Below are 57290 nucleotides of genomic sequence, written 5' to 3' on the forward strand. Positions count from 1 at the left end.
GAACTCGGAGGGAACCTTGGAGACGAGTTCCATCAGCAGCGCGCGATCGATGCGGACCCGCGTTTCCCGGACATCGGCACCGGCGGCCTTCCACAAGGCGATGGCCTCGTCGTCGCGGAATTCGCAACCGACCTCTTCCAGGATCGAAAGCGACTCCTCGTGGATCAGTTCCACCGCCTCGTCCGGAACCATCTGGTACACCGGGATCTGACGAACCAGGGTTGGGAACGAGGCGATTGGTGCCCCCCGAAGCGCCTTGCGCCCGAGACGGCCACCGCCACGGCGATGGGTCGGTTCGGTCAATTCAGCGGCGGGTGCGTTCATGAGACCTCCTGGCGTCCGTTCCAGCCAAGTTAGCGAGGTGAAATATGGCTGTGACGCTGGAAAATCCTGATCTCTTGTATAAGCTGTGCTTATGCGAAGCCTGCGCCACCTCCTGCCGTCCGCCGGCAGCCTGATCGTCTTCGAGGCGGCGGGCCGGCTGTCGAGCTTCACCGCCGCCGGGCGCGAGCTCGGCATGACGCAGGCGGCCGTCTCCTATGCGGTGCGCGGACTGGAAGAGCAGCTCGGCGCCAAGCTGTTCCAGCGCCGCCACCGGCAAGTCAGCCTGACGGAAGCCGGCGAGCGGTTCCATGCCGACGTCTCGCTGGGCTTGTCGCATATCCGCAAATCCGCCGAGGATCTGCGCCTGCAGGCGACCGGTGGCCATGTGACGCTTGCCGCCTCGACCGCTTTCGGTTCCTTCTGGATGATGCCGCGCCTGCAGCAGTTCCGCGACGAATTGCCGGGCATCGACCTGCGCATCCAGACCGCCGACCGTGATCTCGACATCATCGCCGAAGGTATCCCGCTGGCTGTGCGCGGCGGCGAGCCCAGGGAATGGCCGGACTACCACTCGCTGCCGCTCGCCGATGAGGAGATCTTCCCCGTCGCCGGCACCGGCTATCTGGCCAAGTTCGGCATGCCGGGGAGCATCGAGGAACTGGCCACGCACCGTCTCATTCACCTCGAGGAGCCCTATCGTGAAGCGGCAAGCTGGGACGAATGGTTCCAGTCGGCCGGCGGCAGCCTGAGCAATACCGCGCGAGGCCTGCGCATCAATGACTATGGCTTGGTAATCCAGGGCGTCATGGAGGGACAAGGCATTGCGCTGGGCTGGCGGCACCTTGCCGAGCGGCTGCTGGCGACGGGCCTGCTGGTGCCGGTGACGAACCACGTGCTCAAGACCGGCAAGGCCTTCTATGTCGTGTGGCCGAAGAACCGCGAGCTCTCGGACAATGCCCGCAAGGTAAGAGACTGGCTGGTCGCGCAGGCGTAAAGTGGCCTCGCACGCAACGACCGAATCCGTGTAAGATCAGATCATGCCCATTCGCCAGCTTTCCGAAACGATGATCAACCAGATCGCCGCCGGCGAAGTCATCGAGCGTCCGGCGAGCGTGGTCAAGGAACTGGTCGAGAACGCGCTCGATGCCGGTGCAAGCAAGGTAGAGGTCGTCACGTCGGGCGGCGGGCTGAACCTTATCCGCGTCACCGACGACGGCTCCGGCATTCCGGAGCAGGAGCTGGCGCTGGCGATCGCGCGTCACTGCACGTCCAAGCTTGCCGAGGACATCCACGACATCCGCTCGCTTGGTTTTCGCGGCGAGGCGTTGCCGTCGATCGGCTCGGTGTCGCGGCTGTCGATCCGCTCGCGCACGGCTTCGGGCGACAGCGCCGCCGAGATCGGCATCGAGGGCGGCCGCGTCCTGCCCATCAGGCCGGCTGCAGCCAATCGCGGCACCACCGTGGAGGTGCGCGACCTGTTCTTCGCCACGCCGGCACGGCTGAAATTCATGAAAGGCGAACGCGCCGAAAGCTCGGCCATCAGCGACATCGTCAAGCGCATCGCCATCGCCTTCCCCACAGTGCGTTTCACGCTGGCCGGATCCGACCGCACGACGCTGGAACTGCCGGCGACCGAGGACAGCGCGGACGGCAGCCTGCGCCGTGTCGCGCAGGTGATGGGCGCCGACTTTCCCGACAATTCCATTGCCATCGACGCGATGCGCGAAGGCGTGCACCTGACCGGCCATGTGTCGATCCCGTCCTTCACCCGCGCCAACGCGCTGCAGCAATACGCCTATGTCAATGGCAGGCCGGTGCGCGACAAGCTGATCGCCGGCGCCATCCGCGGCGCCTTCGCCGATGTCCTGCCGCGCGACCGCCACGCCGTGACCGTGCTGTTCCTGACGCTTGATCCGGCCATCGTCGACGTCAACGTCCATCCGGCCAAGGCCGATGTCCGATTCCGTGATCCGGGCCTCGTGCGCGGCCTGATCGTCGGCGCGATCCGGCAGGCGTTGGCCGATGCCGGCATCCGCTCCGCCACCACGGGTGCCGCCGGCATGATGGCTGCGTTCCGTCCGGGCGCCGCGCCCTATGATCACGGCGGCCCGACAAATGGCCATCGCAGCTACGAAGCAGCCTTCCGCGCGTCCGGTCCCGCGGGTTTCGACCCTTCGCGCTCGCCGCAGCGACCGCTCGACATGCAATTCTCAGGCGCCGGCTTTGAACGCGGCAATGCAAGAACCGCCGGCTTCGGCGAGAGCGACCAGGCGGCGTTCGATGCCGACCCGCTCGCCAGCGCCGATGCGCGTGCCGGGCAGAATGAGGCAACCGAGACGCTGCTCGGCGCGGTGCTGGGTGCGGCGCGCGCCCAGGTGCACGAGAACTACATCGTCGCCCAGACCAGGGATTCGCTCGTCATCGTCGACCAGCACGCGGCCCATGAGCGGCTGGTCTATGAAGCGCTGAAGAACGCCCTGCACTCGCGGCCAGTGCCCTCGCAGATGCTGCTTCTGCCCGAGATCATAGACTTGCCGGAAGAGGACGCCGAGAGGCTCGCCATGCATTCCGAAACGCTCGCCCGCTTCGGCCTCGGCATCGAGCGTTTCGGCCCGGGCGCGGTTGCCGTGCGCGAGACGCCGTCGATGCTGGGCGAGACCAATGTCCAGCAATTGGTGCGCGACCTCGCCGACGAGATCGCCGACAACGACACGGTCGAGACACTCAAAGGTCGGCTGGACAAGATCGCGGCGACCATGGCCTGCCACGGCTCCGTGCGCTCCGGCCGGCTGCTCAAGGCCGAGGAGATGAACGCGCTGCTGCGCCAGATGGAGGCGACGCCGGGCTCAGGCACCTGCAATCATGGCCGGCCGACCTATATCGAGCTCAAGCTGGCGGACATCGAGCGGCTGTTCGGGCGGCGGTGAACCGGCCCTAACGGGCCAGCCCTCATTTCATCTGCTGATATTTCCTTGTCCGTGAATTGAAGACGTAGTCGACCGCGGTTCCGGCGCCGCCGCCTTGAAAATTCACGGAAATGACGTCCTTGCCTCGCTCCACCCATTTCTGGACGTTCATGTAGATGATCGTCTTCAGCATGCCGGCACTGCAAGCGTCGTCATCGGCGAAGGTAATTTCCTGGACAACCTTGCGGCTGCTCTTTTTGATGACCTGCACTTTTTCCATGCAAAGGCCGCCACCGGTATTCGTGTAAATTCCCGAAAACCTGTGGGTGGCTGTCTGCGCCCAGAAGGGGATCTCGACAGTGCCGTCGATCTTTGCCTCGCCGGTGTCATCCAAGCTCGCGATTTTCTTGAGGGTGACGGGATATCTGTCCGTGCCCTTGCTCCAGCTTCCTGTCAAAGCGTTTCCCTTGAGATCGAGGGACAATGGGCACCTTGCGGTGTCGACAGGGGGCGTCGGTCCCTGCACTATTATCCGATAAAGCTCCTTATCGTCTGAAATCTCGCAAAGCACGAACCTGGTGCCGCTGACCGTGCCATACAGCGCAATCGGGATTTGCTTCGCGTCGTAGAAGTAGCTTCCATTGACCTCTGGCGCGCTGCCTAAGCTGTCATCTGTCTGGATGGAGAAATGGATAGGAGACGACCCGAGGAAACCCTCGTAGTTTTCCACGTGGTACCAACCCGCAACGGCTTTTGCGTTGAGCAGCAACAAGCAAATGACCGTTGAGATAAAACGTCTTCCCATCCCAACCCCGCTGCGCTCCGCGACGACAATCCGCCAAGACTGCGTGACAGTTGCCTTGCGTTGCGGCAGCCGTCAACTGGCGATGAAATCCGTCGTTCCTGATCCGAGTCAGGGAAAGACCGCAACCTTTTGAATTAGCGTTTCAAATTCACCACGATAACGCCGCCGAGCGCCAGCGCGCCGCCGAGAATGCCGAGCAGCGTCGGCACCTCGCCCAGCCAGAAGAAGCCGATCAGGGCCGACATCGGCGAGACTAGGTACAAGAAGTTCGAGGCACGCGCCGCCGGCAGGCGCGACAGCGCGGTCGCCCAGGCCGCATAGGCGATCAGGCTCGGCACGATGCCGAGATAAATGACGGCGCCAAGGCCGGCGGTGTTCGCGACGGCGGCCTGCTGGAGAGCAGCGGGCAGGAAGGGCGCCAGGCAGAGCGCGCCGAGCACCATGTTGGACGCCGCGATGGTCAGCGGATTGTGGCGGGCAAACAGCGGCTTCTGGACGATGGTGTTGACGGCCGAGCAGAGTGCCGAACCAAGCACCAGCAGCGCGCCGGCGTTGAAATGCAGGCCATGCCCATCGGCGATGGCGATGATGCCGATGCCGGCGAAGGAAATGACGGTACCGCTCCAGGCCAGGCCTGAGAAGCGCTCGCCAAGCAGGGCCATCGCCATGATGGCGGTGAAGATGGGACTGACATTGATGATGAAGCCGGCTGCTCCGGCCGAGACGGTCTGCTCGCCAAAATTGAGCATCGCCGTGTAGAGGGCGACGAAAATGGCGCCGCCGAAGGCGAAGCGCCAGAAATCGCCGATCCTGGGCAGCGCCGGACGCTTGACGGCGAGGAAGATGGCAGCCGGCACGGCGGCTATGGCAAAGCGCAGGGCGCCAAGCTCCAACGGCTGGAAAGCGGCGAGCCCGGCCCGGATCGCCGGGAAGGCGGAGGCCCAGCCGATCACCGTCAGCGCCACGGCGATGGCGGCCGTGGTGTCCATCCGCTGTGTTGAATTCAACGTGCCTGTCGTTGCGCTCATCTCATTGCCCTCGGATTCTTCAGGTCTCAGTCGCAGAAAACGCCTTTCCAGCTCAATTGACAAACGACCAAATCGAGGGTCACCTGTGAGCATGGATCACAGCTCGAACAGCATGCTGCCGCTGGAGACATTGCGCGCCTTCGACGCGGCGGCCCGCACGGGAAGCTTTTCGGCCGCCGCTGAAAAACTCAACCTCACCCATGGCGCCGTCAGCCGGCAGATCGCCAAGCTCGAGGACTGGCTTGGCCTGAAGGTTTTCGAACGCGGCGCGCGCGGCGTGTCGCTGACCAACGAAGGCAATCGCCTGCATCTCAGGACCACCGAAGCCTTCGCGCTGATATCGGTCAATTCGGATCGGTGGGTGGAGCCGCGCGGCACCGCCGTGGTGCGCCTGGCCTCCATTCCATCGGTGAGCGGCTTGTGGCTGATGCCGCGTATGGCAACGCTGGAAAACGACCCTACCCGCCTGCGCATCGTGCTCGACGTCGACAACCGTCAGGCCGACCTCGCAGACGAAGGCATCGATCTGTCGGTCCGCTGCGGTCGCGGCCGCGTCCCGGGCCGTGTCTCGGTGCAACTGTTCGAAGAACTTCTCTTCCCGATCGCCTCGCCGGGCCTCGCACGAGAGATCGGCGGTGGCGACCCGGCCCGGTTGCTCAAATTCCCGCTGATCAACGATTCCGACGCTTCGGGCTGGCGCGCCTGGTTCGCCGCGCAGGACATGGATTACCGGCCGCGCCCGCAAGACCGCCGCTTCGAGGACTACAATCTGGTGCTCGATGCCGCAGCCCATGGTCTCGGCATCGCGCTGGCGCGGCCACCGCTCACCGAGCACCAGATAGAATCGGGGCGCCTCGTCGCCGTCGACGATCGCACCGCGCTCAATCCCGTTTCCTACTGGCTGGATCGTCCGGTCGGCCGACCGCGCGCGGCCGCCGCCGATCTCGCCAGGCGCATTGCCGAACAGGCCGGGCTTGCTTCGGCAAGGCTGGAAGCTTTCCTGCAGGATGACGATTAGGCTGCGACGCGTCTCGGAGACAATGCGCGACGGTCGCGGTCGGAAATCGCGCGATGCCTCTCAACGAAACAGAAAAAGCACAATCATGGTGGTCGCGGCCGAGACGATGGCCGTCACGATCGATATCGTCCACAGCGACGACGGAGCTGGCTCGGATCGCGGAGCATGGCCCGCGGGACGGATGGAGGCACCGCGCGGTTGCGGCGCGTTGGCGTTGGCCGCGACCAGCACCGCGGCGGAAGCGACAGCAGGCGAAAATGTGGACGGGGCCGGGGCCGCTGCCAGTTTGGGTGTGCTGTCAGTCGCCATCGTCTGCTGCGGGGCGAAGCCGCGCCAATCCTGATCGGTGTCCGTCCCTGCCCCACGCGTCGACGTTCCTGCCGGTGCATGGTGGGTGGCGGCGTCAGGTTCCATGACGGCCCGGTAAGCATCCTCGATTTCGGAGGATGACAGGCGTTGCGAGGTCTGAGCGGCCGGTCGCGGCAGCGAGCCTTGCAGCGCCTGGGCGGCGAACTGCGCCGATTGCACCATCGCGGGCGCCGGCGGCTGGACGAGCGCCTTGACCAGCGCCGCGGTCGCCGGGTCGGCCTTGAGGGAAGGCACCGGTTGGGGCGTGAGTGCTTCTTTCAGCAAAGACGGCATGCTTGCATTGGCGATGTCCATGGCGCTTCCTGACAACCATTGTGCCAAAGGGCAATATTACATGAGCATTGCGCCAAGCTTGACCTTGCCCACGATTTATGGCGATTGAATCCCCGATGAACTCAAGTACCACCGCATGATGAACCGTTTCGAAGGCCCGGGCGGCAAGGAAGCCCGCATCCGCTATCTCGATGGCGATTTCCAGGTCACCAGCCCCGGCTCGTTCGTGCGCTGCGCCGTGACGGGCGAAAACATCCCACTGGACGAGCTGAAATACTGGAGCGTTGCCAGGCAGGAGCCCTACGTGAACGCGAGCGCATCGCTGCGCCGCGAAATCGAGGTGCATCCGGAACTGCGCAAGCGGGGTTAGCCTCTCAGCTTACGCTGGCGCCAGGCATCGAGCGTTTCCTCGATGATGCGTTCGGGAACGTGATCAAGCTCGAAAATCGTGTCGATTTCCAGCACGTCGAGACGGTCGAGAAAATCCTGCGGGGCGCCATGGCGCAACCGGGCGGCGTCCTTGGCGGTGGTGATCAGGCCAAGGCCTTCGGCCCGCGCCGTCGCGGCCAGTTCGGCGAGCTCGTCCTCGGCGTAAAAGTGATGGTCCGGAAAGGGCCTGGACAGGATCACTTCGCCGCCGGCCTCGCGCACCGTGTCGAAGAACTTTTCGGGATGACCGATGCCGGCAAAGGCCAGAAACCGCTTTCCGGCAAGCCCCGCCTTGCTGCTCGGCTCCGTGTGGGCCTCGAAGATCGGCCGGCCGGCACGCGCTGCCCGGCGGACCACGGCATCGGCGGCGGTGCCCTCGCCCATCTTCAGCAGCCCGCTGGTGAAGACCAGCTGGTCGACGATTTTGGCCCTGAGCGGACCGCCCGGGATGACGCGGCCATTGCCGATCCCATAACGGGCATCGACCACGACCAGCGCATAATCGATGTGGATGCGCGCGCTCTGGAAGCCGTCGTCCATGATCAGGAAATCACAGCCGTGCTTTTCCAGCAGCAGCCGGGCGCCGGCGGCACGGTTCGGCGTCACTGCAACCGGGGCATGTTCGGCCAACAGAAGCGGCTCGTCGCCGACGTGCTTGGCGCTGTCATGACGGATATCGACGACATGCGGTTCGGCGAAGGAACCGCCATGGCCGCGCGACAGGAAACCCGGTTTCAGCCGCATGCGCTTGGCCTGTTGGGCGAGCGCGATCGCCACCGGCGTCTTGCCGGTGCCGCCAACGGTGAAATTGCCGACGCACAGAACCGGCGCCTGGATCTTCTCGCGTCGGGCCCGCCGCATGCCGCGACCGGCGACCAGCGCATAGACAGCCGACAGCGGCGATAGCGCCAGGACTTTCCAGTCCGGCTCTTCCCACCAGAATGGTGGTGCCTCCGAGGCCACGCTAACGCCCGTTCGCGCCCTTCAGGCGCGCCTTGACCACCAGCGGCTGGATATAGGGTTCGAGCGATTTGAGTGTGCGTGCCAGTGCGCCGCGCATCTCATCGACAGTCGCGATTCCCGCCGCCATCATCTCGTGGCGAGCCACTTCGTTGGTCAGGAGGAAATTGACGGCGCCAGCCAGCATGTCGCGATCGCGCACCAGCTTGGCGCCGCCGCTGTCGAGCAGGCGTTGATAGGCCTCGCGAAAATTCTGCACGTTGCGACCGGCGAGAACCGCCGTGTCGAGCATGGCCGGCTCGAGCGGGTTCTGGCCGCCTTCGGAGGTCAGCGAACGGCCGACGAAAGCGATTTCGGTCAGGCGGAGATAAAGCCCCATTTCGCCGATCGTATCGCCAAGCAGGATATCGGTGTCGGGACCGATACGGTCACCCTTGCTGCGCCGCGCGACCTTCAGTCCCATGCCGGAAATCTGCGCGGCAAGGGCTTCGGCCCGATCGGGATGGCGCGGGACGACGATTGTCAAAAGGCCGTGGTGACGCTTGTGCAGCGTCGCGTGGACTTCCGCGGCGACCACTTCCTCGCCATCATGGGTCGAGATCGCCGCCCAGGTCGGCCGACCGCCGATCTGCCGCTGCAAAGTGGCAAGCGCCCGTTGGTCGACCGGCGGCGGGTTGGTGTCGACCTTGAGATTGCCCGACACCGTGACCGGCCGGGCGCCGAGCGCGCGAAAACGCTCGCCGTCGACGTCGGATTGCGCAACGACATGGGCCAGATTCTCGAACAGCGCCTCGGCGATGTTGGCCCGCTTCTTCCACGAGGTGAACGAGCGATCGGAAAGCCGGCCATTGACCAGCACCTGCGGCACGTGGCGCGCACCGAGTTCGAGGATGGTCATCGGCCAGATCTCGGATTCGGCGATGATTGCCAGATCAGGTTTCCAGTGATCGAGGAAGCGGCTGACCGCCGGCTTCAGATCGAGCGGCACATATTGGTGGATGATGCGGTCGCCGAGCCGCTCGTCCACGACCTGGGCGGAGGTCACCGTGCCGGTCGTCAGCACGATGTTGACGCCATAGTCGAGGATGCTTTCGACCAGCGGCACGACGGCCAAGGTCTCGCCGACGCTCGCGGCATGGATCCAGATCACCGGCCCCTCGGGGCGCGGGCGGCCGGCGACGCCATAGCGCTCGCGCCTTCGGTTGCGGTCTTCCTTGCCGCGCGAGGTGCGCCAGGCGACGTAAGGCCCGACCAGGGGATAGGCGGCCGCGCCGGCAAAACGGTATGCCGACAGCATGGTACGTGCCCAGCGGCCGCTCACCGCGGACCATCCACGAGACGGTAGGCCTCGGCGGTCGCGGCGTTGAGGGCGGCCGTCACTTCCTGGCGCTTGCGCTCCATTTCGGCATCGTCGGCATCCGCCGCCACAAAGATCGGCGTGCCGATGGTCACGGCGGAGCGGCCGAAGGGCAGGTTGATGGTGGTTTTGTCCCAGCTCTTTTCCAGCACCTTGCGGCGGCTGGTGGCGATGGCGACGGGCAGCAGCGGCCGGCCGGAGAGGCGAGCCAAAAGAACGATACCGAGCCCTGCATCGCGAGGGGTACCGTGGGGAATGTCTGCGATCATGGCGACGTTCTTGCCTGCGGTGAGCGACTTTTTGAGGGCGATGAGGGCCTTGGCCCCGCCCTTGTCGAGATGCCTGGCATTCTCGCGCCCGCCCGAACCGCGCACCGCCTCGATGCCGAATTTCTCCAGCATCAGGGCGTTGAGTTCAGCATCGGCGCTGCGCGACACCATGGCGACCAGCGGCTTGCGCTTGGGGTAAAAGGCCGGCGTCAAAAGATGCTGGCCATGCCACAAAGCAATGATCCCCGGCTCGAACTCGGCATAGGCGCCGCCCGCAAAGCGGGCCGATCCGGCGACCAGGGGGCTGGTCAGGCGAACCAGCCGCACGAACTGTGCGAGCAGGCTGGCAATAGCGTTCTTGACGAATCGGGATTGCGCGAGCGGCTCGCGAATCCTGCGCCAGAAGGCCTTGGTCGTGCGGCTGCCGCCCCTGCCCGTGGGCGCGGCCTCGCTGGCTGGCTCTTTCGCCAGATCACGCTCCATCGAAGTCAACCGGCGGCCTTGCTATCGGGATCCAGCAGACGGTGCAGATGAACGACGAAATAACGCATATGGGCATTGTCCACGCTGGCTTGTGCCTTGGCTTTCCACGCGGTGTGCGCGGATTGATAGTCGGGATAGACACCAACGATGTCGAGCGCGTCGAGATCGCGGAACTCGGTGCCGCCAAGCTTCTTGAGTTCGCCGCCGAACACCAGATGCAAAAGCTGTTTCTTTCCGTCTTCCGCGGCCATGTCGGTCCTTCACATATCGTGAGTTTGTCACAGGTCTAGACCAAAGCCGCCGACTTTGGAACCTTCGAAAATGCTTTCAGCCATCCAGCCCGGCGATGACATCGACAAGCACCGCCAGCAGGTCCCCGCTGCCGGCGGCGAGCGCGCCGTGACGGATCACCTCGCCGGCATAGAGCGGCGCCCGGCCATTCGGGTCGAGCAGCTGGCCGCCCGCTTCGCGCAGGATGAGATCGGCGGCGGCGATGTCCCAATCATGCGCGTTCGGCTTGACGAACGTTGCGTCGAGCGTCCCGTTGGCGATCATCGCCAGGCGGTAGGCGAGCGAGGGGATGTAGGGTGCCCGCTGCAGCCGCTTCTGCCAGCCGGCAGGCACCATGTCGATCAACTGCTTCAACCCTGAAATTTCAGCCTTGTCCTCAGGCTTGCGTACCGCGATGCGCTTGTCGTTGCGGAAGGCGCCCTGGCCGGGTAGCGCCCAGTAGGTCTCATCCATGGCCGGACATTCGAGCACGCCGGCGAGCGTGCGGCCAAGCTCAACGACGGCAACGCTGACGCACCATGTGGGCAGGCCTTCGAGGAAGCCGCGCGTGCCGTCGATCGGGTCGACAACGAAGGTGCGGCGCGCCGAAAGCCGTGCCGGATCGTCGGTCGTCTCTTCCGACAGCCAGCCATAATCCGGCCGTGCCGCAAGCAGCGTCTGGCGCAGGTACGCATCGGCGGCATGATCGGCTTCGCTGACCGGCGAGGTACCACCCTTCATCCAGACCTGCGGATTGTTGCCGAAGTAGCGCATGGCGATAAGACCGGCCTCGCGGGCGGCGTCGCGCAGCAGCGGCAGATCCTGATCGGCAGCGGCAGTGGTCAGGTCATGCTCCGGCAAGGGTCATGCCTTCGATCAGGAGCGTCGGGGCGGCAGTACCGAAATTCCGGTCGAGGTCATTCGCCGGCACCATGTTGAGGAACATCGTCTTCAGGTTCGAGGCGATGGTGACTTCGGCGACCGGATAGGCAAGCGCGCCATTTTCGATCCAGAAGCCGGAGGCGCCGCGGCTGTATTCGCCGGTGAGCATGTCGACACCCTGGCCAAACACTTCGGTGACGTAGAAGCCGGTCTTGAGCGAGCCGATCAGGTCTTCCGGCGAGCGCTCACCCGCCTCGATGGCAAGGTTCGTCGACGACGGCGAGACGGAGGAACCGCCGCGTGCGCCGCGACCGTTGGTGACGAGGCCGAGCTCCCGGGCCGCCGACGTCGACAGGAACCAGTGGTTGAGGACACCCTTTTCAATCATCAGGAGCTTCTCGCCCTCGACGCCTTCGCCATCGAATGGGCGCGAGGCCTGGCCACGGCGCCGCAGCGGGTCATCGGTGACGGTGATGGCGGCAGCGGCCACCTGCTTGCCCATCATGTCGCGCAGGAACGAGGTCTTGCGGGCGACGGAAGCGCCGTTGATGGCGCCGGCGATATGGCCGGCAATGCCGCGCGCGACGCGCGGGTCGAACACCACGTCGACCGGTCCGGTCGCCGCCTTGCGCGCGCCAAGGCGGCGCACCGCCCGTTCACCGGCCTTGCGGCCGATGTCCTCGGGTGAGTCGAGATCGGCAAAATGCTGGCGCGAGGAGAATTCATAGTCGCGCTCCATGCCGGTGCCCTCGCCGGCGATCACGCTGGCCGAGCGCGCAAAGCGCGAGCCGACATAGTGGCCGAGAAAACCGTGCGAGGTGGCCAGAACCAGCCCGCCAAGCCCGGCGCTGGCATTGCTGCCGGACGAATTGGTCACGCCCTTGACGGCGAGAGCCGCCGCTTCGGCCGCAAGCGCGGCTTCCTTCAACTGGTCGGCCGATACTTCGGTCGCGTCGAACAGGTCCAGATCGCGCGTCTGCCCGGCGAGCAGCGCAGGGTCGGCAAGACCCTGGTAGGGATCCTCGGGAGACACCTTGGCCATGGCGACGGCACGCTCGGCAAGCGCCTTCGGATCGGACGCGGCGGTCGCCGATACGCTGGCCACACGCTGGCCGACGAAGACCCGCAGCGAAACATCGTCGCCCTCGGAAGCCTCGGTGTTTTCGACCTTGCCAAGCCGCACCGAGACGCCGGTCGAGCGGCCACGCACCGCGACGGCGTCCGCGGCATCGGCGCCGGCGCGTTTGGCGGCCTCGACTAGGGCCGCGACGCGGTCCGTCAATTTCGCCGCGTCCAGCTTGTCGGTCATGCACTTGATCCTGTTTCTTCAGCCTGTCCGGAAGGCAGTTGCTGCCGCACCATCTATTGTTCCAATGCCGCTTGTGCAATGGCAGAAGGGCAATCAGGATGTCGCGACCAAACCGGCATCGAAGCGCCCGCAAAGAGCGGACGTCGCGGTTTTTGCCTATCTGGAGCCTTCGCCATGACGCCTTTCCATCTTGCCTTTCCGGTTCGTGATCTCGATGAAACCCGAACTTTCTATGGCGAGGTGCTGGGCTGCGCGATCGGCCGCTCGTCGGCGACCTGGGTCGATTTCGACCTTTACGGCCACCAGATGTCGGCGCATCTGCGCCCCGCGCAAGCCGCCAGTGACGGCAAGGTCGACGGTATCACCGTACCGATCCCGCATTTTGGCGCTGTGCTCTTGATGGACGACTGGCAGCGCCTTGCCACTCGGCTGGAAGCGCGCGACGACATAGACTGGCTGGAGCGGCCAATGGTGCGTTTCAAGGGCGAGCCCGGCGAACAGGCGACATTGTTTATCCGCGACCCCTCGGGCAACGCCCTGGAATTCAAGGGCTTTCGCTCGATCGAGCAGGTTTTCGCGCATTGAAGTCAGAGGGGCAGCAGCCTGTCGTTCAAGATGCCGCGACCGGCGTCCAGATCACGTCCTCGATCTTGTGCGCGCCGGTCGCCAGCATCACCAGGCGGTCGAAGCCGAGCGCGACGCCGCTGGCCTGCGGCATGATGGCAAGGGCGGCGAGAAAATCCTCGTCCAGCGGGTAGCGCTCACCATAGACGCGCTCTTTCTCGTCCATCTCGATGATGAAGCGCCGGCGCTGCTCGGCTGCGTCGGTCAACTCGCCAAAGCCGTTGGCGAGCTCGACGCCGCAGCAATAGAGCTCGAAACGTTCGGCGACGCGTGGATCTCCGGGGCCCGGCCGGGCGAGTGCCGCCTCGGCGACCGGATATTCGCACAGGATGGTCGCCCGCCCCTGCCCGAGAAGCGGCTCGATCTTTTCCACCATCACGCGGCTGAACAAATCCGCCCAGCTGTCGTCGGGCGCGGTGCGCAAGCCGGCCTGGATCAGTGCGGCATGAAGCGCGTCCCGGTCCGTGCCGCCATCGACGGCGACCGTGGCCAGCAGATCGATGCCGGCATGGCGGCTGAAGGCATCCGCCACGGTCAACCGCTCCGGTTCGGCAAACGGATCGCAGTCGCGGCCCCGGAAAGAAAAGCGCGCGGCTCCTGCCCTCGTCGCGGCCAACGCCAGCAGCGCTGCGCAATCGCGCATCAGGCTCTCATAGGTCTCGCCCACCCGGTACCATTCGAGCATGGTGAATTCGGAATGATGCAAGGGGCCGCGCTCACGATTGCGGTAGACCGGACCCAGGCTGAAAATGCGCTGTTCGCCCGCGGCGAGCAGCTTCTTGCAGGCGAATTCCGGCGAGGTGTGGAGATAAAGCGGCGAGCGGATGCCATCCGATCCGACCGCTTCCGTGGCGAAAGCCGCCAGATGCGCCTCGTTGCCGGGCGAGACCTGCAGCGCGGCTGTCTCCACCTCGATGAAGTCGTTGCGGGCGAACCAGTCGCGCAAGGCAGCCGTCAGCCCGTTGCGCAGCATCAGGCGCGGACGGCGGTCGGCATGGACATGCGGCGTCCACCAGGGCGACGCGGCGGTCATGAGCGGATTGAAGGCATGCAGGTGCGCCCCATGTCAGTTCGCCCCATGTCGGTTCGCCCCAGGCCAGTTCGCCCCAGGCCAGTTCGCCCAGGCCAGTTCGCATTGAGGGGCTGGCGGTTCGCGCCAAGATGCGCTAGGCCCCCATCCAGCGCCGCACAAGCCGGCAAACGCCAGTCAACTCTCGCAGGATTTAAAACCGTGGTGAAAGTCATCGCCAGTTCGCTCCGCAAAGGCAATGTCGTCGACAAGGACGGCAAGCTTTATGTGATCCTCTTTGCCGAAAACATCCACCCAGGCAAGGGCACGCCCGTGACGCAGCTCGACATGCGGCGTATCGGCGACGGGGTGAAGGTGTCGGAGCGCTACCGGACCACCGAACAGGTGGAGCGCGCCTATGTCGAGGAGCGCGAGCACACCTTCCTCTACGCCGACGGCGAAGGCTATCACTTCATGAATCCGGAAACCTACGACCAGGTGGCGGTGTCGGAAGCCGTGGTCGGTGACGCGGCACCTTATCTGAAGGAAGGCATGCCGGTGCAGGTGTCACAGTTCAACGGCATCGCGATCTCCCTGGTGCTACCGCAGCGCGCCACCTTCGAAGTGGTCGAGACCGAGCCGACGACCAAGGGCCAGACGGCATCGTCCTCCTACAAGCCGGCCGTGCTCTCCAACGGCGTGCGCACCACCGTGCCGCCCCACATCGCGCCCGGCACCCGCGTGGTGGTGATGACGGCCGATGGGTCCTATGTGGAGCGAGCGAAGGACTGAGGGGGACCGGCCCTTCCAGTCCAAGAGGCTTACCAACAAAGCTCTTCTGCAAATAGGCGGACGACTTCTCGCGCCAGTTGGATAGACGGGCGCCGAAGCCTTGGCATGCGCTGACCGCTGTGCCGCGTTTCGATTGGAATAGTCGGCGTGTACTAAGTTCACAGCACACGAAGCGGTAATTCCTCACGTTCGCAGAGCTGATCCAGGATGAGCAACAGACTGACCTCATGGACGCGATGTAGGAGCAAGCTCTTTGTGAATCTGATGGTACGGCAGCAACGCCTCCGGATCGAATAATTTGATCGACGAAATTACAAATCGTCTAACGAAGTAATCCCGACTTCGATTCACCCTATTCCTTCCCTTCAGTTGACTCCTTCGACAATTGGCTGAATTGTTATCATTCCCGCCTAAATAAAGGCGGTGGGTAGAGGGGAGTTGCGTCATGAGTTCGGGTGTTGGTGCGCTCGCGCCAATGATGACGCCTGTTGCGTTCATCAAGAAGTGGAAAAAAGTCTCGCTGACTGAGCGCCAGACAGCCCAGGAACACTTCATCGATCTTTGTGCACTCCTCGGTCATCCAACGCCAACCGAGGAAGACCCCAAGGGTCAGTTTTTTGCTTTCGAGAAGGGCGCGAACAAAGTGGCGGGTGGGCGCGGCTTCGCCGACGTTTGGAAAAAAGGCCACTTTGCCTGGGAGTACAAGCGTAAGAACGGCAATCTCGACGACGCCCTCCTGCAACTTGTCCGCTACGCACCGGCTCTACAAAGTCCACCGCTGCAGGTGGTTTGCGACATCGAGCGTTTCCGTATCCACACGGCATGGACGAATACGGTCCCGGTAACCTACGAGATCACGCTTGACGACCTGGCCGAGCCAGCCCCACGCGAAATTCTGCACAATGTCTTCTATGACCCCGAAAAACTGAAGCCGACCAAAACGCGTGCCGCCGTGACCGCAGAGGCGGCGGATAAGTTCTCGACGATCGCGTTACGCTTGCAAGGGCGAGGCACAGCCGACGAGATCGCCCATTTCGTCAATCAGCTCGTGTTTTGCTTCTTCGCCCAAAGTGTGAGGTTGCTACCGGATGCGTTGTTTGCGAAATTATTGAGGCGCTCTTCCCAAAACCCGGAGAGGGCAAGCGGTTACCTCGGCAAGCTCTTCGAAGCGATGGAACGTGGTGGCGAATTCGACCTCACCGAAATTGCTTGGTTCAACGGTGGTCTTTTCGACGGCCGTCGCGCACTGCCGCTCGATGAAGGTGATATCGGGCTGCTGATAGCAGCCGATAGTCTTGACTGGAGCTTGATCGACCCGACCATTTTCGGAACGCTGTTCGAACGCTTTCTTGACCCGGACAAGAGAGCACAGATCGGTGCGCACTACACTGACACCGACAAGATCATGAAGCTCGTAGATCCCGTTATTCTAAGACCGCTTCGTGCAGAATGGGAGGCCGCCAAACAGCAGATCGCAGCGCTCTTAAATGGCGAACTTGGCCCACCAATGCGCAAGAAGCCGCATCGGCGCATGACTCGAGAGGAAGCGGCGCAGGAAATTCGCTCCCAATTCCTGGAACGCCTGCGCAACTTGCGCATTCTCGATCCGGCATGCGGATCGGGAAATTTTCTTTATCTTGCCCTGCAGGGTGTCAAGGACATCGAAAACAGAGCCAATCTCGAATGCGAAATTCTGGGCCTTAGTCCGCAACTGCCGCTCGTCGGCCCGGAAATCCTTCGTGGAATCGAGATCAACACACCAGCGGCTGAGCTTGCTCGCACTACAATTTGGATAGGCGATATCCAGTGGCAATTGCGAAACGGCATCCGGTCGAAATCAATTCCGATCCTGCGCAAGCTTAAAGCAATCGAAAAGGGCGATGCGCTCGTCAAACCTGTGTCGTCTCCTCTCCATGATCAGAAAGACGCGCCGGAGAATAGCAACCTGCAAAGCGCGGCAACCGGCTCAAAATTCATCGAGACTGATTGGCCTGAGGCAGAATTCGTCGTCGGAAACCCTCCATTCCTCGGCATACGGCTAATGCGCCACGGTTTGGGAGACGAAACCGTGGATCGTCTGTTCGATGTTTATGATGGCCGCGTTTCGCGAGAAGCCGACCTCGTCTGTTATTGGTTTGAAAAAGCCCGCGCCGCCTTGAAATCCGGCCATTCACAACGAGTCGGGCTTGTCGCTACAAATTCAATTCGTGGAGGTGCCAACCGAAAGGTCCTTGATAAGATCGCTGCAGAGAACCGTATTTTTGAAGCCTGGAGCGATGAACCTTGGATTGTCGACGGTGCGGATGTTCGGGTCTCACTTATATGCTTCGGTCATGGTGAGGATACATTACGGCTCGATGGCAATGATGTCGCGGAAATCAATTCGGACCTTACGGCCGGAACAACGAACCTTACCCGTGCGCACAGACTCACGGAAAATCTCAGCGTTGCATTTATGGGAGATACAAAGGGCGGCGCTTTCGACATCCCAGGTAGGCTTGCGCGGGAGTGGTTGCAGCTTCCTCTGAATCCCAATGGCAAGCCAAATTCAGATGTGCTGCGCCCGTGGCGAAATGGAATGGATATGACGCGCCGTTCGAGAGACATGTGGATTATCGATTTCGGTTGGGAAATGTCTCAGCAGACGGCCTCGTTGTACGAGGGTCCGTTCGAACACATAAAGGAACACGTCCTGCCCGAGCGGGCCCAAAATAGGCGCGATGCATATCGCGACCGATGGTGGCGCCATGTTGAGCCGCGACCCGGCATGTGGCGGGCGCTGGAGGGACGAAACCGCGTTATCGTTACGCCCGAAGTTTCGCGGCATCGTGTCTTTACATGGCTATCAACGCTGATCGTTCCGGATCACAAGTTGCAGGTAATTGCACGTGACGACGACACAACTTTCGGGATTTTGCTTTCCAATTGGCATCTAGTTTGGTCGCTGGGTGTGGGTTCGTGGCATGGTGTGGGCAATGATCCTCGCTATACGATAAGCTCCTGTTTCGAAACTTTCCCATTTCCAGAAGGCCTAACGCCAAACGTTCCCGCCAAGCGCTACGAGAACGACCCCAGAGCTGTGGCTATCGCTCAGGCGGCAACGCGGCTCGATGACCTCCGCAATGCATGGCTTAACCCAACCGATCTCGTTCGTATCGAGCCGGAAGTTGTTGCCGGCTATCCGGACCGCATTCTGCCCAGAGACGTGAGCGCGGAGGCGATCCTGCGCGAGCGGACTTTGACCAATCTATACAACCGGCGCCCGCAATGGCTTGTTGATGCGCATCGCGAACTCGACGCAGCTGTTGCTACCGCCTATGGCTGGCCAACAGATATCTCGGAGGAAGACGCCTTAGCAAAGCTGCTTGAACTTAACTTTACTCGTGCCGCAGCTGTACAGCGGACAAAAAAGACTCGGCGCAAGACGCCGGAGGAATTGCGTGCCCAGCCGCAATTGCTGTTGCCAATTCCCGGCAAGAAACGAAAGCAAGAGGAGCTTGCTCTGGACGAGCTTGAAAACGCACAGGAACGAGGGGCGGCTGTGACGGGACGCCCCAGCAGGAGACATCGAACCGCTTAACACCGATGTTGAGCGCTTAGTCCAGATCGCAGAAAACCTTCCCCGCCATGTTGGCTATCGACGCGGCGAGCTTCACCCAGTCACCCGCTTCCCGCGTTTGTCCTTCCCGCCCCGCGCCTCCATCACACTCGCCACCTCCCGCTTCAGCCGATCCTTGATTTCAACGGTCTCCTTCATCAAGGCATCGATCTTCAGGAAATCGAGCACCCGGTATTTGGACACCGCCGGGCGGACCAGTATATCGGGCTGGCATTGGTTCAGCTTGTTGGCGATGATCGACTGCATCATCAGCTGCGTGGCGCCGAACATCAGGTCGACGGAGGTCGGCTGTTTGCGGTCGGCCTCTTCCGGCGCGCCGACCACGTCGACGCCGATGATGATGTCGGCATCCTTCTCGATCAGATCGAAGGGCACGGGGTTGTAGATGCCGCCGTCGATCAGCAGTCTGCCGTCACGCATCACCGGGCGGAAGACGGCGGGGATGGCGGCCGAGGCGGCAAGGGCCGAGTGCAGGTCGCCATCGTCGAACACGGCGAGCTTATGGCCGAAATAGTCCGTCGCTGTCACCTTCAGCGGGATTTTCAATTCGGCGAAGGTTTCGGGAATGGCTTCGGGCAAAAAGGCCTTGAGGATGCGCTCGACATTGAACTGGCTGACCCGGATGCCATTTTGCATGGCTTCCGCGATCGTGCCTGGCCGTGCCCGCCACATGCGGCTCGCCACCTGGGCGCGCCGGCCGAGGATCGAGCGGGCATAGTCGTGCATGTCCTTGCCGGTCATGCCCGAGGCCATGCCGGCGCCCATGACGGCGCCGATCGAGGAGCCGGCTATCGCCACCGGCTTGATGCCGAGTTCGTTTAGCGCCTCGATGACATGGATATGCGCCAGGCCGCGCGCGCCGCCGCCGCCGAAAGCTATGCCGAAAGTCGGGCTCATCCCTTGCCGGCTCCCGCCAGCGGCGGTCCGACCACCATGATGGTCGGCTCGGCGGTCAGCAGCTTCTTCGCCGCCGCCTTGACCTGATCGAGCGTCACCGCGTTGATATAGCCGGTACGGCGCTGCATGTAGTCGATGCCGAGATCGTCGAGCTGCAACTCGACCAGCGTCGCGGCGATGGCACTCGACGAATCCAGATTGCTGATGGCATAGGCGCCGATCAGATATTTCTTGGTCGCCGCCAGTTCGGCCTCCGTCGGGCCGTCCTGCGCCAACCGCTTGACGACGTCGCGTACGATGCCGAGCGTCTCGGCGGCGCGGTCGGAACGCGTTCCGGTGGTGACGATCAGCGCGTCGGCGTGGTCCTGGTTTACCAGCGAGGAATTGACGCTGTAGGCCAGCCCGCGCTTTTCGCGCACCTCCTGGAACAGGCGCGAGGTAAAAGTGCCGCCGCCAAGGATTTCATTCATCAGCGCGGCCGGGAAGAAATCCGCCGACTTGCGCTTCACGCCTGGCCAGGCGAGCTGCAGCGAGGTCTGCGGCAGGTCGTAGTTGACCTCGATATGCTGCGCCAGCCTGGGCTCGATATCGGCGACAGGGGCGATCGCCTGGTTTGGCGGCAGATCGCCAAACACCATGTCGAGCTTCTTCTTCAGCGTCTCGGCATCGATGGCGCCGACCACGGCGACATGCAGGCCGCCGCGCGCGAACACCGCCTTGTGCAGGGCCTCAAGGTCGGCCTGCGTGATGGCGGCGATGCTCTGCCTGGTGCCCTGATCGGAGCGCGAATAGGGGTGGTCGCCATAGACGGCGCGCGCCCATCGATTCTGCGCCACCGTGTCCGGGTCGTTCTCGTTGGCGATGATGCCGGACAGGACCTGGGCGCGGATGCGATCGATCGGCGCCTGGTCGAAGCGCGGCTCATTGACCGCCAGCCGCAACAGGTCGAAGGCTTCGTCGCGCTGTTCGGCCAGCATGCGCATGGAGCCGTAGATGCCGTCGCGGGTCGCGTCAAAGCTCATTTCGGCGCCGGCGTCGAGCTTGATCTGGAAGGCTTCCGAATCGAGCGGGCCGGCGCCCTCATCGAACAGGCCGGTCATCAGATTGGCCAGGCCTTCCTTCCCCACCGGATCCTGCGTCGAGCCGCCGCCGAAGACGAAACGGACGGCGACAACCGGCACGGAATAGTCCTCCACCAGCCAGGCCGTGACGCCCTTCGGCGAGGTGACGGACTGGATGTCCATGGCGTGGGCGGCAAGCGCCGGCAGGATTAGGAAGAGGATGGAGAGGAATAGGGTTGCGATGGCATGCAGGGCCTTCCCTTCTCCCCTCGCAAGGGGAGAAGGGGGAGCCTCGCGGGGAGAAGTCAACGCGCCGCTAAACTCGTTCATCATCATCAATTCCCCGCCTGTTGCTGCGGCAAGAGATAACCGGTGGTCGAGCGGGCCAGCACCAGATAGCGCGCGGCAACGGCCTTGACCTCGTCGGTGGTGACCTTGCGGATGCGGTCCGGCCATTGCTGCACGTCCTGGACATTGCCGCCGGTGGCGAGTGTCGAACCATAGATATTGGCCATGGAGTCCTGCTTGTCGCGGGCAAAGATCATTGACCTGACATAGCGGTCCTTGGCTTTTTCGAGCTCATCCGGGGTCACGCCGTCGCTGGCGATGCGCGCCACCTCGGCATCGACCGCGGCTTCGACGTCGGCCAGCTTGGCGTCGCCGCGCGGCGCGCCGTAGACGGTGAAATTGGTGTCGTCGAGCATGGTGCCCTGGAAATACGCGCCGGCGCTGGAAGCGATGCCCTGCTTGATGACGAGCGCCTGGTAAAGCCGGCTGCGGTTTCCGCCGCCAAGGATCTCGGCAAGCAGATCGAGCGCTTCGGCCTCGCCAGGCTTGGCGGTGTGATAGGAGGGCACGACCCATTGCGTCGAGAAACTCGGCACGCTGACGCGGGCGTCGGAGAGCGTCACGGTGCGCCTGGTGTTCTGCTCCGGTTCGACCGGGCGGACGCGCGGCGGCAAGTCCGGTCCGCGGGCAACCTTGCCATAGGTCTTTTCGGCCAGCGCCTTCACCGTTTCCGGTTGGACGTCGCCGGCCACGATCAGCACGACGTTGTTGGGCCGGTAATATTTGTTGTAGAAGGCGACGGCGTCGGTGCGGTTCAGCTGTTCCATCTCCTGCATCCAGCCAATAACCGGAATGCGATAGGGCTGGTTCTGCCACAGTGTGGCGTCGACCTCCTCGTCGAGCACGGCCTGCGGATTGTTGTCGATGCGCGAGCGGCGCTCCTCCAGGATCACATCGCGCTCGGTCTTGATGACGTCGTCGGTGAGGATGAGGTTGCGCATGCGGTCAGCCTCGAAGCTCATCATCAGTTCGAGATCCGACGGCGCCACCGTCTCGTGGAAAGCGGTGTAGTCGTAGGAGGTGAAGGCGTTGTTGGAGCCGCCAATGTCGGAGACGGCGCGGTCGAACTCGCCGGCTTCGTGATGGGCCGTCGCCTTGAACATCAGATGCTCGAAGAAATGGGCGATGCCGGATTTGCCCGGTGGCTCGTCGGCGCTGCCGATCTTGTACCAGACCATATGGGTGACGATCGGCGCGCGATGGTCGGGAATGACGACCACTTCCATGCCGTTGTCGAGCAGGAAGTCCGTGACCTTGAACTCGGCCGGCACAGTGTCTGGCAATACGGCGTTGTCCGCCAGGACAGGGTCGGTCATGAACAAAGCCAGCGACGTCGCCAGCAGCGTTGGCCTCAGCCACTCAGTCCTGGATGTCATCGATGGCTCCGGTTTCATGCAGCGACGATAGGCAAGGCGCAGGCGACAAGCAAAGTGATTTGTTGGTCATGTTGACGGCAAAGGCGGCGGCAAAGAGGCCACTGCTGAAAGAGGCCTGTCAGGCAGCTTCGATGAAGCGGATGACGGTCTCGCCGTAGTTGCGCTCATCAAGCACGGAAAAGCCCGGGCCTGGCTCGAAGGGAACCGACGCCGTCTCCTCGATCACGCAGAGCGCCCCGGGGCGCAGCCAGCCGCCGGCCATGGCCGACCGCAGAGCGCGCTCGCCAAGGCCCTTGCCATAGGGCGGATCGGCAAAGACGAGACCGAACGGCGCCAGCGTGCCCGCCTCGCCAAGGCCCGTTGCATCGCGTCGGAAGATCTTGGTGCGTCCGGTCAGGCCGAAGGCCTCGACGTTGTCGCGGATCAGGCCACGGCCCTCCGCCGATTCCTCGATGAACACGCCATAGGATGCACCGCGCGACAGGGCCTCCAGACCAAGCGCGCCGGTGCCGGCGAACAGGTCGAGCACGCGCGCGCGCTCCAGTTGCCCGGTAAAGCGATGCGCCAGAACGTTGAAGACGGCCTCGCGGGTGCGGTCGGTCGTCGGGCGGATGGCGCCGCTGCGGGGCGTCGCCAACGGACGCCCGCGAAACTCACCGCCGACGATTCTCATCTTGTCCGGGGGCCCTTGGGGCCACGCGGCCGCTCACCGCCACCTCCTGGACGCTCGCCACGCGGCTTGCCGAATGGCTTTGCGTCGCCTGGTTTACCAGCGGGCTTGCCATAAGACGGCTTGAACGAGGCCTTGCGCGCCTTGGCCTCGGCCGCCTTGGCCGCATCGGCCTCCGCCCTGCCCTTGCCGATCGGCCGGGCTCCCGGTGCCATCCAGACATTGGCCTTGCGCTGGCCTGGCGGCTCGATCGGCCGCTGCTCGCGTTCGGATTTCTTGCCGCCGCCACGAGGCTTGTCACCGAAACCGCCGCGCGGCTTGTCGCCGAAGCCGCCACGCTCCGGTCGCGGACCGCGTTCGCCGAAGCTCTTTTCTGGCCTCTCGCCCCTATCAGGACTTGTCGACAGTTTGCCGAGCGCCTCGTCGCGGCTGCCTTCCCGGCGTTTGCGGTTCTTGATCAGCCCGCCCTCGCCGATCGGCCGCCGCTCGCCGTCTCTCGTAAATTTCGGCCGTTCGGGCTCGGCCTCACGGACTTCGGTACGCCGCACCGGCTGGTTGGAAAACGGTTTTGTTATCTCGGCGTCGAAATTGGCACCGGATTCCTCGACCAGGCGCTCGCCAAGCTGGTCGCGCAGCACCCGGCCCTTGATTTCCAGCACGTGGCCCTCGGCGAGATCCTCGAGCTGGAACGGGCCGTAGGAGATGCGGATCAGCCGCGTGACGTCGAGGCCGAGCGCGCCGAGGATGTTCTTGACCTCACGGTTCTTGCCCTCGCGCAGGCCGATCGTCAGCCAGGCATTGGAGCCCTGCTCCCGATCAAGGCTGGCTTCGATGGCGCCGTAGAAGACGCCGTCGACGGCAATGCCTTCGCGCAGGCCGGCAAGCGCGCTTTCCTCGACCTTGCCGTGGACGCGCACGCGGTAGCGGCGCAGCCAGCCGGTGGCCGGCAGTTCCAGTACGCGCGACAGGCCGCCATCATTGGTCAGCAGCAGCAGGCCTTCGGTGTTGATATCGAGCCGGCCGATGGTCATCAGCCGCGGCAGTTCGGCCGGCAGCACGTCGAAGACGGTCTTGCGGCCTTCGGGGTCGCGGTTGGTGGTGACGACGCCGGCCGGCTTGTGGAACAGGAACAGGCGCGTGCGTTCGATCGGCGGGATTTCCATTCCGTCGAGATGGATGATGTCGTTGGGCATGACGTTGAACGCCGGCGAGGCCAGCACCCGACCATTGACCTTGACGCGGCCGGCGGCGATCAACTCCTCGGCGTCGCGGCGCGAGGCGAGCCCGGCACGTGCCAGACGCTTGGCGATGCGCTCGCCGGCTTCTTCCGTTGCTTCGGTTGTTCGCGGACGTGGCTTGAAGCCGCCGCCCGATGCGCCCTGTGGCCGGTCTCCGAAATCACGTTTGGGTCTGTCGCCTCCAAAGTCTCGCTTTGGACGGTCGGCAAAATCCCGCTTCGGACGATCTGCGAAATCACGCTTGGGACGGTCGAAGCGCTTTTCGCCGCCCTCCGCCGAAGCAGAAAACGGACGGTCGCCACGTGGCGCGTAAGGCTTGCGCGGCCCTTCGCGCTTCTCATAAAGCTTGCGTTCGCCCTCGGCCGCCATCGGGCGGTCGCCACGTGGCGCGTAGGGCTTGCGCGGCCCTTCGCGCTTCTCATAAGGCTTGCGTTCGCCTTCCGCCGCCATCGGGCGGTCGCCACGCGGGGCGTAGGGCTTGCCTTCGGGGCGCGGTCCCTTGCGGAACGGCTTGTCGCCGCTCTTGAAGTCGCGCTTCGGGCGCTCGCCTTCAGCGGCGGCCGGCCGGTCGCCGCGTGGGGCATAGGGCTTTTTCGCACCAAAGGACGGCTTCCCGCCCTTGCTGGCGCCGCGGCCACGTGCACCTGCCGATTTCGGGCCACTCCTGCCCGGGCCGCCTTTGCGCGGAGATTTCTTGTCGTTGTCGTCCATGTGGCCTTTGTCCGTTTGCGCTGCTACAGCGTGGCGCATCCGTTCGGCGCGCAACGAACGCTGTAGCATTTTTGATTTGGCGCATGATCATTCCCGAAAATCGAGTCCGATTTTCAGGTTGATGCGCTCCATAACAGGATCACCGCCGGGTGGCGAGGATATAATGGGAAGACAAACCGCTTGAAGAGGCCGGATTTCATGGCGCTGGCGCTAAAAGAGGCCGAAGCGGCAGCCTTGCGCGGCGAAGTGCCGGTCGGCGCGGTCATTGCCAATGGCGGCACGGTCATTGCCAGTGCCGGCAACCGCACGCGCGAGCTTGCCGACCCGACGGCGCACGCCGAAATGCTGGTTATCCGTGAAGCCTGCGGCAAACTCTCGAGCGAGCGGCTCACCGGCCACGATCTCTATGTGACGCTGGAGCCCTGCGCCATGTGTGCCGGGGCAATCTCATTCGCCAGGCTGCGCCGTCTCTATTTCGGTGCCGCAGACGAAAAGGGCGGCGCCGTGGTCAACGGTGTGCGCTTCTTCGCTGCACCGACCTGCCACCACACGCCCGACATCTATCCGGGCATGGCCGAGACCGAAGCAGGCCTGCTGCTGAAGGATTTTTTCAGGGGACGTCGAGACTGAGCCAAGGCCGCCGCAAGATCAGCGGCGCGACTGTTCCTACAGCGACGGCAACCAGTCGAACCAGCCGCCCTTCTTGCCCTCGGCCTTTGCCTTGAGGCGGCGCTCCTTCTTGTACTCGTCTTCGCCGAGTTCGTTCTGCGGCGCGGCACCGGAGGCGGTGCGGTAGGCCAATGGCGGCTCGCTGAGGTATTTGCGCGTGTTCGGATCGCCCTGCTTGCTGTCGGCAAGGCGGCGCTGGATCTCCGCAGCGCGGCCCTTGTCGGAATCGGCGGGTTTCCATGCCGGCGGATGGCTTGAGCCGGACTCTTCCATTGCCTTCTTCACCGAAGCCGGATCCGTCTGCACATCATCGACGATCTCCGACTGGTAGGCCGGGTCGTTCTGGTGGGCGGTGGCGTCGGCGCGCAGACGCGCGCGGCGCTGCTCGGGCGATTCGGGCCACCCGGCGTTTGCCGTCTGGATGCTTTCCTGCGGGGCAGGCAGCGCTTCCTTCTGGCCGGGTGCCGGCTTCACCAGGGTGGGACGCGGCTTGTAGTCGATCGGGTCCTTGCGCTTCGGCGCGAAGGAAACGGCGCCTGTAAGATCGCCGGCCAGCTGTTCGGCTGCGGTCTTGTCGGTGCCATAGGTCGGAGAGCCCATGCAGCCGGATAGAGCGAGGCCCGAAACGACAAGCGGCGCCAACAGCGCAAGGCGCGCGTTATATCTCTCGGTCATGCCAAAAAGTCCCACTCTAGACAGCCTCTCGATCGCACCGGCTTTGTATCCGGTCCCCATCATGCAAGCACTTGCGACGGAAATCCGGCGACAATTTGTCTTCCGGAGTTTCGCGTGTTTACCTCAACCACTCGTTAAGGGCAACGCACGGGCGGATTTGTACCGCCCGGCGTTCTATTTGCGCACTTCTTTGATCTGATGCCGGTCGTTTAAACCGCCACGCACTTTCGGGCGACAGGAACTGGCTTGATCTGGTCCCTGTCGTTTGTCCCAAAACCGCTACGCACTTTTGGGCGACAGGAACTAAAGCCTTCCCAGTGCCTTCAATTCGTGCAGCACGGCTGCGTCACGTGCCGAAACATCCGGGAAGTCCGGATCCTGCCCGACATCGGCCGTGTAGCGCCAGGAACGTGCGCATTTGACCAGCCCTCGGTCCTCGGCTTTCTCGACCACCACGGCGATGCCCTTGACATCGTCGAGGGCAAAGGCGGTTTGCGGCGCCTGGCCATGGGCAATGACGAGATCGCTGGTGATCGCCATTTCAGCCATGTCGACGTCCGATATCGCCGCCTCGAGCGCCGCGTCGTTGATCGTGACCACCGGTATAGCCTCCAGCGAGGAGCCGATCACCTTCTGGGCACGGGCGATCTCGAGTGCGCCGGTGACGACGCGGCGCACCTGCCTGACCTTGCGCCACTTCTCCGCCAGCGCCTCGTTCTTCCAATTCGCCGGGATTTGCGGGAACTGGTCGAGATGCACCGAGACCGCGTCGGGATGACGGTCGAGCCAGGCCTCTTCCATGGTGAAGGGCAGCATCGGCGCCAGCCATTTCACCAGGCAGTCGAAGAGATGGCGTACCACCTGGACCGAGGCCTTGCGCTTCACGCTCGACGGGCCGTCGCAGTAGAGCGCGTCCTTGCGGATATCGAAATAGAAGGCCGACAGCTCGACCACCATGAAGTCGAGCAGAGCTCGCGTGATGCGCTTGAACTCGAAGGCGTCGTAGCCTTGGCGCACCACCTCGTCGAGCTCCGCCAACCGGTGCAGCATCAGCCGCTCCAGCTCCGGCATCGTCTCCAGGGGAACGACCTCACCATCGTCATGGGCGAGCGTGCCCAGCATCCAGCGGATGGTGTTGCGCAGCTTGCGATAGGCGTCGATGTTGGTCTGCAGTACGTTCTTGCCGAGCCGCTGGTCTTCCCAATAGTCCGTCGTCACCACCCAGAGCCGCAGGATGTCGGCACCGGACTGCTTGATCACATCCTGCGGCACCACCGTGTTGCCGAGCGATTTCGACATCTTGCGGCCATCCTCGTCCATGGTGAAGCCATGGGTGACGACGGTGTCGTAAGGCGCCCTGCCCCTGGTGCCGCAGCTTTCGAGCAGCGAGGAGTGGAACCAGCCGCGATGCTGGTCGGAGCCTTCGAGATAGACGTCGGCCGGCCACTTCAGGTCGGGCCGGTCCTCCAGGGTGAAGACATGTGTCGAGCCCGAATCGAACCAGACGTCGAGAATGTCCATCACCTGCTTCCATTTGGAGGCATCGTGATTGCCGAGGAAGCGCTCGCTGGCACCGGGCGCGAACCAGGCGTCGGCGCCCTCCGCCTCGAAGGCGTCCATGATGCGCTGGTTGACGGCCTCGTCCTTCAGCACATTGCCATCCTCGTCGGCAAAGACGGCGATCGGCACGCCCCAGGCACGCTGGCGCGACAGCACCCAGTCGGGGCGTTCCTCGATCATGGCGCGGATGCGGTTCTGGCCTGCGGCCGGGACAAAGCGCGTCTCGTCGATCGCCTTCAGCGCGCGGCCGCGCAGCGTGGTGCCGTCGCCGAGGTCCTTGTCCATGTAGACGAACCATTGCGGCGTGTTGCGGAAGATGACCGGCTTCTTCGAACGCCATGAATGCGGATAGCTGTGCTTCAGCCGGCCGCGCGCGAACAGCGCGTTGCGCTTGATCAGCTCGTCGATGACCGCCTGGTTGGCGTTGCCCTTCTTGCCGTTGTCGTCGATGACGCGCGCCGGTCCGCCTTCGCGGTCCGGGCCGAAGCCCGGCGCGTCCTTGGTGAAGAAGCCGCCGTCGTCGACGGCAAACGGGATTTCAGTATCGATGCCGCGTTGACGCAGCGCGGGCGCGGCATCCATCCAGGCATCAAAGTCCTCCCGGCCATGACCGGGAGCCGTGTGCACGAAGCCCGTGCCGGCGTCGTCGGTGACATGGTCGCCGGCAATCATCGGAACCGGGAATTCGTAGCCGCCACCGAGCCCCTTGAAGGGATGCGAAAGCACAAGATTTCCAAGCTGTTCGGCGCTGATGCCGTGAAGGCGCTTCAAGATGATCTTCGCTTTGGCCTGGCTTTCCTCGGCCAGCGCATCGGCAAAGATCAGCTTCTCGCCTGGCTGCGGACCAAATGCGTTCTCGGCCGCCGTCACCTCGTAGAGGCCATAGGCGACGCGCGGCGAATAGCTGACGGCGCGATTGCCAGGGATGGTCCATGGCGTCGTCGTCCAGATGACGACATGGGCATCCAGCAGGTCAAGCGACCGCCCGCTCAGGTCCGGATCGAGCTCCGCCGGCAGCCCGTCCACGACACTGGCGACGACGAGATTGGCCACCGGAAACTTCGCCCAGATCGTGTCGGACTCGTAATCCTGGTACTCGATCTCGGCCTCGGCGAGCGCCGTGCGCTCAACGACGCTCCACATCACCGGCTTCGAACCCCGGTAGAGCTGGCCGGACATGGCGAATTTCAGCAATTCGCCTGCGATGCGCGACTCGGCGTGGAAGGCCATCGTCGTATAAGGGTTCTTGAAGTCGCCGACGACGCCAAGCCGCTGGAACTCGCCACCTTGCACGGAGATCCAGTGCGCGGCGAATTCACGGCATTCCTGGCGGAATTCGTTGACCGGCACCTCGTCCTTGTTCTTGCCCTTGGCGCGGTACTGCTCCTCGATCTTCCATTCGATGGGCAGACCGTGACAATCCCAGCCGGGCACATAGTTCGAGTCAAAGCCGCGCATCTGGAACGAGCGGGTGATGACATCCTTGAGGATCTTGTTCAGCGCGTGGCCGATGTGGATGTTGCCGTTGGCGTAGGGCGGACCGTCATGCAGCACGTATTTCGTGCGGCCCGCCGCGCTCTCGCGCAGCTTGCGGTAGAGGTCCATGTCCTGCCAGCGCTTGACCAGCACCGGCTCCTTCTCGGGCAAGCCGGCGCGCATCGGAAATTCCGTCTGCGGCAGGTAAAGGGTCTTCGAATAGTCGATCGTTGATTGGTTTTCGTCGTTCATTGGTCTGCCATGTGCATGCCGGGCCACGTGGCTTGCGGCGAATTCTACTTTATACGCATGCCGTTTTCCCAAACCGGGCCACTTCTGGGCGACATCCTTTGATGATCTGGAAAAGCGCGAGAGGCCGCGCGCAATATTCCCGGCGGCTCCTACAGCCTTCAGGCTGCTGGGAACACCGGGCTGGTAATTCGTATCGTCGGCGCGTGAAGGCGCGAAAAGCTCGTCATTGCTGGGCTTTTAGCGGAGAAGAGCGCAGGAATAAAGCGTCTCCTTCGATTCACTTACATCTTGAAGTCGAAGCGATAGGTGGTCGAAACGCCGACCATGAACTGGTTGCGGTCGCCGCGCTCCTTGACCAGGCTGGAATCGGCCGCCGGACCCTCGAGGCGCGAATATTCGCCAAACAGGCTGGCGGTCATCGGATCGGTCACCTTCCAGGTCACGGCGCCGCCGAGGCCGACGGATTTCAAGCCGCCGCCGGGATTGTACTGGCTCAGTCCCGAGGCCACGGCTTCCTGTGCGTTGACGCCATAATAGGCATCGAAATAGTTCGCCGAGGCAAAAGACACGCGCGGGCCGCCCGAAATCCTGACGGTTGGCGTTACGTCGTAGAAAGCATCGGCGGCGATGTCGGCGACAAAGCCGTTATGGGCACGAATGCCATGCCGCAATTCGGCACGCGCGCGCATCCAGTCCGTCGGATAGAATTCGAAAAAGCCGCCGACCTCGCCGCCCCAGCGGACCGGGTCCAAGCCCCTAAGCTCGTCGGCATCGCCGTCGTCGCGCGAGAACAGGAACTTGCCGGTCAGGCCTGCACGGACGCTGCCATCGTCGACAAGCGCCAGCGAAATGTTGTCGTTGCGCGAGGTGAAGCGAGCAGCAGGGCCGGCCTTGCCCAGCGAAATGATGGGCTGGGCGCTCAGCATGTACTTCTTGCCGCCCTCGAAATTGGGCGCCACCAGGCCGGTCGCGCCGACCGTCAGATACCAGTCGCCGGACAGCCAGCCGAAAGCGCCATCACCGGCTTCGGCCGCGCCTGACGTCACCAGCACGACGGTAGCCAAGGCTATAGAAATCTTCCCGACCTGACTCATGGTCACTCCACTAACACGTCAAAGCTGTCCTGCCGCGACAGCTTTGACGAGGCTTTGGTAAAATTTGATTTAAGGGCGAGACATCCAGCGCGTGTCGGTTGCACCATCGCGCCCGCCATCGGCTGGACGCGGGTCGGCGCCGAGGGTAACCTCCCTTGCATTCTGGCGGTCTTCAATGGAGGTGGCGACATGACCTTGGACGGCGATACATTGAAGAACGCGATCGGCCAGACGCGCGACAAATGGGGGTGGTTTGTCGGGCTGGGCGTGGTGCTGCTGGTCCTCGGCGGCATTGTCTTCGGCAATCTGTTCATCGCCACGGTGGCTTCCGTCTATGTCGTGGGATGGCTGATGCTGGTGGCCGGCATCATCGAGATCATGCACGCTTTCGGGGTCAAGACCTGGGGCCGCTTCTTCTACTGGCTGCTCAGCGGACTGCTCTATGCGGTCGCCGGATTCTTCGCTTTCGACAATCCGCTGCTGGCCTCGGCGGTGCTGACCTTCCTGCTGGCCGTCGCGCTCGTCGCTTCGGGCGCCCTGCGGGCCTGGGTCGGCTATAGCCACCGTCCGGAGCGGGGCTGGGGCTGGATTGTCGCGGCTGGCGTCATCAGCGTGCTTGCCGGCCTGATCATCGCCATGGGGTGGCCGGTCAACAGCCTGTGGGTGCTCGGACTGTTCCTGGCGATCGACCTGATCTTCCAGGGCTGGACCTTCATCGCCGTCGGTCTTGCGCTAAAGAAATAGGAAACTCGTTCCCCTTTTCGGGATCACGCTTCAGAACGCCACAGCGGCGTCCAGACCGGACAGCGGCTTGACGCCGCCAAGCAGCGCGCGTGCCTCGGCTTCATCGCGCTTCATCTGCACCACCAGTGCATCGAGCCCGTCGAACTTGATCTCGCTGCGCAGGAAGCCGAAGAACGACACTCCGCAGGTCTCGCCATAGAGATCGCCGGAAAAATCGAAGACGAAGGTTTCCAGGAGCGGCGCGCCATTGTCGTCGACGGTCGGGCGGCGGCCAAAACTGGCGACGCCGTCGTGCAGCGTGCCGTCCTCGCGCCGGAAGCGAACGGCGTAGATACCTTCCTTGAGCGTGGCTTCCGCCGGAAGCCTCATGTTGGCTGTGGGAAAGCCGAGCGTTCGCCCGAGCTGTTGGCCGCCGACGACCTCGCTTTCCACCGTGAAGCGATAGCCGAGCAGACCGGCTGCCCCGGCCACCTCGCCCTCGCAAAGCAAGGCGCGGATGCGGCTCGACGAAACCACCTCGGCGCCTTCGTCGCGAAAGGCGTCGACGAGGGTGACACCGAAGCCCTGGCGCTCGCCGGCAGCCATCAGGTAGGCCGGCCCGCCCTGGCGGTCCTTGCCGAAATGGAAATCGAAACCGGTCACGGCGTGGCTGATGCCCAGCGTCCTCTCCAGCACGTCGGTGACGAAGGCTTCCGCCGACAGCGAGGCGAAGTCGCGCGTGAAAGGCTGCTCGACGAGCGCGGCAAAGCCCAGAAGCGACAGGAGCCGCGCCTTCATCGGCGGCGGCGTCAGCACGAAAAGCGGCAAATCAGGCCTGAAAACCGTTCGGGGATGCGGTTCGAAGGTCAGCACCAGGGCCGGCACGCCGCGCCGCGTGGCCTCCGCCAATGCCCGTTCGAGCACGGCCTGATGGCCGCGATGGACGCCATCGAAATTGCCGATCGCCACGACGCCGCCTCGCAGATCGGCGGGCAGCGGCCCGGTTGTCGTAAGATGCTGGAACGCGACCATTGTCACCTACTGCAGTCTTGCGATGACGGCCACCGGATGATAGCCGTGCCGCTCCAGGAAGAGCCCGAGCCTGGCCGGATCCGGCCGGGAGGGATCGCCATAGTCGCGGGCATGAATGCCGCCGGAGACATAGAGGACGTCGAAACCATTGTCGGCCGCGCCCTTGACGTCGGTAAACATCCCGTCGCCGATAGCCAGTATTTGCGGACGCCCGACCGGCCGGCCGAGGATCTCGGCCACCTCCTTCATCGCGACCTCGTAGATTGGCGCATAGGGTTTTCCGGCGATCAGCGTGCGACCGCCCAGCTGCGCGTAGTCACGCGCGAGCGCACCGGCGCACCAGATGATCCGTTCGCCGCGTTCAACCATGATATCGGGATTGGCGCAGATGAACGGCAGGTTCCTGGCCCGCAACCGGCGCAGCAGTTCCGTATAGTCCTCGGGTTTTTCGATCTCGTCGTCGAACAACCCGGTGCACACGACGCCGGCGGCCTCGAATTCCTCGACGAGTTCGACATCGAGACCATCATAAAGGGTCAAATCGCGGTCGGCGCCGATGTGGAAGACTTTGCGAGGGCCCTCCGCGATCAGATCACGGGTCACGTCGCCCGAGGTCACCACACGATCATAGGCCGACGGCGGAACGCCGATCACGCTCATCTGCGCCACGACGTCGGCGCTGCGGCGCGGCGAATTGGTGATCAGAACGACAGGAGTGCCGGCCGCCCTTGCCGCCGCCAACGCGGCCGCGGCCGCCGGAAAATGCCATTCGCCATTGTGCACCACGCCCCAGACGTCGCAGAGAATTGCCGAATAGGCTTTCGAGACGTCTTCCAGCGAGCCGACGATTTCAGGCGAATCCGCCATGCCGTTTCCTTCAGTATGATCGTTGCGGGTGCGGCGGCCGACGGTTCGCCGCAGCCGGTTCGAATTATCCGAACCGGCCCATGCTGTCACCAGCTTTCGCCCGCATCGGCACGAATTGCCGTGCAACCGGCGGCTTTGATTGGTTAGCGGTTGGTGAAGCGCCGACGAAGCAATAGAGCGGTTTCCCAAACCCGTCCTTCAGCGTTTTGTGGAAAGCTGGCGCCGACCGAGAATCCGTCGGCGGGGGCCGCTCCAAGCATGTTTGAAATCTGGCGTCAGTTCCGCCGCGACAGGCGTGGCAATTATGCTCTTATGACGGCTGTGGCGATGGTGCCGCTGATGGGCGGCCTGGCAATCGCGGTCGATTACACGGAAATGAACCGTGAAAAGCAGATGCTGATGAACGCGCTCGACGCCGCCAACTTCGCCACCGCCCGCCGGCTGACGGAAGGCGCGACCGACGACCAGTTGAGAGCCTATGCGCTCGACTTCTTCAATGCCAATTTGAACGATATCGATCCCGCGAGCACGACGCTCAACGTCACCTTGCCGAGCAACAGCAGCAGCAGCGGCGGCGGCGGCCTGCTGACGATGACCGCCCAGCTCAACTACAAACCCTATTTCTACCCCGCCTTCGCCCAACTCGTTGGCAAATCGGCGACCGATGCGAACCAGAGGCTCAGCTTCAACGTCACCTCGCAGGTGCGGTTGAAGAACACGCTGGAAGTTGCCCTGGTGCTCGACAATTCCGGATCGATGACCACGCTCGGCACGGGCTCGGGGCAAAAGCGCATCGATCTTCTCAAGACTGCTTCCAAGCAGCTGGTCGACACCCTGGCTCAGCAGGCGGTCATGATCAGGCAGGTCGACAAGCCGGTGCAATTCGGCCTCGTGCCTTTTGCCGCCTCGGTCAATGTCGGCCCCGGGAATGGCAATGCTTCGTGGATGGACACCGAGGGGCTTTCGCCGGTGTCGAATGAGAATTTCGACTGGTCGACGCTGAACGCCGCCAACAAATACGCCCAGCGGACCAACGGCATCTGGTACAAGCGCGGCACGGGCTGGGGAACCGAGGACGGCCAGATGCTGACCCGGTTCTCGCTCTACCGCGACATGAAGGTCGTCACCAACCACGAGCGTGTCGTCAACAGCAAACGGGTCGTGTGCGACCAATACAATTCGAACAACACCTGCAAAAGCAGCCATGACGAATATGACTATATCGATTCCTACGGTCCGTTCGCCAGTTGGCAGGGCTGCGTCGAGGCCCGGCCCTACCCTTACAATATAAACGACGCCACGCCGTCAGGTGGCTCGGCCAACACCGGCATCGGTGTCGGCGATCCGGCAACGATGTTCGTGCCCATGTTCGCGCCCGACGAACCGGGCAATCACTGGAAGCTCACTCAAGACCCCGACGAGGCCGCGCCGGTAACTTATGGTGCCGTCAACAGCTGGTGGAACGACGACCCGGCGAGCAGCACCGGCCAATCGCAGCTGCGCAACATGGCCAAGTATTTCCAGCCGCGGCCGATCGATGCGCCGGCGCTGCCCGCCGGCAACGGGCCGAATTACAGCTGCACCACCAACCCGATCACGCCGCTGACCGATGTCAGCGTCGCCGAGGGGGTCACCTCGATCAAGGCGGCGATCGACCTGATGCAGCCGAATGGCGGCACCAATGTTCCCGAGGGCATGGCCTGGGGCTGGCGGGTGGTTTCGAGCGGAGAGCCGTTCACGCAAGGGCGCCCGGAAACGGAAAGAGGCAACGACAAGGTGGTGATCGTGCTGACCGACGGCGCCAACACCTATTATACGCCTTCGTCGCTGGGCTACTCGGATCCCGCCAATTCGAAATCGACCTATGCGTCCTACGGCTATCTCAACCCCGGATACAACGGCACCTCGATCGGCCGCCTGTTCATGGGCACATCGAGCGCCATCGGTCAGCTAGATTATTCGAACGGCAACTACACCAACGCGCTCAACGAGCAGATGGCCACGCTCTGCAACAACGCCAAGGCAGCCAACATCATGGTGATGACGGTGGCGCTCGACCTGTCGACGACCAAGGCCAGCGACAAGCTGGCCATCGATGCGCTGAAATCCTGCTCGTCGGAGTCGCGCTTTCGCAAGGATGCCACGGATCCGAGCAAACCGGCGAAACTGTTCTGGAATGCGACCGGCGCCAGCCTGGCAAACGATTTCAAGGAAATAGGCAACGAGCTGTCGAACCTGCGCGTGGTCGGCTAACCCGGTATCATCCCTCTGGCGCAACGCCTGGCGCCATCAAGCTCTTGCAGCCACCTGTCGGGATAGGCACAGATTGGCCGCTCGCGAGATCGCGAATCCATCGCGGCATGCTGGGGAACGAACAATGCCCGATACCGCCAACCACCTCGCCTTCGCGCTGGTCTGCCTCGGCATGGTGCTGACGCCAGGCCCGAACATGATCTACCTGATCTCCCGCTCGCTGTCGCAAGGGCCGAAGGCCGGACTGATCTCGCTTGGCGGCGTTGCGATCGGCTTCCTGTTCTACGTGCTGTCGGCCGCGTTCGGCATCACGGCGCTGCTGCTCGCCGTGCCATTCGCCTATGACGTGTTGCGCTTTGCCGGCGTGCTCTATCTCCTGTGGTTGGCCTGGCAGGCGGTGAAACCGGGCGGACGCTCGCCGTTCCAGGTGCGCGACCTGCCGAAGGATCGGCCGCGCAAGCTGTTCGCCATGGGATTGATGACCAATCTGCTCAATCCCAAGGTGGCCGTTCTCTATCTGTCGCTGCTGCCGCAATTCATCAGCCCCGGCAAGGGCCATGTCCTGTCACAGCTTCTGGTGCTGGGCGCGACGCAGATATCGATCAGCCTCAGCGTCAATGCCATCATCGCGCTGACGGCCGGCTCGATCGCCACCTTCCTCGCCGGACGCCCGCTGTGGCTGGTGATCCAGCGCTGGATGATGGGAACCGTGCTGACGGCACTCGCGCTGAAGATGGCGACCGACGCGCAGCGCTGAGTGCTCACATCGGACGGCGCGGGGGCCGGATATGGGCCGGTTCGACCACCTTTCGGTAGAGGTGCCAGGTCGCGTGACCGAGGATCGGCATGACGACGGCCAGTCCGGCAAACAGCGGGATAGAGCCGATCACCAGCAGCACCGCGACGATCAGACCCCAGAGCGCCATCTGCAGCGGATTTGTCATGACCGCGCGCGCCGAGGTCTCTATTGCCGAAACGGCGCCGACATCGCGATCAAGCAAAAGCGGGAAGGCAACGACCGTGGTCGCCAGCACAACCACCGCGAAGACCAGGCCGGCCGCATTGCCGAGAAGGATCAGCGTCCAGCCCTTGCTGGTCGTCAGCACATCGCGCAGGAAGGCCCCGACCGAAGCCGGCGGCTCGCCGCCAAAAAGGCTGGTGTAAATCGACTGCGCCGTGAACAGCCACAACAGGAACAGCGCGACCAGCATGATGCCGATGACCGCTATCGAGGGTAGCGCCGATGAGCGGCGGACATCGAGTGCGTGCCGCCAGTTGGTGTTCATGCCGAGCTCGCGCCGGCGGCTGATCTCATAGAGTCCGAGTGCGGCGAACGGGCCGACCAGGGCAAAGCCCGACATCAAGGGGTAGACGAGCTGGATGGCGTTGGAGCCGGACGTCCACTGCGTCAGGACCAGGCCGACGATCGGATAGATCAGGCACAGGAACACGTAATGCGAGGGCTTGGCCCAGAAGTCCTCGGCGCCAAGCCTGAGCGCGTCCCAGAGGTCTGTCGTGGAAATGCGGCGGACCGCGGGTTGCACATGCATTCCGCGCGTCCGCCATGACATGAAAGCCGGCCATAACCTACCTCCGTTTTTCTCGGGGGGCGGTCACCGCCTAGGGTGGCCGCCCGTAGCTGCCACTTCAACAACGCTGGCATCATATCCGATCTTCCTGGAATTGTCGCCGCGTCCTTCGTTTGGAGAACCGCTGACTTCATTTTAGAATCTATGCATTTTAGTAATTGCTTAAATTACTCGTAGAGACCCCTGGGCGTATCACCTGAGCTTTACAAACCTTGGCGAGGGGCGATGTTCACATTGAAGGGCTTCTGGTCTTCGGAGCGCGGAAATTTTGCCATGGCGACTGCCATAGCGATGCTGCCGATAATGGCTGTCGTCGCCGGCACCCTTGATCTGACGGGCACGAGCGACGACGCGGCGCAATTGCAGAACTCGCTGGACGCGGCTGGGCTTGCCGTCGGCACAAAGTACCTGCCCAGCATGAGCGCGAGCGATGTCCAAGGGCTTGGGCTGACATTCTTTGCGGCCAATATGAACGTCGCCGACCAGCAGGAATATTCAGACAGCATCACCGCCTTTTCGGCCACCGCCAGCGGCGACCCGAGCGCCTATTACATCTCGCTTTCGTCAGGCATCAACCGTCCGAGCTTCATCAATGGCGCTGCCCCCTGGCCGGCTCACCGGTCGGCGACGGTGAAGATGCACCCGGGCGCGCAGGCCTGCGTCCTGGCGCTCGATCCGCATGCGTCGTCCGCGGTAAGCCTGCAAGGCTCGACCGATGTCGCCATGAGCAACTGCGTGATCGCGGCAAACTCGGACGCGTCCGATGCCGTCAGCAGAGGCGGTTCCGCGCAGGTTTCGGCGGGCTGCGTCTCGACCGTCGGCGGCACTTCCGGGCTTTCACCGCCCAGTGCCAATCTCACCTGCGGCTCGCCGCTCGAACATCAATATGCGTCCTTCGATCCCCTGGCCGATATCGTGCCTCCCCCTTATACGTTTTGCATGCCGGTCCCGAACGGCAAAACCTACACGCTGTCGCCCGGCACCTATTGCGACAAGACATTGTCGGGAAACATCACGCTCAGCCCGGGCGTCTACATCTTGCGCGGCGTCACCCTGAAGCCTGGCGGGAACGGCAGCCTGAGCGGCCAGGGCGTGACCATATTCCTCGTGGAAGGAGCACAGATCATCATAAATGCCAATGAAACGGTGAACCTTTCTCCGCCAACCAGCGGGCCTTACGCCGGCATCACCATCTTCCAGAGCCGAGGGAACATTTCAGCATTGACCCTGAATGGCGGTGCAAATTCCGTGATCAGCGGATTCGTCTATGCGCCTGACGCGGCTGTTTCGTTCGCCGGCAACTCGGATATGAGCGGCCAGGGCGATTGCCTGAGGCTTGTTGGCTTGACCGTGCAGATGACAGGCAACTCATCCATCAAGACCGACTGCACGGCCGTATTCGGAAATCGCGAGATGTACGCCAGCCGCCGCATCACGCTTGTGAGATAGCCGCTAACTGCCGCTTCAATTCGAAATTTCACCGCCCTGCCCGGCAAAAGCCATGATCGCGACTATCTCAGGCAGGCATGACCACTTCAAGACTCAAAAGCGAGCGGATCGCGAACCCGAATAGGCGCACCTGGCTCAAGACAGCCGGCCTCGCGGCATTGCTCGGGCTTGCCGCCTGCAGCACCGTCTCGCTGCCGACCGGGCAAGGCGCCGGGGTTTCCTCCTCGGCAACCGGCACGCTGGCGAGCCTGCGTGTCACGGCTGGGCTCGGACCGCTGGTCCCCGATACACAGCTGGAGCAAGCAGCACTGCAGCAGGCCGGCTACATGGCGCGGCGTGAAAACATGAGCCACACGACCGGCTGGGGCAAGGATTTCGCCTCGCGCATGAAGGACAATGGCGTACACGGTGCGGCGGCCGAGAACATCGCGGCCGGCCGCTTCGACCAACAGAAGCTGTTCGATATCTGGATGCATTCGCAGGGACACCGGCGCAACATGCTCGATCCGGACTTCAGCCGCTTCGGGCTTGCCTATGTCCGTGACGGCCGCGACCCCAACCTGCGCTACTGGTCGCTGGTGCTCGGGAAATAAGGGCTCCAGCCTATTTCGTCGTCGCCTTGAATTTCGCCATCAGGTAGGGACCGGAGCGCACCGGGCCGTATTTCGGCGGCTCGCCGTCTGCAAGGCAGGCATCCAGCACCTTGATCTCGGCATCCCAGTTCGGCTGGTGGAAGAAGGCCATGGACTGGCGCCTGTCCCGGCCGCCCGCTGCTGGATTGACGACACGATGCACGGTGGACACCCAGCGGTCATTGGTCCATCGCGCCATCAGGTCGCCGATGTTGATGACGAAGGCTCCCGCGATCGGCGGCACCTCCGTCCATTCTCCGTCCGGCGTGACGATCTGAAGGCCGCGCGACCCGGCCTGCGGCAGCAGAATGGTCAGGCTGCCATAGTCCGTGTGGGCGCCGGCTCGGATCTGGCCGGGCTTCGGCGCGACATGCTGTTCGGGATAATTGAGCGCCCTCAGCGCGCTGATCGGCGCATCGAGATAAGTGTCGAAATAAGTCTCCGGCAAGCCGAGCGCAGTGGCGAAGACGCGCATGATGCGCAGCGCCAAATCCTCCAGTGCGGCGTAGTAGGCTTTCCAGGCATGGATGAAACCGTCCGGTGCTTCAGGCCAGATCGTCTCGGCATAGCAGAAGGCGAGTGCCTCGGGATCAGACATGCCCGGTGGCACACTGAGCGGTCCGCCGTTGAAGCTCTCCTTGAGGTCCGGCGGCGTGTCGACGTTACGGGACTTGGCCAGCGCTTCGAGTTCGGGGCCGAGATAGCCGTAGGGATAGCCCTTATAGGGCGCCTTGGAGCGCTGCTTCTGTTCCGGCGGCAGGTCGAAGAAGGCGCGGGCCTTCGACCAGGCGGCGTCGATCACCGCCTGCGAAATGCCGTGGTTCTTGACCGCCAGGAAACCCGTACCGCGGCAGATGCGATCGACCTCGGCGCCGCGCGCGGCCTTCTCCTCAGGGCTCGCTTTCTCGAATTGCCCGAGATCGAATACCGGAAATGTCGGGTTCTGCATCGTCTTTGCACTCGTCCGTCAACTTGCGAAACGATGCCGGCTTGCCCGGCAACCGGCTAGGACCAACCGATGCGGCAGTGTAGTCCATATCGACAGCAGGCCTGCCGTCGGCCTAGTCCATATGGGCGGCAGGCGCGCCGCCGCCGGCCGGCGCCGTCTTCGGCTTGCGCAGCAGGAAGACGAACGGGATGGCGACCAGGGTCATCACCATCAGGATTTTGAAGTCGTTGACGTAGGAGATCATCATCGCCTGGAGATTGACCATGCGGTCGACCTGCGACAGCGCCGTCGGATCGCCGCCGGCGGCGGCCGGCGAGACCGCCCAGAGATTGGGATTGAACGGGTTGATGAAGGCTGAGAGCTCGGCATGATTGACCTGCGTGTTGCGCACCAGCAGCACCGTCACGACCGACACACCGATCGACGAGCCAAGGTTGCGCACCAAGCTGAACAACGAGGTTGCATCGGTGCGGTAACGGGCGTCGAGCGTGGCGAAGGCAACCGTCGACAGCGGCACGAACACCATTCCCATGCCCAGGCCCTGGATCACGCCGGAGCTGATGATCAGCCAGTTATCCATCTGCGGCGAGAAACTGGCCATGGTGTAGAGCGAATGCGCGGTCAGGAGGAAACCGATGACGACGAGGATCCTGGCATCGATCTTGCCCATGATGCGCCCGACGACGAGCATGGAAATCATGGTGCCGACGCCGCGCGGCCCGATGACGATGCCGATGGTGACTGTCGGATAGCCGAAGATTGTCGACAGCATCGGCGGCAGCAGCGACATCGAGGCCAGGATCAGCACGCCCATGACGAAGATGAACGCCAGCCCCGTGACGAAATTGCGATCGAGGAAAATCTTCGGATCGATGAAGGGATGTTCCGACGTCACGGTGTGAATGATGAACACCCAGAAGCCGGTGATCGAAAGGCCAAGCTCGATCCAGATCTCGACCGAGGAAAACCAGTCGACCTCGCCACCGCGATCGAGCATCAGCTGCAGGGCGCCAACGCCGAGCGATATCATGGCAAAGCCGAAGAAATCGAAGCTGCGCACCCGCCGGGCAACGGCCGGCAGATAGGCGGCCATGCCAAGAAAGGCGAGGATGCCGACCGGCAGGTTGATGAAGAACACCCAGCGCCAGTTGAAATTCTCGGTCAGCCAGCCGCCAAGCGTGGGGCCGAGGATCGGTCCCAGCATGATGCCGGCGCCCCATATGGCCATCGCCTGGCCATGGCGTTCCTTGGGATTGATGTCGAGCAGGAAAGTCTGCGACAGCGGCACGATCGCGGCGCCGAACACACCTTGCATCAGCCGGAAAAGCACGATCGTTTCCAGGCTCCACGCCAGGCCGCACAACATCGAGAAGATGGTGAAGCCGACCACCGCCGTCAGGAACAGTTCCTTGCGGCCGAAACGGTCGGCGAGCCAGCCGGTGACGGGCGTCATGATGGCGGCGGCGACGATGTAGGAGGTCAGCACCCAGTTGATGTTGTCGGGCGAGGCGCCGAGGTCGCCGGTCATGGTCGGCAGCGCGACGTTGGCGATCGTGGTGTCGAGCGCCTGCATGATCGTCGCCAGCATGAGCGCGACGGTGATCAAGCCACGATGCGGCACTTCTTTGAATGGTTCGGACGTGCTCATGGCGTAGAACTTCCAGAAGGTACTGAAACATGTACAACGGGTTTCCGGGCGGCAAAGCCTGCCGTTGAGAGGCCTTCATCGCGGTGGGACGCGATTATCGATGTGGGGGTTACATCGACTGAAAGTCTCTGATGAGCGGATGCATGCCGCCCGGAAACCTGAGGACCGACGGGTCCGTGTCGAAGATTTCAGCTTCGGCTTGGCCGCGACGCGGCTCTGCCCAAACGCTGATCCTTCCCACCCCTCCCATCAGTCCAATCCTGCAACTCGCTCCCACCCGCCTGGTCCCCGCGGGCTTCCGCTGACTTACTGCGCGGGCTCGCCGGCCGTGGCGTGACCGAAGATCGACGGCCAGCCACGTGCCACGCCGGTGTCGACGGTGACGGAGGCGCTCATGCCGGTACGCAGCGCCATCTTGGCATCGGGATCGGTCAGTTCCAGGCGTACCGGAATACGCTGGGTGACCTTGACCCAGTTGCCCGTGGCGTTCTGGGCCGGCAGCAGCGAGAAGTCCGCGCCGGTGCCGGCACCGATGGCCTTGACGGTCGCCTCGAAGGTCCTGCCCGGATAGGTATCGACCACGATCTCCGCCTTCTGACCCGGCTTCATGTTGGTCAGTTGGGTTTCCTTGAAATTGGCGTCGATCCAGCTGTCGCCGGTCTCGACCAGCGCAAACAACGGTGTGCCGGAGCCGACATACTGGCCGACCTTGAAGGACGCGGCTTGATAGACAAGACCATCGGCAGGCGCCTTCACCGTGGTCTGCGCCAGGTCATAGGCAGCCTTGTCGCGCGCGGCGAGTGCCGACATCACGGTCGGATGCTTGTCTGTCTCAATGTCGGGATTGCCGCCAAGCGCCGCCTTGGCGCTGACGATACCCTGTTCGGCAACGGCAAGCTGCTGCTTGGCCTTGTCGAGATCATTCCTGGCTTCGTCCAGCGAAGACTTGGCGTTGATCCCTTTCTGGGCAAGATCGGCGGCGCGGTCATATTGCGACTGCGCATAGGCAACTTCGCTGCTGGCGGATTTCTCCTGCGCCATCGCCTGGCCGTAGGCGGCGCGCAACTGCTCGACATTGAGGCGCGCGGCAGCCACAGCGGCATCGGCCTGGGCAAGCGCGATGCGGTAGGGCTCGGGGTCGATGGCGAACAGGAGATCGCCCTGCTTCACCGTCTGATTGTCCGATATGGCGACCTGGACGATACGACCAGCCGTGTCGGAGGCGATCGACACCTTGGCCTGCTGCAGATTGGCGTTTTCCGTTTCCTGGTAGCGCCCGCCCGTCACCCAGACATAGCCGCCGCCGACGATCAATGCCGCCGGCAAGGCGAACATCAAGAAGAAGCGACCAATGCGGCGCTTCTTCTTCGGCGCCGGCGCCGGCTGCACGAGAGGAGCGACCGCGACAGGGGCGGCAGCCGGCTGGGCCGGCGCTTCCATCTCCACCTTGGGAGCGTTTTCTTCTACTTTAGCTACCGCGTTCATGCTGTCGCACCTTCCGCACTCTTGATCTTTTCAAGCGACGAAGCTTCGCTGTCCGTCAGATTTTGTACCATTACATCCAGCGCCCGGATCAGGACGCGCCGGTCTTCCGGGGAAACGCCGCTGAGCGATTCCTCATAGACTTCGCCAGCAAGGCTCTTGACGTCCGCATAGGCCGCGTTCGCCTTCTCGGTTGGGAAGATCATGCGCACGCGCCGGTCCGCCGCGTCGGAGCGGCGTTCGATCCAGCCGCCCTCCTCCATCCGGTCGACCAGGCGTGAGACGCTGATCGGCTCGATTTCGAGCAGTTCGGCGAGCCGCGCCTGTGCAACGCCCGCCTCCTTGGCAACGCGGACCAGAAGCCGCCATTGCGCCGAAGAGAGGCCGAGCCCGCTGGCGCGCGCCTCAAAGCGCTTGCGCATCAGGCGCTGCACGTCGTGGATCAAAAATCCCAATCTGTCGATGCCATCTGAAACCATGAGCGATATATATAATAAGCGTGCTTACTATTCAAGATGCCAGATCGCGATGAAGGTGGCAAAATGCGCATGGCAGGCTTGCAACCCGATCCTGGTTAGCGAGAGGTGAACGCGTGCCCGTGCGCAACAACGCCCGGAAGGCAACAAGGCGCCGTCTTCAAAGGCGGTTTCGGACAATCATGGTGACGACGAAGAATGCGCCGAGCGAGCTGGTGATGATGCCGATCGGCAGTTCCTGCGGCGGCAGCAGGGTCCGGGCCAGAAGATCGCTTGCCAGCAGGAGCACCGCCCCGAACAGCGCGCAGCTTGCGATCAGGCGCAGATGCAGGGAACCGGCCAGCGGCCGCGACAGATGTGGGATCATCAATCCGACAAAGCCGATGACACCGGCGACCGAGACGAGGATTGCCGTCGAGAAGGCGGCCACAAGAAATGTCGTCCTGCGCATGCGGGCCACCGGCACGCCGAGGCTTTCGGCAGCGCTTTCGCCGGCCAGGAAAGCGTCCAGCTTGCGGTGGTTCCACAGCCCGTAGGCCGCGATCGTGCCAGCACCCACCGCACCCAGCCACACATTGTCCCAGCGCGCCAGCCCGAGCCCGCCCATGGTCCAGAACAGCACCGAATGGGCCGCGCGCTGGTCGCCGGCAAAAACCAGCTAATTGGTCAAGGCCGTGAACATGAAGGAGACGGCAAGGCCGGCGAGGATCAGCCGCTCCGGACCTTGCCCCCTCACCCGCGCCACCAGCAAAAGCACGATGGAAGCGGCGAGTATGCCGCCGGTGAACGCAGCCACAGGCAAGGTCCAGATGCCGAAACTGTCGCCGAGGACGGTGATGACGGAAACCGCGCCGGCAGCGGCTCCCGACGACAGGCCGAACAGGAAGGGGTCGGCAAGGTCGTTGCGGGTCACCGTCTGCAAAAGCGCGCCGACGATGCCCAGCCCGCCGCCGACACAGATCGCCAAGATCGTGCGCGGCAGCCGCAGGTCGACGACGATCCTGCCGACCGGACCCGATATCTGAGGTTCATCCAGCCCGATGGAACGGCCAAGGGCGGCGACGACATCGGCTAGAGGTATCAGCGTCGAACCGTAGGCGATCGACAGCAGCGCCAGCGCGACGAGCGCCACCGCGCCCGCCGTCATGGCCAGCGTGAAGCCCTTGTGCCCTGAAAGCGCGCCGGATTTGTGCTCCCGGGCGAGAGCCATCAGAACGCTTCCGGATGCATCGCCCTGGCGATCTTGCCGATGGCGTCGATGTTCGCCGGTCCTGGCGTCAGCTCGGCGTAGCGAAGCGCCACGAAACGCTCGTTCCTGACCGCGTCCGTCTCTTTCATCGCCGGGTGCGCCTTCAGGAAATCGAGCAGTTTCCTGTAACCGCCGCCGTCCTGATAATCGAGCAGGATGAGGAATTGCGGATTGCGCGCCGCCACCGTCTCCCAGTCCGTGTTGCCCCAGCTCTTATCCATGTCGGCCATGATGTTGTCGCCGCCGGCTGCCGATATCATGGCGCTGGGGATGGCGAACTTTCCCGCGGTGAACGGCTTGTCCTCGCCGGAATCGTAAAGGAACACGCGTGTTCCCTTGGCGCTGCCGACCCTGGCGATGATATCGGCGAGTTGCGCCTTCCAGCCGGAGACAAGCTTCTCCGCTTCTGCTTCCTTGCCGAAGATCTTGCCCAGCTTTTCGATGTCGCCATAGAGCAGGTCCATGGAGGCGGCCGGGCGGCTCCTGTCGAGATGGACGCAGCTTTCGGTCAGCACCAGCGTCTTGATGCCGTGCGGAGCGAGCGTGTCGGGGGTCACGTCGCCGCCAGGCTTCATGCCGTAGTACCAGCCGGCGAAGAAGAAGTCGGGCTCGACGGCGAGGAGATTCTCCAGCGTCGGATATTTCGGTGCCAGTTCGGGAATGGAACCCTGCTCTGCCTTGAAGTCGGGGCCGACTTTATACCATCCGGTGATACCGGTCAGGCCGACAATCGATGGCTGCAGCTTCAGCGCGAAGACCATCTCGGCCATGTTGAGATCATGGATGACGGCGCGCTTTGGCGGCGCGTCGAAGGTCAGCGGCTTGCCGCAGCTGTCGACGGTCACGGGGAAGGCAAAGGCCGTCGAGGCCAGCAACGAGAAGACGATGGACAGGGCGAGGCGTTTCACGGACTTTGCTCCTTGGTTGAACCGTGCCGGATAAGGATGGATTTGGTCAGGACGGCGGTGCGGCGCGGTTCGGAAGCTCGAACACCGTCAGTTCGCGGTCCTCGGTGGGATGGCGCAGGCGAAACACGTCGATGCCGAAAATCTCGCGGATAAGCTGTTGCGTCAGCGCCTCGTGCGGCGGCGCCAGCGCATGCAGCCGGGCCTCGTTCATCGCCGCCACTTTGGTGGCGAAGGGTGCCACCAGCGTCAGATCGTGCAGCACCGCGATCACGGTCATGCCGAAGCCGGCCACCAGTTCGAGCAGTTCCGCGCGGGCGCGCGGATCGAGGTGGTTGGTCGGCTCGTCGAGGAACAGGATTTTGGGCTTCTGCGCGACGGCGCGTGCAAGCTGGGCGCGTTGGCGTTCGCCACCAGACAGCGAGCCGATAGTCCGGCCGAGCAGCGGCAACAGGCCGGTCCGCCGCAGCGCATCCACGACAATGTCGCGTTCCTCGCCGCGGCGCCTCAGGCCGGCATGCGGGACGCGGCCAAGCTCGACATAATCGATCACCGCCAGCCGTGGGTCCGGCTGGTCTGTCTGGCCCACGACGGCTATATGCAGGGCCCGCTCGGCGGGTGAAATCCTGTCCAGGCGTCGCCCGCCAAGCTTCACCTCCCCCGAGCTTGGCCTGAGCATGCCGGACAACATGCGCAGCAGCGTGGTCTTGCCGGCGCCGTTGGGGCCAATGATGGCGAGGCGGTCGCCTGACGTCACCGACAGGCTGACCGCATGGACCAGATGCCGGCCATTCGCCACCGCGCCCAAGTCGCGCGCATCGAGAAGTGGCGCTGTCACCGATTGCCATCCACCAGCTTGCCGGGTCTCGGGATGCGAGCCAGCGTCTTGCCGGCCAGGCGCGGCGGCCGTTGTCCGGAATTGCACCAGCCGTCGGGAAGCGAGGCGTAAAGCCTGGCAAACCGCACGAGATCGGCAGCGTCGGCCTGCGCATCGACCGACCCGAAGAGATAGGCGGCCTTGCCAGGCGCCTGGAAAGCCACCACCAGGGGACGCGCGCAACCCGCCATGCAAGCCACGCTCTCGACCGTGAAACCAAGCGCCACGTCAGGCTGGGCCGAGAGGCGGGAGCGCAACTCGGTGCACAAACCTTCGCCCGACCTGACGCCGGTCGGCACGTCGCGGCAAAGGGTGCACACGATGATCTGGTGCATGGGCCCGGGGTGAATACGATCGATTGCGCCGTCCAACTTCCCGTCACTTTCAAACTGGCGACGGAAGGATGTTGGTCGACCGGCCGACAAGACCGATGTCCACGTTTCCTCCCGGCACACCCCGTCCGGTCAACTCGGTGATGGCAGGTCTCCTGGCTCACGGGTCTGTGCGCAATCCTGCCTTCCCAGCCTTGCCGGCCAGTGGCGTTCCGGATCTTGCTCGCCGCTTACAGTTGCGGGGGCAGCCGCGGCCTCGACCCAAAATCGGATCTCCCGCGTTCCCTTTTCACCCCTCGCCTTTCGGCTCGGGGACCATCACGAGTCGCAGCCTAGGCCGCGCGCGGTGGCGAGGCAAGGCAGTTTGTTTGTTTTGTTATAACAGAACCAACAAATGGTCAATCGCTGTCGCGGGCGATCAGTTCCAGCGGCCAGACCTCCCTGATGGTCTCTGGCCCGGCGGCCCCCGCAAAAGCCGGCAGCGACGCCAGCAGCATTTCGGCGAGCCGCCGTCCCATCGGCTGCAGCGCCGGGCGGAAAGCAGTCAGCGCCGGCGAGAAGTAGCGGCAGAGCGGCGTATCGACGATGACGGTCACCGCCATGTCGTGACCCGGCTTGATGCCCATCTCGGCCAGCGCCTTGCAGCCCCCAAGCGCCATTGCGTCATTGTTGAAGATGATGGCGGTCGGCGGGTCCTTGCGCCGCATCACCTGCGGTGTCACTTCGTAGCCACCGGCCTCGTTGATGAAGCCGCCGGCAATCAGGCCGGGATCGACGGCGATGCCATGCCGGCGCAAGGCCTTGCGGTAGCCGTCGAGGAACAGATAGCCGAAATTCAGATCGAGCGACGGGCGGATGGCGGCGATCCGGCGATGGCCGCGCGCCACCAGCCGATCGACCGCGTCGGCGCCTGCTTTTTCGAAATCGAGATCGAGCGAGGGGTAGGTCTTGCCGCCGGAGCGGCTGCGGCCGAGCGTGGCGAAGGGGAAGCCGGCCTGGGTCAGATAGTCGATGCGCTCGTCCTCGCGCCGCGTCCAAGCCAGCACAACCGCGTCGGCACGGCGGGTCTCGACGACACGCCGCAGGCGCTCCTGCTGATAGTCGCCCGGCGCGCCCATCACCACGATGAGATCCAGCCCGCTTTCGGCGAGCCGGCCCTGCAATCCAGTCAGGAACGGAATGAAGAAAGGCTCGCCGTATTCCTGGTCGCCCGGATGCGGCTGCAGCATGAAGGCGATCGAGTGGGTAGCGCCTTGCCTGAGACTGCGACCGGACTGGTTCGGCGAATAGTTGAGAGCCCGGGCCGCCTCGAGAACGCGCTGGCGCGTGTCGGCATTTACGTCGGCGCGGCCGTTGAGGGCACGCGACACCGTGCCGATCGAAATGTTCAGGTGACGGGCAAGGTCGTGAATGCTGAACGTCAAGTGACTGTTCTCCCCCTTGCTTGGCTAGCACCGGTGGCCGCCCGGGCCAAGGCGCAACGACGATTTTCATGGGCGGCCGATTGACATTCTACGCCTTCGGGTGTGTTCTCGTAAACGTTTACGGAAAAACGTTTACGGTGACGCAGTGAACGCCGGGACGATCGGCCTGGAGGGGCCGAGAGGAGGAGCGCTGGATGATCGACGCCGTTCTGGTCGGCTGCGGAGCGATGAGCAAGGCCTGGCTCGATGCCGCGCGGCAAATCGACGGGCTCGCCATTGTCGGCCTTGTCGATCTCGATGCTGACAGGGCGAAGGCCAGGGCTCGCGAATACGACCTTGGTGGTGCCGTCATCGGCACCAGTCTCGACGCCGTGCTCGACCAGGCCCGACCGCAAGCGGTCTTCGATGTGGTGGTTCCCGCCGCCCGGCGCGACGTTGCGTTTTCCGCCTTTGCCCATCATTGCCATCTGCTGACGGAAAAGCCGCTCGCCGATAGCCCGGAGAATGCCCGCGCCATCGTCGAGGCCGCCCGCCAGACCGGGCGCATCCATGCCGTCGTTCAAAACCGCCGCTATGTCGCCAATGTCAGGCGCATCCGGAGATTTCTGGACTCCGGCGCCATCGGTGCCGCGACCAGCATCCACGCCGACTTTTTCGTCGCACCGCATTTCGGCGGCTTTCGCGAGGAGATGGCCCATGTGCTGCTGCTCGACATGGCGATCCACACATTCGACGCCGCCCGTTACATGGTCAATGGCGAGCCGGCCGGCGTCCATTGCCAGGAATGGGAACCGGCTAATTCCTGGTACCGACAGGGCTCGTCGGCCAGTGCGGTCTTCGATCTCGGCGGCGGCAAGGTTTTCACCTATGCGGGCAGCTGGTGCGCGGCCGGCTTCCGCACCAGTTGGGAGGGCAGCTGGCGCATCGTCGCCGAGCGCGGCAGCCTGATCTGGGACGGCCATGAAGGGTTGAAGGCGGAAGCGGTGGTGCCGGGCCGCGACGGCATGTTCGACAAAATTCAGCCAATCGAGGTGCCGGCGCTCGATCCCGCCGACCGCGTCGACGGCCATCTCGGTATCATCAGGGATTTCATGCGCGCCATCGAGACCGGCACCGAGCCGGAAACGCGCGGCGCCGACAACATCAAGAGCCTGGCCATGGTCTTTGGCGCCATCGAGAGCGCCGAAACCGGACGCCGCGTGATGATCGCAAAGGAAGCACAATGATGCCAAACCCGCTCCTCGACATCAGGATCGGCACCATGGTGCGGGCCAACCTCGACGACCCGGCCGCCTATATCAAGGCAATCCTGCCGCTCGGCTTCGAGAGCATCCAGCCCTTCTTCTGGCAGACACTGGGCGGCAAGGACCTGCCCCGGCTGGCGGGCCAGATCCGCGAGGCGATCGGCGATGCCGATGTCACGGTGTCGTCGCTCGGCGTGTTCGGCAATCCGCTGGAGGGCGGCGATGTCGACCGTGGCGTGCTCCAGGCCTGGGAGACGGTCATCGACAATGCGCATTTGTTCGGCGCCTCGATGGTCTGCGGCTTTACCGGCCGGCTCCGCGGCAAGCCGCTGACAGACAGCCTGCCGCGCTTTCGCGAGGTGTGGGGGCCGCTGGCCAGGCGCGCCGCCGACAAGGGCGTTCGCATCGCCTTCGAGAACTGTGCGATGGACGGCAACTGGGCTGCTGGTGACTGGAACATCGCCCACAATCCGGACGCCTGGGAGCTGATGTTCAACGAGTTGCCTGACGACAATCTCGGCCTCGAATGGGAGCCTTGCCACCAGCTCGTGTATCTGATCGATCCGATGCCGCAGATCCGCAAATGGGCGCCGCGCATCTTCCACGTCCATGGCAAGGACGCGACGGTGCGCTGGGACGTCATTCGCGAGCACGGCGTGTTCGGCCGTCTGCCGTTCGTACAGATGCGCACGCCAGGCTTCGGCGACAGCGACTGGACGCGGGTGATCAGCGAATTGCGGCTGGCCGGCTACAAGGGCGCGATCGACATCGAAGGCTGGCACGACCCGGTCTATCGCGGCGACCTCGAGATCACGGGGCAGGCACGCGCGCTGGAGTATCTCAAGCTATGCCGGGGAGGTGCGAGCTACCTGCCAAATCCGGCGTGAGGACCGGTCGGCGGGAGGAGCCGGCCGCAAGTGGTACTGCCAAAGCAATCGTTCAAAGGCCCCTCGGCTGACGAGGGAAACAATGGGAGGAACGTGCATGAGCATCGCGATCAGAACGACACTTCTGCGGACGACCGTGGTTGCGGCGGCCACGGCGCTTGCCGCCGCAATCTCCACCTTGCCGGCGCAGGCGCTCGACGGCCAATGGTGCAAGGACGTCCACATCCGCTTCTTCGTCGGCGGCGCCGAGGGCGACGCCTTCGGCACCATCGTCTACAATGGCGCCAAGCAGGCCGCGGCCGATCTCGGGCCCAAGGTCGACTACATCTTCTCCCAGTGGGACGCGGAGAAGATGGTACAGCAATTGCGCGAAGCGGTCGCGGTCAAGCCCCAGGGCATCGCCATGATGGGCCATCCGGGCGACGCCGCGATCATGCCGCTCGCCGAAGAGGCGCATAAGGACGGCATCAAGATGATGTACCAGAACGTCCCGGTGCCGAAGGTGACGGCGGCGTTCGGTGGCGGCTATGTCGGCGCGCAGCAGGAACAGCAGGGCCGCGCGCTCGGCGCCGAAGCGTTCAAGCTCGGCAAGCTCAAGGCCGGCGACAAGGCAATCATGATCGGCCCGTTCGAGAACGAGAACCGCGGCGCGCGTGAGCGCGGCACCGTGGCGGCGCTGAAGGAAGCGGGCGTCGAGGTCATCCAGCTGTCCTCGCCGCCAAGCGGCGAATGGGCTTCCGACCCCAACCTCGCCATTCCGGTGATCACGGCGGCGCTTCTCAATCACCCGGATATCAAGGCGGTGGGCTATCCCGGCGGACAGATGCTCGGCAATGTCCCCACCTACATGCAGGCGGCGGGCCGCAAGCCTGGCGATATCTTCAACTTCGGTTTCGACACCAGCCCGCAGATCGTCGAGGGGTTCAAGGGCGGCTGGGTGCAGCTGACGGCCGACCAGCAGCCATTCCTGCAGGGCTATCTGCCGATCCTCAGCCTGTGCCAGCAAGTGGTGCTGGGTCTGGCGCCGATGAACGTTGACACCGGCGCCGGTTTCGTCACGCCCGAAAATTACGAGATCGTCGCAGAACTCGCCAAGCAGGCGCTGCGCTGACCTCCCAAGCCGCCGGCCGGGATCAGGCCCCGGCCGGCGGGACCGCTGGCGAGAAGGCCGGTGCGAGACAATCAAGCGAGGATCCGATGGCAGAACGTCTCATAGAACTGCGCAACATCGCTAAGTCCTACGGCCACGTCTATGCACTTGGCGGGGTCAATCTCAGCGTCGACCGCGGCGAGGTGGTCGGCCTCATCGGCGACAACGGCGCCGGCAAGTCGACGCTGATCAAGATCCTATCCGGCGTGGTCAAGCCGACGAGCGGGGAGATTCTCATCCGCGGCAAGCCGGTGACCGGATGGAATGCGGCACGTTCGCGAGAGGCCGGCATCGAGACGGTGTTCCAGGACCGGGCGCTGGCCGTGCAGCAGACGATCGTGCGCAACATCTTCATGGGCCGTGAACTCACCGGTTTTCTCGGTTGGCTGAAGGTCAGCAAGGAAATCGAGGAGGCGAGTCGGCTGATGCGCGAGATCGGCTTCACCTCGAAAGTATTCACGCCGCACTCGATCGTCGGCCAGCTGTCGGGCGGCGAGCGCCAGGGCGTGGCGATCGCGCGCGCCATCTACAAGCAGGCGGAATTGATCGTCCTCGACGAGCCGACGACGGCGCTGTCGCTGACCGAGACCGCCAAGGTCTTCCACTTCGTGCGCCAGGTGCGGGCGAGCGGCCGCTCGATCCTGTTCATCGGCCATAACATCCACCACGTTTTCGACATCGCCGACCGTTTCGTGGTGCTCGACCGCGGCAAGATGGCGCTGACGGCCGACCGCAGCGAGATCAAGTCGGCCGAAGACCTCATCAACTTCATGGAAGACGTCGCGCATCCGGGCGGGTTGGCCGGACTGCACGACACCGGCGACGCGGAGCAGAGAGCACGATGAGCAAGACCATGGAGCCCGATCTGCACGAGCCGTCGGCCGGCATTTCCCGCCAAGGCAGTTCCCAAAACGAGTGGAAGCACCCGTCCGATCATTGGCTGCGCGGCTTCGTCCTCGACAATCGGGCGTCGCTTGGCACGCTCGCCGTGTTCATCGTCATGATGGCGGTCTTCATGATCGCCAACCCGACGGTCTTCACAACCTGGTATCTCTACAGCGCCGTGCTCACCACGCTTCCCGTGGCGCTGTTCGTGGTCGTGCCGCTGGTCTTCGTCGTCACCTGCGGCGAAATCGACCTGTCGTTTCCCGCGACGATGGGTTTTGCCTCCTGGGTCTTCGCGCTGGTGGTGCAGGCCGGCTACGATCCGTTCCTCGGCATTGCGGCAGCGCTGGTCACCGGCACGCTGCTCGGCTTCCTCGTCGGGTCGCTGGTAGTGTATGGCGGGCTGTCGTCGCTGATCGCCACGCTTGGCATGAATTTCCTGCTGCGCGGACTGATCCAGATCATCAATGAGGGCAGATCGACTTCGCTGACCAGCCTTGCCGACAGCTGGGCCTACAGGATCTTCTCCAGCCAGTTCATGGGCATTCCGGTGCAGATCTTCTGGGCCATCGCCTTCGTCGTGCTGTCGGCGATGCTCTACAACCGCCACCGCTTCGGCGCGCAGGTGAAGGTGGTCGGTGACAATCCCGACAGTGCCCAGCAGATGGGCATCGACGTCAAGCGCGTGCGGGTGAAAGTGTTCGTCTTCGTCGGCATCGGGGCCGCGATCGCCGGCACGTTCTCCGTAATGATCAACTTCACCTGGTGGCCAACCGCCGGCGACGGTTATCTCTTGCCGGTGCTGGCCTCGGTGTTCGTCGGCGGCACGCCTACCTGGGGTGGCATCGGCACCGTGGCCGGCGGCGCGATCGGCGCCGTCACGGTGTCGTTTATCCAAACCGGCGTCGTGGCGGCTGGCCTGAGCGGCTTCTACGTCCAGTTCTTCAACGGGCTGATCATCATCCTTTCGCTGCTTGGCCACAAATGGAACCAGGCGCGCTACCGCTGAACCAATCGGCCATTTGAACCAGGCGGCCCTTCAACGGCAATTTTCGGCCCATCCGAGCCACCAATAGACGACAGGCCGCGCGGATGGGACCGCGCGGTCCGATCGCCCATTTGCGCCATGCGCAATTTCGATCAAACTGGCCGGGCAACGAGGCGCCAGAGTGAGGACGCCACATGCGAGGAACCCATGAACCCGACCGAGAAAGCGCTATGGTTTGTCGAAAGCCATCTGCCGGAAGCTGTTACGCTCGACGACGTCGCCCAAAGCAGCGGCGTGTCGCGCTTTCATGTGACGCGCGCCTTCGGCGCCGCCACTGGCCGCTCTGTCATGGGTTACATGCGCTCGCGCCGGCTGACCGAGGCGGCGCGCAGGCTCGCCGGCGGGGCGCCCGACATCCTGTGCGTCGCGCTCGACGCCGGCTACAACTCGCATGAGGCTTTCACCCGTGCCTTCCGCGACCAGTTCGGCACCACGCCGGAACTGGTGCGCGCGCAAGGTTCGACCAAGACCCTTGATCTCGTGGAGCCTATCCTGATGGACCACACCCTGCTCGCCAGCCTCGAACCACCGCGCTTCGAGACCAGCCGCCCCTTCCTCATCGCCGGCTTCGGCGAGCGCTACAGCTGCGAATCGAGCGCCGGCATTCCGATGCAGTGGCAGCGTTTCAGCCCTTACATCGGCAACATACCCGGCGAAGTCGCCGGCGTTTTCTATGGTGTCTGCCTCAATGGTGACGATGCCGGCAATTTCGACTATGTCGTCGGCGTCGAAGTGCGCGACTTCGCGGATCTGCCGAAGGAATTCTACCGGGTGCGGGTTCCGGCGCGGAAATACGCCGTTTTCACCCATCGCGAGCACATCTCGACCATCCGGCGTACGATCAACACGATCTGGAACAGCTGGCTGCCGGCCTCCGGCCACGAAATCGCCGACGCGCCGGAATTCGAGCGCTATGGGCCCGAATTCGACGCACGCACAGGTAATGGCGGGCTGGAGATCTGGGTGCCGGTCAAGGCATGACGCGCCGCTACAGTTCCAGATCCCAGTTCTGTCCAACCAGATCCTTGCCGAAGGAATGGTGAGGCTCTTCCTCGATCAGCTTGAAACCGGCCGCCTGATAGATGTGCCGGGCCGCGGTCAAAATGTCGTTGGTCCATAGGGTCAGCGTCTTGTATCCCCTGGCGTGGGCAAAGCCGATGCACTCGTCGACCAGGCGCTTGCCGATGCCGAGGCCGCGCGCCGAAGGTTCGACATAGAGCAGCCGCAGCTTGGCCACCTGGTCCGACTTGCGCACGACGAAGACCGAGCCGACGACCTCGCCTTCCCGCTCGGCGATCCAGCCTCGCTCCCATTTCGGATCGAAGGATTTTACGAAATTCGCGAGGATTTCGGCGACCAGCGCCTCATAGGTTTCGTCCCAGCCATAGTCCTGCGCGTAGAGCATCCCTTGCCGGCGGGTGATCCAGCCAATGTCGCCGACCTGCAACGGCCGTAGCAGATACGGGATTTTCGGCTCGCCACTGTCATCCAGCAGACGCTGCACCGTGCGCATGGAATTGACCAGCCGGTCCTGCTCCGACGCGGGCAGCCGATCGAGCAGCGCTGCGACCTGGTCGTGCGAATCCTTGTTCAGCGGTGCGAACGCGTTCCTGCCCGCCGGCGTCAGCGCGATCGACGATTGCCGCGCGTCCGAAACCAGGGTGACCCTGGAGATGAGATGAAGCCGCTCGAACTTCTTCAGCAAACGGCTGACATAGCCGGCGTCGAGGCCAAGATCGCGCCCGAGGTCGGTCGCGGTCAGTCCGTCACGATGCGCCAACTCGTAGAGCACGCGCGCCTCGGTCAGCGAGAAGGCGCTCTTCAGCAGCCCTTCGTCGAGCAGTCCGATCTGACGGGTATAGAAGCGGTTGAAGGCCCGCACCGCATCGATCAGGTCCTTGCTGGGTGCAGCCTTGTCGGGTTGATGGTGGATTGTCATCGAGTCATCTCCTGCTGGCACAGGATCAAACATTTACTTGACTAAGTCAAATATCAGGAGATGGCACGGACACTTACATCATCGGCAGCACCGGCCAGCGGTCGACGATCCTGCCACCGGAAAGCACCGCGATCGGCCCGAGCTGCTGCAGCACGGCTTCGCTCTGCGTCGGTCGCAGGAACGCGTAGTCGCCCGGCCTGACGGCGGCCGCGGCGGGCAAGCCCATGAATTGCTGGTTGGAGGACAGGCCAAGCAGGCCGTTCGTCGTCAGGCCTTCGGGAAACACCGGTTCGGCCATCCATTTGCCGCCATAGAGATAGCAGCCCTTGGGCGAAAACCGGCCGAGCGCCTGGAGCAGACGCGAGACCGCCGGTGGGCCGGGCAGCATTGGCTCGACCACTTTCAGGATCGGCGTCGCGATGAAGGCCGCCGGCCGGAAGCCATCGAGGCCTGGCGTGTCGAAATCGCCGGGCAGCACGAAGGCCGACCCGATCGACACTTCATTGGCAGCGCCGCCATGATGAAGCAGCGCGGTCTTGCTGCCACCGATGTTCAAGATGTGGCGCTGGTTCATACCGAGGCGCGCGATGAAAGCGGCGGCCCGTTGCGAGGCTTGCGCCAACGCCTTGGCCGGCCCGCCGAACAGGGCGGGTATGTGCGGCGCATGCGCCTCATAGGCCATGACGCCTTCGCAGCGCAGCCCTTTGTGGGCCGGCAGCGCCTTAAGCGCCCGCGACAGAGCCTCCGGTTCGGCAAAGCCGCCGCGATGCAGTCCGACATCGATTTCGAAAGCAATGCGCAGCTCGACGCCGAGTTCGTCAGCGAGCGCGCCATACTCAGCCAGTCTCTCCTGTGTGTCGATCAGCCAAGATACTCGCGACCAGACTGCATCGCCTCTGGAAAGCGCCGCCCTTGCCGCGCCAACCGGCATCGGCTTGCCGTACAGCATATCCGCATCCGGAAACGCGCTCAGCACCGCCTCGCTGATCGGCGGATGGAAGGTCATGAAGCGTTGGGTTCCAAGCGCCTTGCCGACATGGGAGAGCAGCGGCAGGCAAGCGAGCGACTTGTCGACCAGCCGTACGGCAAGGCTGGCATCAAGCCTCTCCTTCACCAGGGCGATGTTGCCATCCAGCAGGTCGAGGTCGAGCAGCAGGCAGGGTTGGAAGATGCCCGCCTGCTTCAGCGCATCCGAAAGCGTGGCGAAATAAGCCTTCATTGTCCGATGCCGAACAAGCCGGCCATGTAGGGCGAGACGAAACGGTTCTGGGGATCGATGTCGCGGCGCACCGCCATGGCATCGTCCCAGCGCGGATAGAGCTTTTTCAGGTCGGCCGCTTTCAGGCTGTGCATCTTGCCCCAGTGCGGCCTGCCGCCATATCTGCGGAAGATCGGCTCGGCCGCACGCATGAACGGCAGCGGATCGTTCGCCGCGTCATGGTGGATGGCGATGGAACAGGTGAGCCTTTTGTGAAAAGGCGAGAGCCAGAATTCGTC

General features: G+C 63.7%; 51 protein-coding genes, 2 pseudogenes and 1 riboswitch (2 of these 54 running past the window's edge). Of the genes and pseudogenes, 19 read left to right on the forward strand and 34 right to left on the reverse strand.

The annotated features are described in order from the left end of the window. A protein-coding gene (locus M653_RS0109805; protein ID WP_027143194.1) for a trimethylamine methyltransferase family protein crosses the window boundary here: on the reverse strand, positions 1-324 show its beginning. Its footprint begins 1227 nt before the window's first position; 324 of the gene's 1551 nt are visible here — the first part of the coding sequence; its start codon is at positions 322-324; its stop codon lies off the left edge, out of view. Between the two features lie 91 nt (positions 325-415). Between M653_RS0109805 and M653_RS0109810 the strand changes: the two genes are divergently transcribed. Next, positions 416-1318 carry a LysR substrate-binding domain-containing protein gene (locus tag M653_RS0109810; RefSeq protein ID WP_027143195.1) on the forward strand — a complete coding sequence of 301 codons (903 nt, stop codon included), beginning with the start codon at positions 416-418 and terminating at the stop codon, positions 1316-1318. A gap of 43 nt (positions 1319-1361) precedes the next feature. Further along, positions 1362-3251 (forward strand): DNA mismatch repair endonuclease MutL, encoded by a 1890-nt coding sequence (gene mutL, locus M653_RS0109815; RefSeq protein WP_027143196.1) that lies wholly within the window; start codon positions 1362-1364, stop codon positions 3249-3251. 22 nt (positions 3252-3273) lie between these two features. Here the strand turns inward: mutL and M653_RS0109820 are convergent, their stop codons facing one another. Then, a complete protein-coding gene (locus M653_RS0109820; RefSeq protein ID WP_156938177.1) occupies positions 3274-4002 on the reverse strand; it encodes a hypothetical protein in 729 nt (242 codons plus the stop codon). Positions 4003-4169: 167 nt separating this feature from the next. Continuing rightward, positions 4170-5063 carry a DMT family transporter gene (locus M653_RS0109825; RefSeq protein WP_027143198.1) on the reverse strand — a complete coding sequence of 298 codons (894 nt, stop codon included), beginning with the start codon at positions 5061-5063 and terminating at the stop codon, positions 4170-4172. Positions 5064-5154: 91 nt separating this feature from the next. Here M653_RS0109825 and M653_RS0109830 point away from each other — a divergent pair, with 91 nt between their 5' ends. Next, positions 5155-6081, forward strand: coding sequence for a LysR substrate-binding domain-containing protein (locus tag M653_RS0109830; protein WP_027143199.1), 927 nt, complete (start codon positions 5155-5157; stop codon positions 6079-6081). Between the two features lie 60 nt (positions 6082-6141). Here the strand turns inward: M653_RS0109830 and M653_RS1000000134940 are convergent, their stop codons facing one another. After that, positions 6142-6744: a hypothetical protein gene (locus tag M653_RS1000000134940; RefSeq protein ID WP_051442641.1), complete on the reverse strand. Its 603-nt coding sequence runs from the start codon at positions 6742-6744 to the stop codon at positions 6142-6144. 115 nt (positions 6745-6859) lie between these two features. Between M653_RS1000000134940 and M653_RS0109840 the strand changes: the two genes are divergently transcribed. After that, complete coding sequence (locus M653_RS0109840; protein ID WP_027143200.1) at positions 6860-7093, forward strand: DUF2093 domain-containing protein; 234 nt, start codon at positions 6860-6862, stop codon at positions 7091-7093. On the opposite strand, the gene lpxK is transcribed toward M653_RS0109840, so the two are convergent. The 6 genes from lpxK to M653_RS0109870 all read right to left on the reverse strand — a co-directional run bounded on the left by lpxK (position 7090) and on the right by M653_RS0109870 (position 12682). Continuing rightward, positions 7090-8115: a tetraacyldisaccharide 4'-kinase gene (gene lpxK / locus M653_RS0109845; protein WP_027143201.1), complete on the reverse strand. Its 1026-nt coding sequence runs from the start codon at positions 8113-8115 to the stop codon at positions 7090-7092. The genes M653_RS0109840 and lpxK overlap by 4 nt on opposite strands. Position 8116: 1 nt before the next feature. Then, positions 8117-9433 (reverse strand): lipid IV(A) 3-deoxy-D-manno-octulosonic acid transferase, encoded by a 1317-nt coding sequence (gene waaA / locus M653_RS0109850; protein WP_027143202.1) that lies wholly within the window; start codon positions 9431-9433, stop codon positions 8117-8119. Beyond that, on the reverse strand, positions 9430-10221 hold the full coding sequence (locus M653_RS0109855; RefSeq protein ID WP_027143203.1) for a lysophospholipid acyltransferase family protein: 792 nt from the start codon (positions 10219-10221) through the stop codon (positions 9430-9432). Before M653_RS0109855 ends, waaA begins: the two co-directional genes overlap by 4 nt. 5 nt (positions 10222-10226) lie before the next feature. After that, positions 10227-10472: a DUF4170 domain-containing protein gene (locus M653_RS0109860; protein ID WP_015318348.1), complete on the reverse strand. Its 246-nt coding sequence runs from the start codon at positions 10470-10472 to the stop codon at positions 10227-10229. A 76-nt stretch (positions 10473-10548) separates the two neighbouring features. Further along, entirely contained in the window at positions 10549-11352 is an 804-nt protein-coding gene (locus M653_RS0109865) for a 3'(2'),5'-bisphosphate nucleotidase CysQ (protein WP_027143204.1), read from the reverse strand. Then, positions 11339-12682 carry a TldD/PmbA family protein gene (locus M653_RS0109870; protein ID WP_027143205.1) on the reverse strand — a complete coding sequence of 448 codons (1344 nt, stop codon included), beginning with the start codon at positions 12680-12682 and terminating at the stop codon, positions 11339-11341. Before M653_RS0109870 ends, M653_RS0109865 begins: the two co-directional genes overlap by 14 nt. A gap of 174 nt (positions 12683-12856) precedes the next feature. On the opposite strand from M653_RS0109870, the gene M653_RS0109880 reads away from it, so the two are divergent. Beyond that, positions 12857-13267 carry a VOC family protein gene (locus M653_RS0109880; RefSeq protein WP_027143206.1) on the forward strand — a complete coding sequence of 137 codons (411 nt, stop codon included), beginning with the start codon at positions 12857-12859 and terminating at the stop codon, positions 13265-13267. A 25-nt stretch (positions 13268-13292) separates the two neighbouring features. Here M653_RS0109880 and epmA read toward each other — a convergent pair whose 3' ends face one another. Then, on the reverse strand, positions 13293-14339 hold the full coding sequence (gene epmA, locus M653_RS0109885; protein WP_027143207.1) for an EF-P lysine aminoacylase EpmA: 1047 nt from the start codon (positions 14337-14339) through the stop codon (positions 13293-13295). A gap of 198 nt (positions 14340-14537) precedes the next feature. On the opposite strand from epmA, the gene efp reads away from it, so the two are divergent. Then, the gene (gene efp, locus M653_RS0109890; RefSeq protein WP_084636569.1) at positions 14538-15107 is read left to right on the forward strand and encodes an elongation factor P; all 570 of its coding nucleotides are present in this window, start codon (positions 14538-14540) and stop codon (positions 15105-15107) included. A 445-nt stretch (positions 15108-15552) separates the two neighbouring features. Further along, on the forward strand, positions 15553-18687 hold the full coding sequence (locus tag M653_RS01000000132320) for a class I SAM-dependent DNA methyltransferase (protein WP_198028760.1): 3135 nt from the start codon (positions 15553-15555) through the stop codon (positions 18685-18687). Between the two features lie 72 nt (positions 18688-18759). Here the strand turns inward: M653_RS01000000132320 and M653_RS0109900 are convergent, their stop codons facing one another. The 5 genes from M653_RS0109900 to M653_RS0109920 form a co-directional block, all read right to left on the reverse strand. Continuing rightward, positions 18760-19623: a patatin-like phospholipase family protein gene (locus M653_RS0109900; RefSeq protein WP_027143209.1), complete on the reverse strand. Its 864-nt coding sequence runs from the start codon at positions 19621-19623 to the stop codon at positions 18760-18762. Further along, positions 19620-21017, reverse strand: a complete 1398-nt coding sequence (locus tag M653_RS0109905) for a pitrilysin family protein (protein WP_027143210.1) — start codon at positions 21015-21017, stop codon at positions 19620-19622. Before M653_RS0109905 ends, M653_RS0109900 begins: the two co-directional genes overlap by 4 nt. A gap of 2 nt (positions 21018-21019) precedes the next feature. Beyond that, the gene (locus M653_RS0109910) at positions 21020-22408 is read right to left on the reverse strand and encodes a pitrilysin family protein (protein WP_027143211.1); all 1389 of its coding nucleotides are present in this window, start codon (positions 22406-22408) and stop codon (positions 21020-21022) included. A gap of 118 nt (positions 22409-22526) precedes the next feature. Next, the gene (gene rsmD / locus M653_RS0109915; protein ID WP_027143212.1) at positions 22527-23081 is read right to left on the reverse strand and encodes a 16S rRNA (guanine(966)-N(2))-methyltransferase RsmD; all 555 of its coding nucleotides are present in this window, start codon (positions 23079-23081) and stop codon (positions 22527-22529) included. Continuing rightward, entirely contained in the window at positions 23078-25027 is a 1950-nt protein-coding gene (locus tag M653_RS0109920) for a pseudouridine synthase (protein WP_027143213.1), read from the reverse strand. Before M653_RS0109920 ends, rsmD begins: the two co-directional genes overlap by 4 nt. A 180-nt stretch (positions 25028-25207) precedes the next feature. Here M653_RS0109920 and M653_RS0109925 point away from each other — a divergent pair, with 180 nt between their 5' ends. Then, on the forward strand, positions 25208-25657 hold the full coding sequence (locus tag M653_RS0109925) for a nucleoside deaminase (protein WP_027143214.1): 450 nt from the start codon (positions 25208-25210) through the stop codon (positions 25655-25657). A 36-nt stretch (positions 25658-25693) separates the two neighbouring features. Here the strand turns inward: M653_RS0109925 and M653_RS0109930 are convergent, their stop codons facing one another. The 3 genes from M653_RS0109930 to M653_RS0109940 form a co-directional block, all read right to left on the reverse strand. Next, the gene (locus M653_RS0109930) at positions 25694-26371 is read right to left on the reverse strand and encodes a hypothetical protein (RefSeq protein WP_027143215.1); all 678 of its coding nucleotides are present in this window, start codon (positions 26369-26371) and stop codon (positions 25694-25696) included. Positions 26372-26674: 303 nt separating this feature from the next. Further along, positions 26675-29659, reverse strand: a complete 2985-nt coding sequence (ileS, locus tag M653_RS0109935) for an isoleucine--tRNA ligase (RefSeq protein WP_027143216.1) — start codon at positions 29657-29659, stop codon at positions 26675-26677. A gap of 281 nt (positions 29660-29940) precedes the next feature. After that, positions 29941-30753, reverse strand: a complete 813-nt coding sequence (locus tag M653_RS0109940) for a MipA/OmpV family protein (RefSeq protein ID WP_027143217.1) — start codon at positions 30751-30753, stop codon at positions 29941-29943. Between the two features lie 189 nt (positions 30754-30942). On the opposite strand from M653_RS0109940, the gene M653_RS0109945 reads away from it, so the two are divergent. Beyond that, positions 30943-31497 (forward strand): HdeD family acid-resistance protein, encoded by a 555-nt coding sequence (locus M653_RS0109945; protein ID WP_032935158.1) that lies wholly within the window; start codon positions 30943-30945, stop codon positions 31495-31497. 30 nt (positions 31498-31527) lie between these two features. Here the strand turns inward: M653_RS0109945 and M653_RS0109950 are convergent, their stop codons facing one another. After that, complete coding sequence (locus tag M653_RS0109950; protein ID WP_027143219.1) at positions 31528-32508, reverse strand: bifunctional riboflavin kinase/FAD synthetase; 981 nt, start codon at positions 32506-32508, stop codon at positions 31528-31530. A gap of 6 nt (positions 32509-32514) precedes the next feature. Then, a complete protein-coding gene (locus M653_RS0109955; protein ID WP_027143220.1) occupies positions 32515-33375 on the reverse strand; it encodes a TIGR01459 family HAD-type hydrolase in 861 nt (286 codons plus the stop codon). 258 nt (positions 33376-33633) lie between these two features. Here M653_RS0109955 and M653_RS0109960 point away from each other — a divergent pair, with 258 nt between their 5' ends. Both M653_RS0109960 and M653_RS0109965 read left to right on the forward strand, forming a co-directional pair. Continuing rightward, entirely contained in the window at positions 33634-35628 is a 1995-nt protein-coding gene (locus M653_RS0109960; protein WP_027143221.1) for a TadE/TadG family type IV pilus assembly protein, read from the forward strand. A gap of 124 nt (positions 35629-35752) precedes the next feature. Further along, positions 35753-36385, forward strand: a complete 633-nt coding sequence (locus M653_RS0109965) for a LysE family translocator (RefSeq protein ID WP_027143222.1) — start codon at positions 35753-35755, stop codon at positions 36383-36385. Between the two features lie 4 nt (positions 36386-36389). Here the strand turns inward: M653_RS0109965 and M653_RS1000000134345 are convergent. Next, positions 36390-37212 (reverse strand): annotated as a pseudogene (locus M653_RS1000000134345) (DUF2189 domain-containing protein). A 230-nt stretch (positions 37213-37442) separates the two neighbouring features. Between M653_RS1000000134345 and M653_RS0109975 the strand changes: the two are divergent. Next, positions 37443-38666 carry a TadE/TadG family type IV pilus assembly protein gene (locus M653_RS0109975; RefSeq protein ID WP_027143223.1) on the forward strand — a complete coding sequence of 408 codons (1224 nt, stop codon included), beginning with the start codon at positions 37443-37445 and terminating at the stop codon, positions 38664-38666. A 77-nt stretch (positions 38667-38743) separates the two neighbouring features. Next, positions 38744-39259 carry a CAP domain-containing protein gene (locus M653_RS0109980; RefSeq protein ID WP_032935160.1) on the forward strand — a complete coding sequence of 172 codons (516 nt, stop codon included), beginning with the start codon at positions 38744-38746 and terminating at the stop codon, positions 39257-39259. A gap of 10 nt (positions 39260-39269) precedes the next feature. Here M653_RS0109980 and M653_RS0109985 read toward each other — a convergent pair whose 3' ends face one another. The 9 genes and pseudogenes from M653_RS0109985 to M653_RS0110030 form a co-directional block, all read right to left on the reverse strand. After that, complete coding sequence (locus M653_RS0109985; RefSeq protein WP_027143225.1) at positions 39270-40247, reverse strand: 2OG-Fe(II) oxygenase family protein; 978 nt, start codon at positions 40245-40247, stop codon at positions 39270-39272. A gap of 112 nt (positions 40248-40359) precedes the next feature. Next, positions 40360-41895 carry a DHA2 family efflux MFS transporter permease subunit gene (locus M653_RS0109990; RefSeq protein WP_027143226.1) on the reverse strand — a complete coding sequence of 512 codons (1536 nt, stop codon included), beginning with the start codon at positions 41893-41895 and terminating at the stop codon, positions 40360-40362. Positions 41896-42201: 306 nt separating this feature from the next. After that, positions 42202-43380 (reverse strand): HlyD family secretion protein, encoded by a 1179-nt coding sequence (locus M653_RS0110000; RefSeq protein WP_027143227.1) that lies wholly within the window; start codon positions 43378-43380, stop codon positions 42202-42204. Next, positions 43377-43856: a MarR family transcriptional regulator gene (locus M653_RS0110005; RefSeq protein ID WP_027143228.1), complete on the reverse strand. Its 480-nt coding sequence runs from the start codon at positions 43854-43856 to the stop codon at positions 43377-43379. Before M653_RS0110005 ends, M653_RS0110000 begins: the two co-directional genes overlap by 4 nt. 157 nt (positions 43857-44013) lie before the next feature. Further along, a pseudogene (locus M653_RS1000000134350) lies at positions 44014-45063 on the reverse strand (iron ABC transporter permease). Beyond that, a complete protein-coding gene (locus M653_RS0110015; RefSeq protein WP_027143229.1) occupies positions 45063-46010 on the reverse strand; it encodes an ABC transporter substrate-binding protein in 948 nt (315 codons plus the stop codon). The pseudogene M653_RS1000000134350 and the gene M653_RS0110015 overlap by 1 nt, the downstream one beginning before the upstream one ends. Positions 46011-46056: 46 nt before the next feature. After that, entirely contained in the window at positions 46057-46845 is a 789-nt protein-coding gene (locus M653_RS0110020; protein ID WP_027143230.1) for an ABC transporter ATP-binding protein, read from the reverse strand. After that, positions 46842-47219 carry a DUF1636 family protein gene (locus tag M653_RS0110025; protein WP_032935162.1) on the reverse strand — a complete coding sequence of 126 codons (378 nt, stop codon included), beginning with the start codon at positions 47217-47219 and terminating at the stop codon, positions 46842-46844. The genes M653_RS0110020 and M653_RS0110025 overlap by 4 nt, the downstream gene beginning before the upstream one ends. Before the next feature lie 124 nt (positions 47220-47343). Further along, positions 47344-47551, reverse strand: a riboswitch (cobalamin riboswitch). Between the two features lie 63 nt (positions 47552-47614). Then, positions 47615-48640, reverse strand: a complete 1026-nt coding sequence (locus M653_RS0110030; RefSeq protein WP_027143232.1) for a LacI family DNA-binding transcriptional regulator — start codon at positions 48638-48640, stop codon at positions 47615-47617. Between the two features lie 194 nt (positions 48641-48834). On the opposite strand from M653_RS0110030, the gene M653_RS0110035 reads away from it, so the two are divergent. The 6 genes from M653_RS0110035 to M653_RS0110060 all read left to right on the forward strand — a co-directional run bounded on the left by M653_RS0110035 (position 48835) and on the right by M653_RS0110060 (position 54835). Next, on the forward strand, positions 48835-49866 hold the full coding sequence (locus tag M653_RS0110035; protein WP_027143233.1) for a Gfo/Idh/MocA family oxidoreductase: 1032 nt from the start codon (positions 48835-48837) through the stop codon (positions 49864-49866). Then, entirely contained in the window at positions 49863-50771 is a 909-nt protein-coding gene (locus M653_RS0110040; protein ID WP_032935164.1) for a sugar phosphate isomerase/epimerase, read from the forward strand. Before M653_RS0110035 ends, M653_RS0110040 begins: the two co-directional genes overlap by 4 nt. A 97-nt stretch (positions 50772-50868) precedes the next feature. Further along, positions 50869-51882 carry a substrate-binding domain-containing protein gene (locus M653_RS0110045; RefSeq protein ID WP_027143235.1) on the forward strand — a complete coding sequence of 338 codons (1014 nt, stop codon included), beginning with the start codon at positions 50869-50871 and terminating at the stop codon, positions 51880-51882. An 86-nt stretch (positions 51883-51968) separates the two neighbouring features. After that, positions 51969-52766 (forward strand): ATP-binding cassette domain-containing protein, encoded by a 798-nt coding sequence (locus tag M653_RS0110050; protein WP_027143236.1) that lies wholly within the window; start codon positions 51969-51971, stop codon positions 52764-52766. Beyond that, on the forward strand, positions 52763-53815 hold the full coding sequence (locus tag M653_RS0110055) for an ABC transporter permease (RefSeq protein WP_027143237.1): 1053 nt from the start codon (positions 52763-52765) through the stop codon (positions 53813-53815). Before M653_RS0110050 ends, M653_RS0110055 begins: the two co-directional genes overlap by 4 nt. A gap of 186 nt (positions 53816-54001) precedes the next feature. Next, complete coding sequence (locus M653_RS0110060) at positions 54002-54835, forward strand: AraC family transcriptional regulator (protein WP_027143238.1); 834 nt, start codon at positions 54002-54004, stop codon at positions 54833-54835. A 7-nt stretch (positions 54836-54842) separates the two neighbouring features. Here the strand turns inward: M653_RS0110060 and M653_RS0110065 are convergent, their stop codons facing one another. The 3 genes from M653_RS0110065 to M653_RS0110075 form a co-directional block, all read right to left on the reverse strand. Next, on the reverse strand, positions 54843-55793 hold the full coding sequence (locus tag M653_RS0110065) for a helix-turn-helix domain-containing GNAT family N-acetyltransferase (protein WP_027143239.1): 951 nt from the start codon (positions 55791-55793) through the stop codon (positions 54843-54845). Between the two features lie 73 nt (positions 55794-55866). Continuing rightward, positions 55867-57012, reverse strand: coding sequence for an alanine racemase (locus M653_RS0110070; RefSeq protein ID WP_027143240.1), 1146 nt, complete (start codon positions 57010-57012; stop codon positions 55867-55869). Then, on the reverse strand, positions 57009-57290 hold the final stretch of the coding sequence (locus M653_RS0110075) for a D-arabinono-1,4-lactone oxidase (protein WP_027143241.1). It continues 999 nt past the right edge of the window; only the last 282 of its 1281 coding nucleotides appear in the window; the start codon falls outside the window, past its right edge; the stop codon is at positions 57009-57011. The genes M653_RS0110070 and M653_RS0110075 overlap by 4 nt, the downstream gene beginning before the upstream one ends.

Source organism: Mesorhizobium sp. WSM3626 (assembly GCF_000513935.1).
Taxonomy (GTDB): Bacteria; Pseudomonadota; Alphaproteobacteria; order Rhizobiales; family Rhizobiaceae; genus Mesorhizobium; species Mesorhizobium salmacidum.

Coding starts and splice junctions, on each gene's coding strand:
- M653_RS0110040 (WP_032935164.1), top strand. CDS start 49,863: ATGATGCCAAACCCGCTCCTCGACATCAGGATCGGCACCATGGTGCGG.
- M653_RS0109920 (WP_027143213.1), bottom strand. CDS start 25,027: ATGGACGACAACGACAAGAAATCTCCGCGCAAAGGCGGCCCGGGCAGG.
- M653_RS0109855 (WP_027143203.1), bottom strand. CDS start 10,221: ATGGAGCGTGATCTGGCGAAAGAGCCAGCCAGCGAGGCCGCGCCCACG.
- M653_RS0109975 (WP_027143223.1), top strand. CDS start 37,443: ATGTTCACATTGAAGGGCTTCTGGTCTTCGGAGCGCGGAAATTTTGCC.
- M653_RS0110050 (WP_027143236.1), top strand. CDS start 51,969: ATGGCAGAACGTCTCATAGAACTGCGCAACATCGCTAAGTCCTACGGC.
- M653_RS0110070 (WP_027143240.1), bottom strand. CDS start 57,012: ATGAAGGCTTATTTCGCCACGCTTTCGGATGCGCTGAAGCAGGCGGGC.
- M653_RS01000000132320 (WP_198028760.1), top strand. CDS start 15,553: ATGAGTTCGGGTGTTGGTGCGCTCGCGCCAATGATGACGCCTGTTGCG.
- M653_RS0109870 (WP_027143205.1), bottom strand. CDS start 12,682: ATGACCGACAAGCTGGACGCGGCGAAATTGACGGACCGCGTCGCGGCC.
- M653_RS0109960 (WP_027143221.1), top strand. CDS start 33,634: ATGTTTGAAATCTGGCGTCAGTTCCGCCGCGACAGGCGTGGCAATTAT.
- M653_RS0109905 (WP_027143210.1), bottom strand. CDS start 21,017: ATGATGAACGAGTTTAGCGGCGCGTTGACTTCTCCCCGCGAGGCTCCC.
- M653_RS0109830 (WP_027143199.1), top strand. CDS start 5,155: ATGGATCACAGCTCGAACAGCATGCTGCCGCTGGAGACATTGCGCGCC.
- M653_RS0109825 (WP_027143198.1), bottom strand. CDS start 5,063: ATGAGCGCAACGACAGGCACGTTGAATTCAACACAGCGGATGGACACC.
- M653_RS0109880 (WP_027143206.1), top strand. CDS start 12,857: ATGACGCCTTTCCATCTTGCCTTTCCGGTTCGTGATCTCGATGAAACC.
- M653_RS1000000134940 (WP_051442641.1), bottom strand. CDS start 6,744: ATGGACATCGCCAATGCAAGCATGCCGTCTTTGCTGAAAGAAGCACTC.
- M653_RS0110045 (WP_027143235.1), top strand. CDS start 50,869: ATGAGCATCGCGATCAGAACGACACTTCTGCGGACGACCGTGGTTGCG.
- mutL (WP_027143196.1), top strand. CDS start 1,362: ATGCCCATTCGCCAGCTTTCCGAAACGATGATCAACCAGATCGCCGCC.
- M653_RS0110025 (WP_032935162.1), bottom strand. CDS start 47,219: ATGCACCAGATCATCGTGTGCACCCTTTGCCGCGACGTGCCGACCGGC.
- M653_RS0110005 (WP_027143228.1), bottom strand. CDS start 43,856: ATGGTTTCAGATGGCATCGACAGATTGGGATTTTTGATCCACGACGTG.
- rsmD (WP_027143212.1), bottom strand. CDS start 23,081: ATGAGAATCGTCGGCGGTGAGTTTCGCGGGCGTCCGTTGGCGACGCCC.
- M653_RS0109945 (WP_032935158.1), top strand. CDS start 30,943: ATGACCTTGGACGGCGATACATTGAAGAACGCGATCGGCCAGACGCGC.
- M653_RS0110055 (WP_027143237.1), top strand. CDS start 52,763: ATGAGCAAGACCATGGAGCCCGATCTGCACGAGCCGTCGGCCGGCATT.
- ileS (WP_027143216.1), bottom strand. CDS start 29,659: ATGAACGACGAAAACCAATCAACGATCGACTATTCGAAGACCCTTTAC.
- M653_RS0109990 (WP_027143226.1), bottom strand. CDS start 41,895: ATGAGCACGTCCGAACCATTCAAAGAAGTGCCGCATCGTGGCTTGATC.
- M653_RS0110000 (WP_027143227.1), bottom strand. CDS start 43,380: ATGAACGCGGTAGCTAAAGTAGAAGAAAACGCTCCCAAGGTGGAGATG.
- M653_RS0109860 (WP_015318348.1), bottom strand. CDS start 10,472: ATGGCCGCGGAAGACGGAAAGAAACAGCTTTTGCATCTGGTGTTCGGC.
- M653_RS0110065 (WP_027143239.1), bottom strand. CDS start 55,793: ATGACAATCCACCATCAACCCGACAAGGCTGCACCCAGCAAGGACCTG.
- M653_RS0109840 (WP_027143200.1), top strand. CDS start 6,860: ATGATGAACCGTTTCGAAGGCCCGGGCGGCAAGGAAGCCCGCATCCGC.
- M653_RS0109900 (WP_027143209.1), bottom strand. CDS start 19,623: ATGAGCCCGACTTTCGGCATAGCTTTCGGCGGCGGCGGCGCGCGCGGC.
- M653_RS0110035 (WP_027143233.1), top strand. CDS start 48,835: ATGATCGACGCCGTTCTGGTCGGCTGCGGAGCGATGAGCAAGGCCTGG.
- M653_RS0109950 (WP_027143219.1), bottom strand. CDS start 32,508: ATGGTCGCGTTCCAGCATCTTACGACAACCGGGCCGCTGCCCGCCGAT.
- M653_RS0109940 (WP_027143217.1), bottom strand. CDS start 30,753: ATGAGTCAGGTCGGGAAGATTTCTATAGCCTTGGCTACCGTCGTGCTG.
- epmA (WP_027143207.1), bottom strand. CDS start 14,339: ATGACCGCCGCGTCGCCCTGGTGGACGCCGCATGTCCATGCCGACCGC.
- M653_RS0109930 (WP_027143215.1), bottom strand. CDS start 26,371: ATGACCGAGAGATATAACGCGCGCCTTGCGCTGTTGGCGCCGCTTGTC.
- M653_RS0109810 (WP_027143195.1), top strand. CDS start 416: ATGCGAAGCCTGCGCCACCTCCTGCCGTCCGCCGGCAGCCTGATCGTC.
- M653_RS0109985 (WP_027143225.1), bottom strand. CDS start 40,247: ATGCAGAACCCGACATTTCCGGTATTCGATCTCGGGCAATTCGAGAAA.
- M653_RS0109980 (WP_032935160.1), top strand. CDS start 38,744: ATGACCACTTCAAGACTCAAAAGCGAGCGGATCGCGAACCCGAATAGG.
- M653_RS0109955 (WP_027143220.1), bottom strand. CDS start 33,375: ATGGCGGATTCGCCTGAAATCGTCGGCTCGCTGGAAGACGTCTCGAAA.
- M653_RS0110060 (WP_027143238.1), top strand. CDS start 54,002: ATGAACCCGACCGAGAAAGCGCTATGGTTTGTCGAAAGCCATCTGCCG.
- M653_RS0109965 (WP_027143222.1), top strand. CDS start 35,753: ATGCCCGATACCGCCAACCACCTCGCCTTCGCGCTGGTCTGCCTCGGC.
- M653_RS0109910 (WP_027143211.1), bottom strand. CDS start 22,408: ATGACATCCAGGACTGAGTGGCTGAGGCCAACGCTGCTGGCGACGTCG.